The sequence below is a fragment of the Pseudomonas sp. LSJ-87 genome (genome assembly GCF_032971465.1).
Taxonomy (GTDB): domain Bacteria; phylum Pseudomonadota; class Gammaproteobacteria; order Pseudomonadales; family Pseudomonadaceae; genus Aquipseudomonas; species Aquipseudomonas putida_Z.
In genome coordinates, this window is the sequence record NZ_JAWJYQ010000021.1 from 1 (window position 1) to 56,090 (window position 56,090).

The window sequence follows — 56,090 nt, forward strand, 5'->3', positions numbered from 1 at the left end:
CCGGTGGCGACTTCGAGAAGCTGAACATCAGCAGCACTGCAGCCGTGACCAAGGTCACCGACACCATCGACTCCACTACCGTCACCCTGACCGCGACTTCGACCGTCGCTGAAGGCGGCGTGGTGACCTACACCGCGTCGGTTAACCACAAGGTCACCGGTTCGGACCTGGTGGTGAAGTTGGCCAACGGCCAGACCATCACCATCCCGGTGGGCGAGTCGTCGGCTTCGGTACCGTTCACTGCACCGAACAACGTGCACAACACCAACCTGGACCTGACCAACAAGATCACCAATATCTCGGGCGGCAATTACGAGAAGACCGTGGCCGTAGGCGAGCCGGTGACCACTGTCACTGACAATCCGGCCACTCCGGACATAACCACGCTCACCCTGACCGCAACGGACACCGTGGCCGAAGGTGGCAAGATCACCTATACAGCTACCTTGACCAACAAGGCCGGTACCGACTTGGTGATCAAGCTGAGCAACGGTGAGACGATCACCATCGCCGCCGGTTCGAAAGAAGCGTCGATCACCATCAATGCCCCAAGCGATGACGTGTACCTCGATGCCGAAAACCTGAGCGTGACCGTCACCGGTACCACCGGTGGTGATTTCGAGAAGCTGGACGTCAGCAGCACCGCAGCTGTGACCAAGGTCACCGACACCATCGACACCACCACCGTGACCCTGACCGCCACGCAAAGTGTGGTCGAGGGCGGCGTGGTGACTTACACCGCGTCGGTCAACCACAAAGTCACCGGTTCCGATCTGGTAGTGAAGTTGGCCAACGGCCAGACCATCACCATCCCGGTGGGCGATTCGTCGGCTTCGGTACCGTTCACTGCACCGAACAACGTCCACAACACCAACCTGGACCTGACCAACAAGATCACCAATATCTCGGGTGGCAACTACGAGAAGACCGTGGCTGTTGGCGAGCCGGTGACCACAGTCACTGACAATCCGGCCACTCCGGACATAGCCACGCTCACCCTGACCGCAACGGACACCGTGGCCGAAGGTGGCAAGATCACCTACACCGCTACCTTGACCAACAAGGCCGGTACCGACTTGGTGATCAAGCTGAGCAACGGTGAAACCATCACCATCGCAGCCGGCTCGAAGGAAGCGTCGATCACCATCAATGCGCCAAGCGACGACGTGTACCTCGATGCCGAAAACCTGAGCGTGACTGTCACCGGCACCACCGGTGGCGACTTCGAGAAGCTGAACATCAGCAACTCTGCAGCTGTGACCAAAGTCACCGATACCATCGATAACACCGGTCTGACCCTGACTGCCACTCCTACCGTCCAGGAAGGTGGCCAGATCACCTACACCGCCACCTTGACCAACAAGGCCGGCACCGACATGACCATCAAGCTCAGCAACGGTGCCGTCATCAGCATCGAAGCGGGCAAGCTCTCCGGTAGCGTTACCGTTCCGGCGCCTACCGATGACGTCTATATCGATGCAGGCAACGTTTCGGCGAAGATCACCGAAACCAGCGGTGGCAACTTCGAGAAACTGAATGTCAGCGATACGGCGGCGGTCACTGCGGTAACGGATACCATCCAGACCACCACCCTCAGCATCAGCGGCACCTCCGCGGTCGCCGAAGGTGGCGATGCCACGTACGTCCTGAACCTGACCAACAAGGCCGAGAGCGACGTCACCGTCAAACTGACCTACACCGGCACCGCGGCCGATGGCACGGACTACACCGGCGTGGCCACCGTGGTGATCAAGGCCAACAGCACGCAGGCAACGTTCACCATCCCGACCCTCAAGGACAACTTCACCGAGGGCACCGAGCATTTCACCGTCAAGATCGATTCGGCCACTGGCGGCAACTTCGAGAAGCTCGACATCAGCTCCAGCGCCGGCAGCGTGACCACCCAGATCTTCGAGCCAGCCCCGGTTCTGGACCTGGATGGCAACGACTCCAGCGGCAAGACCGGTGCCGACTACCAGACCAACTTCACCGAGAACCAGCCAGGCAGTGGTGTGTCGATCGGCGATGTGGACGTCACCATCACCGACTTCGACAGCTCGAAGCTGACTGGCGCGACGGTCACCCTGACCAACCGCCAGCCGGGTGACGCGCTGAACCTGGGCAACAGTGTCAACGGCATCTCGATCAACGCCAACAGCACCGACGGCAAGGTAGTCCTGACCCTGAGCGGCGCTGCATCGCTGGCCGACTATATCCAGGCGATCAAGAACATCACCTTCATCAACAGCAGCGAGAACCCGAGCACCACGCCTCGCATCATTACCGTGACGGTGACCGACGGCGTTAATACCTCGAACACCGCCACGACCACGGTGAATGTGATCGCCGTCAACGACGCACCGGTCGCCACTGGCGGCGCTGTCACTGGCGTCGAAGACACGCCGCTGGTGCTGACCTGGAACGACTTCAACATTTCCGACGTCGACAGCGCCCTGTCGAGCCTGGGTGTGACCTTCACCCAGCTGCCAGCGGGTTCCCTGCAGCTCTTCAACGGCACCGCCTGGGTCAACGTCGCCCAGAACCAGACCGTCAGCCAGGCCGACATCGCTGCCGGCAACCTGCGGTTCGTGCCGAAACCCAACGAGTCGGGTATCGACGGATATGGCGGAACGGGCGTCGGCAACAAGCAGGCCGACTATGCCCAGATCAAGTACAAGCCTACCGACGGTACCGCTGCTGGTGGCGAGGCCACGCTGAAGGTCGATATTGCACCTGTAGCCGACAAGCCTGGCCTGAACATCGGCAGCAACACCCCCGATTCGCTTGGCCTGACCAAGGAAACCTGGAACAGCCTCACGGGCCTGGGCACCAACGGCAACGGCATCAGCGGTACTGCGCTGAAGAACGTGTTCGCCAACTCTGGCAGTGCCAGCAAGACCGAGCAGGTTACCAGCGCCGATTCGGGCGGTAGCGTTGCCGCCGGCACTGGCTCCAAGACCTCCGGCCTGATCTACCTGGAAGCCGGCCAGACCTACACCTTCAGCGGCACCGCCGATGACAGCCTGCAGGTCTACATCGGCAAAACCAGCGTGGTCGGCGCCACCTGGGGGGCGGGCGGTACGATCTCCGGCAGCTTCTCGCCGCCTGTCAGCGGCTACTACACCCTGGAGATCTACCACGCCAACCAGTCCGGCCCGGGTAGCCTGGATATCAACGTCAAGGTCGGTAACGGCCCGGTGACCGACCTGAGCAGCTCGGCCATCCCGATGTACCCGAACGTTGCGGCGATGGGTAACGCCGGGCTTTCCGTGTCCGATTTCCATGGCAGTGACGGCCAGGGCTACTACGACGGCTACAAGCTCAACGAAGGGCCGGAGAACGGCACCGTCAAGCTGGTTGGCATTTCCACCAACCTGACCGACACCGACGGCTCCGAGAGCCTGAGCGTCAAGCTGGACGGCATTCCGGCAGGTTCGGTGCTCAGCGATGGCGCTGGTCATACCGTAACCGTCGGCGCCACTTCGGTTGACGTCACCGGCTGGAGCCTCAACGGCCTGAGCATCAAGCCGCCGGCGTACTACCAGGGCAGTTTCGATGTGAAGGTCACCTCGACCGCTACCGAAAGCGTGGGCGGCAGCAAAGCCTCCACCGAAGGCACGATCAAGGTAACTGTCTATCCGGACACCTATACCGCCAGCAACCTGACCACCGACAGCGACAGTTTCACCGGCACCGCCACCAGCGACATCATCGTTGCCGACATCAGTGGCCTGCACGTGACACCGGGTCAGGACTACAACATTGCGTTCATCGTCGATACCTCAGGCAGCATGGGCAGCGCGGTCGATGCCGCGCGCAACTCGCTGAAGTCGGTGTTCGATACCTTGGCCAACAGCGTCAAGGGCGCGCAGTCCGGTACAGTGAACATCCTGCTGGTGGACTTCTCCACCCAGGTGAACAGCACGGTTTCGGTCAACCTGGGCGACAAGAACGCGTTGAGCACGCTCTACACTGCGCTCAATACGCTCTATTCCAACGGCTCGACCAACTACGAGGATGCCTTCAAGACCACCGCTAACTGGTTCAAGCAATTGATGGACGCGGGCAACACCGGCAGCCGCCAGACGTTCTTCATCACCGACGGCCAGCCGAACGTGTACCAGACCGGCGAGTATGACCCCACGCTCATGAACTCAAGCTACACGCTGGATGCAGTGCTGAAGTCGATCAACTACAAATTGGGTGATGTGGTCACTAACAAGCTCGTGGGGAACAACAACCGATTCAGCATCGACGCCGCTGGCAACATGACCGCCGAGTACAAAACCGGAAGCGGCAACAACTGGAAGACCGACAGTTATGCAAGCGGACAGTTGCATGCTCAGGGAGATGGTACTTATGAGTTTTCCTACGCCACTTCCGACCGCTGGACCGACTACTATGCGGACCTCAATTCCCAGCAGAGCTTCCTGTTGTTGTCCAAGCTGTCTGGCGTGGAGGCCATTGGCCTCAACAGCGCGGTCAACGTCAACGACCTGAAGCCTTACGACACCGATAGCAAGCCGCAGACCAATATCGATCCGAGCAAACTGGCGGAAGCGATCCTCGGCCACACCGAAGCCACCGTGCCGGGCAATGACACCGTCAACGGTGGTGATGGCAACGACATCATCTTCGGTGACCTGGTGAGCTTTGGTTCGGTCGCCGGCAACGGTGTCGAAGCCATACAGGGATATGTCGCAGGCCAGCTGGGTGTGGCCCTGGGTGATGTCGACGGTCGCGTGCTGCACAAGTACATCGTCGAGCATGTCAGCGAATTCGATGTCTCGCGCAGCAACGATGGCAACGACATACTCAATGGTGGCGCGGGCAATGACCTCCTGTTCGGCCAGGGCGGCGACGACACCCTCGACGGTGGCAAGGGCAATGACATCCTGATCGGTGGCCTGGGCAAGGACACTTTGCTCGGTGGTGAAGGCAATGACATCCTGCTTGGCGGCAAGGGCGATGACACCATGACTGGTGGCAGCGGTGCCGACACCTTCGTATGGAAGGCTGGCGATACCGGCAAAGACGTGATCAAGGATTTCAAGGTGGCCGAAGGCGACCGTATCGACCTGAAGGACCTGCTCCAGGGCGAGAAGGGCAGCACCATCGACAACTACCTGAAACTCACCACGGTGGAAGGCACGACGACGCTGCAGGTCAGCAGCGAAGGCAAGCTCAATGCCGCTGGTGGTATCGCCAACGCCGACGTGACCATCAAGCTGGAAGGGGTGAACTGGTCCAACACCACGATCAACTCGTTGATCAGCGGTGCTGACCCGACCATCATCGTCCACAACAAGGACAGCTGATGCGCCAATGGGCTGCCCTGCAGCCCATCGCCATCACCGGCTTCAGGCTGGCGCTGTCCCTGTAGGAGCGGCCTTGTGTCGCGATGGGCTGCAGAGCAGCCCCCAGGTCTCCGAGGCATTGTTGCCGAAACCGTGGGGCCGCTTTGCGGCCCTATCGCGACACAAGGCCGCTCCTACAGGGCGCGTGCCAGGGCCTTTCCCGCAACTCCATGACAGCGCATACTCTGGCGCCGGGCCGGCGTGCCTGGTGATCTTTGCCTATGCTGCTGTCTACCACCAAGGAACCAATGTGACGAGGGACACCGCCATGTTCTACGTGCAACGCGATGCCGCTGGCCAGTTGCTGCGGGTAGAAGCAGCCGCTTTTGACGAGTTCACCGAAATGCTCCCCGCCGACCATGCCGATATCCAGGAATGGTTTGCCCACGACGTGGTGGAAAACAGCCTCAACCAGCTCAAGCAAAGCGACCTCGACATGATCCGCGTGCTCGAGGACCTGATCGATGTACTGACCGCCAAGGGTGTGTTCAAGATCACCGACCTGCCCCCCGGTGCGCAGGCCAAGCTGCTCAACCGTTCTACAGCGCGCAAGGCGCTCAGCAGCCTGAACAACCTCATTGATGAAGAAGAGCAGGGCGGCTTGATCTGATTGCGTAGCACCCCTGGCAGCAGTGCTATGGTTATTCTTTAACGGTATTTAAAATAAAGCTCTTATGACTTTATAGTCACTTCCACTGCGTACCCGTCGACCAATCGATGCGCCGCACGACTTGAACCCACACGGGAAATCCCCGTGCGTTTCTGATCGTTGCGCGCCATTGAAGTCGCGCACTGCGTGGGAGTGAAAAATGTCAGCCGCCTCGAACGCCTTGTCGATCATCGACAGCGCCCAGCCGCAACGCTTCGAAATCCGCCCGTTCTCCGGTGCCGTAGGCGCCGAGATCATCGGCCTGGACCTGGCCAAACCGGTCAACGCCGAGGATTTCGCCCGTATCCATCGCGCCCACCTCGATCACCATGTGCTGGTGTTCCGCGACCAGCGCATCAGCCCCGACCAGCAGATCGCCTTCAGCCGCCGTTTTGGTCCGTTGCAGATCCATGTGCTCAAGCAGTTCCTGCTCGCCGGCCACCCCGAGATCCTGATCGTTTCCAACATCATCGAAAACGGCCAGAACATCGGCCTGGGTGATGCCGGCAAGTTCTGGCACTCGGACCTGTCGTACAAGGAACTGCCCAGCCTCGGCTCCATGCTGCATGCCCAGGAACTGCCCGACGAGGGCGGCGATACCCTGTTCGCCGACATGCACAAGGCCTGGGACGCCGTACCCGCGGCCCTGCGCAAGGTCATCGAGGGCCGTGATGCTGCGCACTCCTACACCGCCCGTTACGCCGAGACCAAATTCGAAGGCAACTGGCGCCCGACCCTGACCGCCGAGCAACTGGCGCAGGTACAGGAAGTCATCCACCCGGTGGTCCGTACCCACCCGGAAAACGGCCGCAAGGCGCTGTTTGTCAGCGAAGGTTTCACCACCCGCATCGTCGGCCTGCCAAGCGACGAAAGCCGCGACGTGCTGCAACAGCTGTATGCCCTGAGCGTGCTGGAGCAGAACATCTACCGCCACCAGTGGCAGCCCCACGACCTGGTGTTCTGGGACAACCGCTCGCTGATCCACCTGGCCACCGGCTGCCCCGCACACCTGCGGCGCAAGCTTTACCGCACCACCATCCAGGGCGATGCCCCGTTCTGACGACTGAGGAAACCCATCATGCGTAAATCCATCAGCCGCCTGGCGGCAAGCATCGGCCTGGGCGCAAGCCTGGTCGTAGGCAGCCTGGCGGCCCCCGCCGCGGCGCAAGCAGAAGGCAAGATTCGCATCGCCGAACAGTTCGGCATTGTCTACCTGCTGCTGAACGTAGTGCGTGACCAGCATCTGATCGAAAAACACGGCAAGGAGCAGGGCATCGACATCGAAGTCGATTGGGCCCAGCTGTCGGGTGGGTCGGCCATCAACGACGCACTGCTGTCCGGTTCGGTGGACATCGCCGGTGCCGGCGTCGGCCCACTGTTGACCGTGTGGGACCGTACCAAGGGCCGACAGAACGTCAAGGCCGTGGCCTCGCTGGGCAACTTCCCGTACTACCTGGTCAGCAGCAACCCCAACGTGAAGACCATTGCCGACCTCTCCGACAAGGACCGCATCGCCGTGCCGGCGGTAGGCGTTTCGGTGCAGTCGCGCTTCCTGCAATACGCCGCCGCCCAGCAATGGGGCGACAAGGAATACAACCGCCTCGACAAGTACACCCTGGCCGTGCCGCACCCGGATGCCACTGCCGCGCTGTTGGCCGGTGGCACCGAACTCAACGGGCACTTCTCCAACCCGCCGTTCCAGGACCAGGTGCTGGCCAACAAGAACGTGCACGTGGTGCTCAACAGCTACGACCTGCTCGGCCCCAACTCGCCGACCTTGCTGTTCGCCACCGAAAAATTCCGCAAGGACAACCCCAAGACCTACAAGGCCTTCGTCGACGCGCTGGCCGAAGCCGCGGACTTCGCCCAGAAGGACAAGGCGGCCGCCGCCGACACCTACATCCGCGTGACCAAGGCCAAGATCGACCGCGACACACTGATCAAGCTGATCGACAACCCGCAGTACGAATTCACCGTCACGCCAAAGAACACCTACAAGCTGGCCGACTTCCTCTATCGGGTAGGCGCCATCAAGCACAAGCCGGAGTCGTGGAAGGACTACTTCTTCCAGGATGAACGCCCACTGCAGGGGAGCTGACCGATCATGACCGCCCCATTGCCAGGCCACACGGCCAGCAACCTGAGCCGTGTCGCAACGCCGCCTTTGCTCAAGGTGGATAACCTCAACCTCGAATACCGCACCGCGCAACGCGTGGTGCGGGCCACCCACCAGGTCAGCTTCGAAGTCGACCGTGCCGACCGCTTCGTGCTGCTCGGCCCCTCCGGCTGCGGCAAGTCCACCTTGCTCAAGGCCGTGGCCGGGTTCATCTCGCCCCAGGAAGGGCAGATTCTGCTGCAAGGTCAGCCAGTCAGCGGCCCAGGCCCCGACCGCATCGTGGTGTTCCAGGAGTTCGACCAGCTGCCGCCATGGAAGACGGTGAAACAGAACGTCATGTTCCCTCTGCTGGTGTCGGGCCAGCTGAAACGCGCCGAGGCCGAGGAGCGGGCGCTGCACTACCTGGAAAAAGTCGGCCTGGCCGCCTTCGCCGATGCCTACCCACACACCCTGTCGGGCGGTATGAAAGCGCGCGTGGCGATTGCCCGGGCCTTGGCCACGCAGCCGAAGATCCTGCTGATGGACGAACCGTTCGCGGCACTTGATGCGCTGACCCGGCGCAAGATGCAGGAAGAACTGCTGCTGCTGTGGGAGGAGGTGCGTTTTACCCTGCTGTTCGTTACCCACTCCATCGAAGAGGCTCTGGTGGTCGGCAACCGCATCCTGCTGTTGTCCCCCCACCCAGGGCGGGTGCGCGCCGAAGTGCACAGCCACCAGTACGACTTGGGCAGCCTGGGTGGCAGCGACTTCCAGGCCAGTGCCCGGCGCATCCATCGTTTGCTGTTCGATGAGGTGGATGCCCCCGAACAGCCCGACGATCTTGGTTTCAACGATATCCGTATCGCCTACTGACAGGAGCTTCAGCCATGACCACTACACCTGTACGCCAGGAATACGAGGTGCAGCTGGAGCCTTTGCTCAGTGTGCCTGTGGAGCGCAACCTGCCGTTGGCTCAGCGCCTGTGGCAGCACGGCTGGTTGCGCAAGGCGGTCATCCTGCTGGTGATCGCCGTGCTGTGGGAGGCCATTGCCCGCTACCAGGGCAACGATCTGCTGCTACCAACCTTCCTGCAGACGGCCACGGCGCTGTGGGACGGCCTGGTCAGCGGTGAGCTGCCGGCCAAGGTTGGCGTGTCGCTGGTGATTCTGCTCAAGGGTTACCTGCTGGGGATCATCCTGGCCTTCGGCCTCACCAGCTTGGCGGTGTCGACCCAGCTTGGGCGCGATCTGCTGGGCACCCTGACCTCGATGTTCAACCCGTTGCCGGCGATTGCCTTGTTGCCCCTGGCCTTGCTGTGGTTCGGGCTGGGCGACAACAGCCTGATCTTCGTGCTGGTGCACTCGGTGCTATGGGCGCTGGCGCTGAACACCTATGCGGGCTTTCTCGGCGTGTCGGAAACCCTGCGCATGGCCGGGCGCAATTACGGCCTGAAAGGGCTGCGGCTGGTGCTGCATATCCTGGTGCCGGCGGCGTTGCCGTCGATCCTCTCGGGGCTGAAGATCGGCTGGGCATTCGCCTGGCGCACACTGATCGCTGCCGAGCTGGTGTTCGGGGCCAGCAGTGGCAAAGGCGGGTTGGGCTGGTACATCTTCCAGAACCGCAACGAGCTGTACACCGACAAGGTGTTTGCCGGGTTGGCGGTGGTGATCCTTATCGGCTTGCTGGTGGAAGGGCTGGTGTTCAATACCCTGGAGCGGCTGACGGTGCGGCGCTGGGGCATGCAGCGCTAACTGGTATGCCTGTGCCGGCCTCTTCGCGGGCTTGCCCGCTCCCACAGGAAAACCACACACTTCAGAATCTGTAGAGTACCTGTGGGAGCGGGCAAGCCCGCGAAGAGGCCAGCACAGGCTAAAAATTCTGGTACTGCGCCGCCGCATTGCTCAGGATCTTGCCAATCTCCTCCCGCAAGCCGCCCGGCTGCTCCACCACCACCCCATCGCCATGGCTCAACAGCCACCAGCGCAGTGGCCAGCCGTCACTCACCGTGGCCTGCAACCGATGCCCGTGCTCCAACGCCGTCAGTTGCATGTCGCTACTCAACGGCGCAACCCGCAACTGCCGCGCCAGCGTATCGCTGATCCGCGCCACCAACTCCACCCCCTCACCCCGAGCCGGTTGCAGCGCATCACCGCGCAGGTGCGTCAACAAGTCGAAATTGCCGCGCAAGTCGCCCACGGCGCTCGCCGACCAATGCCAGCCAAACGGGATGCTCTTGTCATTGCGCTCCAGCGGAAATATCAGCGACAGCTCGTTGAGATCACGCTCGACAGTGCGTTTGCTGACAGTGAAGCCCACGTCACGCAGGCGCCAGACCAATTCGGCGCTGGTAATGCCTGGGGAGCGGCTGGGCAACTGGCGCAGCAGCGCCCACTGTCGGCTGAGGGTGGCGCGAGTTGTGGCGAACGGCAAAAGATAACGTCCTTGTCTAGGCTTGCCGCAATAGGATGGCGGCAGGCGTGGGGCATGGCAATTGGCCACAGCCTGCTCAGATCAAGGAAGTCGCATTTGGTTGCCTGGCGCCGAATCGTTCGCGACAGGTTTTGACGTTACGTCACGCAGAATCACGCCTCATCACAGCCGAAGGTTGGGGTTGTGTGTCGTTCAATGAGGATGAACATGTCTGCTGCCAGCAATATCCATTCGCTGCTTGCCCGCCTTTTGCCCGAGCGGGTCATTGCCCCACCGGCCGCTGTCGGGAGGCGACAGCGACTGTTTGCCGGGATAGGGTTGCCCAGCCAGCGCTCGCTGCTGGTCAGCCGCCTGGACGAAGCCAGCGACCTGCAGGCGGTGTACGTCGACCTGCGCCGCCAGGCCTTGCAAGGCAGCGTGGCGGCGCTCAACGACCTTGGCTGGATCTGGCTCAACGGCAAATACTGGCGTGCTGACACAGTGTTGGCCGGCCACCTGTTGCGCATGGCGGCCCTGCAAGGCAATGCCGCGGCATGGTTCAACCTTGGGCAGCAACATTACTTCGGCAAAGGCATCGAGCCCTCTTACATGCAGGCGGCGGAGTGCTACCGGCAGGCTTTCGAGCGGGGCATGCTGCATGCCGCTGCCGCGCTGGGTGACCTGTACGAGGAAGAGGTGTGTGATGGCGGCCTGCAGTGGCAGGTCGACCTGGTACAGGCCTACCAGTGGTTCCTGCGCGGGGCCGAGCAGGGCGAGGCACGCTGCCGTTTCGAGGTGGGCTACCGGCTGATGCATGGGCTGTACGTGGAGGCTGATCTCAAGGCCGCGCTGTACTGGCTGGAGCTGGCGGCAGCTGCGGGGGTGGTACAGGCGGCCGAGGAGCTGGCGGTACACTTCAGCAGCCGTGACGAGGGCCGCTACCAGGAGTGGCGTGACCGCGCGGTGCAGATGGGCAGCACACTGGCCTTGACCATGAAGCTGGAAGACCAGATACAACCCTGAATGCTCTGTTGCCTGTCCGGGCCTCTTCGCGGGTAAACCCGCTCCCACAGGTACCGCGCATGGCTGAATCCTATGCAGCACCTGTGGGAGCGGGTTTACCCGCGAAGAGGCCGGCACAGGCAGGCCAGAAGGCCCAGCATGAACAACAATTCATCCATCCCCCTGGTTGACGACAGGGGGAGGCACAGGCGTATATTGATAGTTAGCAAACTATGAATATCCTTGGTTCCTGTCATGTCCCTTGATCTCCTGCGCCTGCAAGTCAGCAGTGGCATGGTGGTTGCCGCCCGCCATTGGCGGCGCATCTGCCATACCGCCCTGACCGGTTACGGCATATCCGAGGCCTGCGCCGCGCCGTTGCTGATGATCGTGCGCCTGGGTGACGGCGTGCATCAGGTGGCCGTGGCCCAGGCCGCTGGCCTGGAAAGCCCGTCGCTGGTGCGCCTGCTCGACCAGCTGTGCAAGGCTGGCTTGGTATGTCGCAGCGAAGACCCGCTGGACCGCCGCGCCAAGGCCCTGAGCCTGACCGCCGAAGGCCGCACCCTGGCCGAGTCCATCGAAGCCGAGCTGGTGCGCCTGCGCCGCGTGGTGCTGCATGGCATCGACCAGGCCGACCTGGAAGCCGCCTTGCGCGTGCTGCGTGCCTTCGAAGCCGCCGGCCTGGGCAACACAGGCGGGGCAGCATGAACGGTTTCTTCAGCTCGGTGCCCCCGGCCCGCGACTGGTTCTATGGCGTGCGTACCTTTGCCGCCTCCATGATCGCCCTGTACATCGCCCTGCTCATGCAGTTGCCGCGCCCCTATTGGGCCATGGCCACGGTGTACATCGTCTCCAGCCCGTTCCTTGGCCCCACCAGCTCCAAGGCTCTGTACCGTGCCGTGGGCACGCTGCTCGGTGCCGGCGGGGCGATTTTCCTGGTACCACCGCTGGTGCAATCGCCGTTGCTGCTGAGCATCGCCATCGCCCTGTGGACCGGCACCTTGCTGTTCCTTTCGCTGAACCTGCGCACCGCCAACAACTACGTGCTGATGCTGGCCGGCTACACCTTGCCGATGATTGCCCTGGCGGTGGTCGACAACCCGCTTGCTGTGTTCGACGTGGCGTCTTCCCGCGCCCAGGAAATCTGCCTGGGGATCGTCTGCGCGGCGGTGGTCGGAGCGATCTTCTGGCCACGACGGCTGGCGCCAGTTGTAGTCGGTGCCACTGGTAGCTGGTTCACCGAAGCGATCCGCTACAGCGACACCTACCTGGCCCGCCAGGCCAGCGCAGACCAGGTTGGCGGCATGCGCGGGGCGATGGTCGCCACCTTCAACTCGCTGGAGCTGATGATCGGCCAACTCGGCCATGAAGGCGCTGGTCCGCACACCCTGAAGAATGCCCGCGAGTTGCGCGGGCGCATGATCCACCTGCTGCCCGTGATCGATGCCCTCGACGACGCCCTGGTCGCCCTCGAAGGCCGCGCCCCGGCACAGTTCGCCCAGTTGCAGCCGTTGCTCGATGCCGCCCGCGAATGGCTCAAAGGCACCGTCGACAGCGCCTCCGTCGCCCGCTGGACCGCCCTGCACGAACAGATCGAGCGCCTGCAGCCCGGCGCCGCTGCCCTCGACCAGCGCGCCGAACTGCTGCTGTCCAACGCCCTGTATCGCCTGACCGAATGGGCCGACCTTTGGCAGGACTGCTGCAGCCTGCAACATGCCCTGCGCAGCGACGATTCCAAACCCTGGCGCGCGGTGTACCGCCACTGGCGCCTGGGCCGCCTGACGGCGTTCTTCGACCGTGGCCTGATGCTGTATTCGGTGGCCTCAACCGTGCTGGCGATCGTTGTCGCCTGCGGCCTGTGGATTGGCCTGGGCTGGAACGACGGCGCCAGTGCAGTGATCCTCGCCGCCGTGTCGTGCAGCTTCTTCGCCGCCATGGACGACCCGGCGCCGCAGATCTACAGGTTCTTCTTCTGGACGCTGATGTCGGTCATCTTCTCCAGCCTGTACCTGTTCCTGGTGCTGCCCAACCTGCACGACTTCCCGATGCTGGTGCTGGCCTTCGCCGTGCCATTCATCTGCGTTGGCACCCTGACCGTGCAGCCGCGCTTCTACCTGGGTACCTTGCTGACCATCGTCAACACCTCGACCTTCATCAGCATCCAGGGCGCCTACGATGCTGACTTCTTCACCTTCCTCAATTCCAACCTGGCCGGCCCCGTGGGGCTGCTGTTCGCCTTCATCTGGACCTTGGTGATGCGCCCGTTCGGCGTGGAGCTGGCAGCCAAGCGCATGACCCGCTTCGCCTGGCGCGACATCGTCGAAATGACCGAGCCGGCCACCCTGGCCGAGCACCGCCAGGTCGGTGTGCAGATGCTCGACCGCCTGATGCAGCACCTGCCGCGCTTGTCGCAAACCGGGCAGGACAGCGGCGTGGCACTGCGCGACCTGCGCGTGGGGTTGAACCTGCTCGACCTGCTGGCCTACATGCCGCGTGCCGGGCAGCAGGCTCGTGAGCGCCTGAACACGGTAGTCGAGGAAGTCGGCGCGCACTATGCCGCCTGCCTGCGCGCCGGCGAGCGCCTGCACGCCCCGGCCGCGCTGCTGCGCAACATGGAGCGCGCGCGCCTGGCGCTGAACCTGGATGAGCTGTACGAGCGCGGCGATGCCCGTACCCACCTGCTGCACGCGCTGAGCGGCCTGCGCCTGGCGCTGCTGCCGGGCGTGGAGGTGATGCTCGAGCCAGCCGAACAACCGCAACTGCCCCCCGGCCTCGACGGAGCGCCCCTGTGATTGGTGAACTGGATATCAGCGGGGTATTCCTGCCCACGCTGCTGGTGATGATGTTTGGCACCTACCTGCTGTTCCTCGGGGTGCACGCGGTGCTGGTGCGCCTGCATTTCTACCGCCTGGTCTGGCACCGGGCGTTGTTCAACGTTGCTCTGTATGCCGTGCTGCTTGGTGCGGTGGACCACTTTTGCCGAAACCTGATGCTGCCATGAAAAAACCTTTGCTGACCCTGGGCCGTGTGGTCCTGACCTTGCTGGTAGTGACCTTCGCCGCCGTGCTCGTGTGGCAGATGGTGGTGTACTACATGTTCGCCCCCTGGACCCGCGACGGCCACATCCGCGCCGACGTGATCCAGATTGCCCCGGACGTGTCCGGGCTGATCCAGAAGGTCGAGGTGCGTGACAACCAGACCGTCAAGCGCGGCGATGTGCTGTTCACCATCGACCAGGACCGCTTCACCCTGGCCCTGCGCCAGGCCAAGGCGACCCTGGGTGAGCGCCAGGAAACCCTGGCCCAGGCCTCCCGCGAAGCGCAGCGCAACCGCAAGCTGGGCAACCTGGTGGCCGCCGAACAGCTGGAAGAAAGCCAGTCCCGCGAGGCCCGTGCCCGTTCCGCCGTCAGCGAAGCGCAGGTGGCCGTCGATACCGCCCAGCTCAACCTCGACCGCTCGGTGGTGCGCAGCCCGGTGGACGGTTACCTGAACGACCGAGCACCGCGTAATCACGAATTCGTCACCGCCGGCCGCCCGGTGCTGTCGGTGGTCGACAGCGCCTCGTACCACGTCGATGGCTACTTCGAGGAAACCAAGCTTGGCGGTATCCACATCGGCGATGCCGTGGACATTCGCGTCATGGGCGACAACACCCGCCTGCGTGGCCACGTGCAAAGCTTTGCCGCCGGCATCGAAGACCGCGACCGCAGCAGTGGTGCCAACCTGTTGCCCAACGTCAACCCCGCATTCAGCTGGGTGCGCCTGGCCCAGCGTATTCCGGTGCGCATCGCCTTTGATGAAGTGCCGCAAGACTTCCGCATGATTGCCGGGCGAACCGCCACGGTGTCGATCATCGAGGGCCAGCGCCCATGAAGCAGCTGATCCTGGCGGGGCTGTGCCTGTCGTTGGGGGCCTGCATGATGGTCGGCCCCGACTATGAGGTGCCGAAGGACGCGGCGGTGCAACGCAGCGACCTCAACGGCCCGCTGCGCCAGGATGCCGACAGCGTGGTATCGGCACCGGTGCCTGAGGACTGGTGGCAGCTGTATCAGGATCAACGGCTGAACGAGCTGGTGCGCCAGGCCCTGAGTGCCAACACCGACCTGCGCGTGGCTGCCGCCAACATTGCCAAGGCGCGCGCCCAGGTCGAAGTGGCTGAGTCGCAAGGTGGCTTCAACGGCGGCGTCAAACTTGGCGCCCAGCGCCTGCAGGAATCGGGCGAGGCCTTCCTGCTGCCAGAGAAAGTGCCGGTGGCCAACATCGGCGAAGCCATCATCAGTGCTTCGTACCAGTTCGACCTGTGGGGTACTTTCAAGCGTGGCACCGAGGCGGCCAAGGCCAATGCCGACGCAGTGCAGGCCGCCGCCGATACCGCCCGCATCACCCTGGTGGCGGATGTGGTCAAGGCCTACACCCAGGTGTGCTCGGCCAACGAGGAATACCACATTGCCCGCGAGTCGCTCGACCTGCAGGAGCAGAGCGTGAAGCTTAACCAGCGCCTGCGTGATGCCGGGCGTGGCGACGAAACCCAGGTCACCCGCTCGCAGACCCAGTTCAAATCCTTGCGTGCCGAACTGCCACGCTTCAAGGCAGAGCGCGAGACTGGCATGTACACACTGGCCGCTTTGTTGGCCAAACCGGTCGATCAGCTGCCTGCCGGCACTGCCGATTGTGCCGAGCTGCCGCACCTGAGCCAGCTGGTCCCGGTGGGCGATGGAGCGGCGTTGCTCAAGCGCCGTCCAGACGTGCGCCAGGCCGAACGGCAGCTGGCCGCTGCCACTGCCTACATCGGCGTGGCCACCGGCGCCCTGTACCCCGACATCAGCATCGGCGCCCAGGTTGGCACCATTGGTATCCTCGAGAACCTTGGCGAGCCGGCGACCAACCGCTGGGGCTTCGGCCCGCAGATCAGCTGGACCATCCCCACCAATGGCACCCGTGCCCGCATTCGCATGGCCGAAGCCTCGACCCAGGCAGCCCTGGCGAATTTTGATGGGGTAGTGCTGAACGCCATTCGCGAGACCCAGACCCGCCTGGCGCAGTACAGCGCCCTGCTGGACCGGCGTGACGCGCTGGCCGAGGCGGAGAAGTCGGCCAAGGAAGCGGCGGACCAAACGCACCGGTATTACCAGGCGGGGCGTGAATCGTTCCTGGCCGACCTGCAGGCGACGCGGACCTATACCGACATGCGCGCGCAGCTGGCAGCGGCCAATAGCCAAGTGGCTCAAGGGCAGATTGGTGTGTTCCTGGCGTTGGGTGGGGGGTGGAAGGGCACCGCCAAGCCTTGAGGCCCAATCGCCGGCAAGCCAGCTCCCACAGGTACTCCACCGCTTTTGAGACCTGTGGTCCACCTGTGATAGCCGGCTTGTGCATGCCTTGAAATTGGTACGGACCATGTGGAAGCTGGCTTGTGCATGCCTTGAAATTGGTACGGACCATGTGGAAGCTGGCTTGTGCATGCCTTGAAATTGGTACGGACCATGTGGAAGCTGGCTTGTGCATGCCTTGAAATTGGTACGGACCATGTGGAAGCTGGCTTGTGCATGCCTCGAAGTTGGTGCGGACCATGTGGGAGCTGGCTTGCCGGCGATCGAGGGCAAAGCCCTCGCCTAGGTTCTAGAGCTGTAAGACATTTCCGAACTAGAAACCAAATGCTTCAGTTCGGACGCCCTGTCGAATTATCCTACAGCACCTGTCGGAAGGTGCTGTCTTGGCTGGAAAGTGTTCCCGGAATACTGTCGCGGGGTCGCCTCGCAAGGCGATCGGGCGTGAGACACCCGGATTTCATTCGGTAGCACCGCTTTATGGCGGTCGTGTGCGGACAGGCTTCGGCCTGGCCGGGGTTACCGTATGTCCCGTGTCTCACACCGTACACGACTGCCACCCAACTTCGTGAGACAAGGAGGAGAGCAGTTCAATCCCCCATACGGAGTTCCGCCATGAACAAGCTCGTCCCCGATCCACCAGTTACCGATCTGCTTCTACTCGACCCTCCCGCGCTCTCACTAATCGATCCACTCAGCCCCAAAGACTGCGAAGTGCTGATCAGCGCCATCACCCTGACCATCGACCACACCACCACAGTCCTGCTCGACAACCCTCCTGGCGACATGCGCAATGCCATGGGCATGAATATTCGATTGCTCTGCCGCCTGATCAATGCCGTGTGCGACCGCACCCATGCAACCCGCCACGATCAAGGAGCGACCCGATGAGCGATGATCCAAGAGACTCTGCAACCGCAGGTGTGGAAACCTTCGACTTGTTCCGCCTGCAGCCAAATGTGCCGTTCAGCCATGCTTTCTCGCAGCTATCTGTGCTGCTGGGCTGTATTCGCCACCTGACCACCGAAGCGGAAATGGAAAACGACCGCATTGCCGGTAGCGCTGCGCGGATACTAAGCGAGATGGCCAAGGCTTTGATTGATGATATGGAGCGGGGGATGAACAAGGTTCTTCAATAACCCTAAAGACCCCGGGGCCGCTGTGCGGCCCATCGCCGGCAAGCCAGCTCCCACACCTGTACGCCACTGCTATCGAGTCCTGTGACTTACCTGTGTGGCTTGCCGGCGATGAGGCCCAGGCAGGTCAGCGCCTGCCACAGGCCTGATGAGTACTCTGTGGGAGCTGGCTTGCCGGCGATGAGGCCCAGGCAGGTCAGCGCCTGCCACAGGCCTGATGAGTACTCTGTGGGAGCTGGCTTGCCGGCGATGAGGCCCAGGCAGGTCAGCGCCTGCCACAGGCCTGATGAGTACTCTGTGGGAGCTGGCTTGCCGGCGATGAGGCCCAGGCAGGTCAGCGCCTGCCACAGGCCTGATGAGTACTCTGTGGGAGCTGGCTTGCCGGCGATGAGGCCCAGGCAGGTCAGCGCCTGCCACAGGCCTGATGAGTACTCTGTGGGAGCTGGCTTGCCGGCGATGAGGCCCAGGCAGGTCAGCGCCTGCCACAGGCCTGATGAGTACTCTGTGGGAGCTGGCTTGCCGGCGATGAGGCCCAGGCAGGTCAGCGCCTGCCACAGGCCTGATGAGTACTCTGTGGGAGCTGGCTTGCCGGCGATGAGGCCCAGGCAGGTCAGCGCCTGCCACAGGCCTGATGAGTACTCTGTGGGAGCTGGCTTGCCGGCGATGAGGCCCAGTCAGGTCAGCGCCTGCCACAGGCCTGATGTGTACCCTGTGGGAGCTGGCTTGCCGGCGATAGGGCCCTGACAGGCAAAGCCCCATCAAAGCCAAATTGCATCCCAATGCGGATAATCCCCCACCCTCGCGACCAATCCTGCCCGCTTCGGATTCATGACGATGTACCGCGCCATCGCCTGCACATCATCCTCCCGGCGCAATGCCCGGTCATGAAATCCCTTCTGCCAGAGCTGGCCGCTTCGCCCTTGATGCCTGTTGATCATCATGGTGCTGCGAGATTTCACCCTGCGCATCAAGCGCTTCAGGCTGCCCGGTCCAAGCTCGACCAGCCAATGAAAATGATCTGGCATCACCACCCAGGCCAGCGATCTGACGGCACCTTCCTCTTCAGCCTGGCGCAACTCGGCAACCAGCAAGCGGGCCGAGCGAAAGTCATTGAATATTGGGGCCCGGTCAAGGGTTGTGCTGGTAAGCAGATACAATCGACTGGTTTCCGAAAAACGGCCAAGCCGTAACTGGTCTGAGTGGGGGCGATCCATGTTCCCTGTCTCCTGATGGTTTGCTCCTCAGGCTAGTGGCTATGGATCTGCGAATAACCAATCAATTGGTACCCGGTGTTTCCAGTGACATCGGCGCAACCTTTATCGCCGGCAAGCCAGCTCCCACCTCAACCGCATCTCCCTCAAGCCATGTGCAATACCTGTGGGCAGGCAACACAAGACAGAATCTCCCACAGGTTCAGCGCATCCCCCCTCTTCATCTGATTTGTACCAAGATTTTTCATGAAATCCGCCCGGCGCCCTTGAGTGAAGCAAAGTGGGAGTGAACAATGTTCTCTTTCGCATTCCCTTCGAGACTGGCCATGAAAACCCGTTCCCGTCTGCTTGCCTGGCTGCCGGTTATATTGCTCGGCCCGGTGCTGGCGCTGTGCAGCACCCTGGCGTTGGCCGAAGCCCCCGCCGAGGCCACCAAGGCCCTGCACCTGCTGGACTACATTGGCGCCGACTACCCGCCCACCGTGCAAGGCGGCAAGGTGATCGACGATGGTGAATACCGCGAGCAGCAGGAGTTCAGCGCGGTATTGGCCGACCTGGTCAAGGGCCTGCCTGCGCATGCTGAACAAGCAGCCCTGGAGCAGGGCGTCCAGGCGCTGCGCCAGGCCATCGACCAGCGCCAGGACGGCCCGGCTGTTGCCAGGCAGGCCCGCCAGCTAGGTGCACGCCTGGCGGTGGCCTACGAGGTCAGCCAGGCTCCAGTGATTACCCCGGACCCAGCCCGCGGCGCTTCGCTGTATGCGCAAAACTGCTCGATCTGCCACGGCGACACTGGCGCCGGCGACGGCCCGGCCGGCGTGGGCCTGGAGCCTGCACCCGCCAACCTGCGCGATGTTTCGCGCCTCGACCAGTTGAGCCTGTTCGACCTCTACAACACCCTGGCCCTGGGCATCGATGGCACCGAGATGCCTTCCTTTGCCGACCAGATGGACGACCGCCAGCGTTGGGATGTGGCTGCCTATATCGCCAGCTTCACCGCAAAGCCAGAAGCCGGCAAAGGCGACAAGGCCTGGAACATCGCCGACCTGGCCCGCCAGACCCCGGCCGAAGTTGCCGCCAGCGAAGGTGCCACGGCCGTGGAGGCGTTCCGCGCCCAGCGCGCCCAGCCGCCACAGGTCAAGCGTGGCCCGGCGCAATTGCTCGAATACACCGCGAGCACCTTGGACAAGAGCCTGGCGGCCTACCGCGCAGGTGATCACGACCAGGCCTATGACCTGTCAGTGGCGGCCTACCTGGAAGGCTTCGAGCTGGTGGAAAGCTCGCTGGACAACATCGACACCCAGGCGCGCAAGGACACCGAAAAATCGCTGATGGCGTACCGTCAGTCTCTGCAGGACGGCTTGCCCGCGGCCCAGGCCGAGCAACGCCTGAGCGAAGCCAAGGCCAAGCTCGAGCAGGCTTCCAAGCTGCTGGGCAGCGATGGCCTGAGCTGGTCGCTGAGCTTTGTATCCGGCTTGCTGATCCTGCTGCGCGAAGGCCTGGAGGCGATTCTGGTGCTGGCGGCGATCCTGGCCTTCCTGCGCAATACTGGCCAGCAGTCGGCGGTGCGCAGCGTCAACATCGGCTGGGGCCTGGCGCTGGTGGCTGGTTTCGCAACCTGGGCGCTGGCAGCCTACGTGATCGACGTCGGTGGCGCCCAGCGCGAACTGCTGGAAGGCTGCACGGCGCTTTTCGCCGCAGTGATGGTGCTGTGGCTTGGCGTGTGGATGCACGACCGCCGCCATGCCGCCGCCTGGCAGGACTACATCAAGAGCAGCCTGGTCAGTGGTGGCGGACGTTTCGGTTTTGCCGTGCTGGCGTTCTTCTCGGTTTACCGCGAACTGTTCGAAGTGATCCTGTTCTACGAAACCCTGTGGCTGCAGGCCGGCCCAGCCGGGCACCAGGCGGTGCTGGCGGGTGGTGCCACGGCGCTGGTGCTGCTGGTGGGGTTGGCCTGGGTGATCCTGCGTGGCTCGGCCAGGCTGCCGCTGTCGCTGTTCTTCAGCATCAACGCCGCGCTGCTATGTGCCTTGTCGGTGGTGTTCGCCGGGCATGGCGTGAAGGCGCTGCAAGAGGCCGGGGTACTTGGCACGCGGCCGGTGGCGTTCTTCGAGTTCGACTGGCTGGGGATTCACGCTGACGCCTACTCGCTTTCGGCGCAGGCGCTGGCCTTGCTGGCCATCGTGTTCCTGTACGGGCGCTCGCGCCTGGCGGAAAGGCGCAGGGCAGCGGCCAACTGATTGGGGCCGCGCTGCGGCCCATCGCCGGCAAGCCAGCTCCCACCCCGACCGCATCGGCTTCAAGCCATTTGCAGTACCTGTGGGAGCCGGCTTGCCGGCGATGGGCTGCAAGGCAGCCCTTGGCATTATGAGTTCAGGCCGGCTGTGGCGCCTTGAGAATGTTCTGCAGCAACTGGACACTTTCGACAGCGTCATGACCCAGGCTGGTCAGGTAGCCGCCATCAGGTTGATCGGTCAGCCCCTTTTCATGCAGGCGTTGCGCGGCGGCTACCAGGTCGGGGGAAGCGTTCTTGTGAATCTTGATGCCTTCCTGGCTGCTGTCGTGCTTGAACAGCGAAAGGACTTCCAGTTCAGCGATCAGATCGGGGGTAAAAGGCATGGCGACTCCTGACTTCCAGACAAGGATGACGGCACCGTTCTACGGTGCCTGACCTTCGAGTGTAGCCGGGTTATTCGTCCTCGCCTTGATCCATCTCAGGCGGCAGTTCCGGCAGCGCGCGCAGGGCATTTTCGTACCACTCGCGGTCGAACTCGCGGTCGTCCATCAGCATGTTGTCAATTTCGAAGGCCAGTACATGGGCCATCAGGTTGAGAATGTCTTCGCGCTCGTAACCGACCAGGGTCAGTTTGTTGAACGTGGCTTTCGCCGCCGCCGGGTCGCCGCTTTCGATCTGGTTCTCGATGGCCTGGGTCAGCGTTGCCTCGGCGAAGGCTTCGTCGTCGTCATTGTCGATGTCGGTGGGCTCGCTCATGGCGGTACTCCTGTGATGGGATGCACAGTGTGCCACGCCTGTGGCGGCAATGCCCGGGCATCGACGGGGCGCATGACGCTGGTCAGGAGCGGGCGTACGGTCTATAAAAGCCGGGCCAACCCCTTACGGCCTGGAGGCTGTTACCTCATGCTCAAGCTTCATGGATTCTCGGTCAGCAACTACTACAACATGGTCAAGCTGGCCCTGCTGGAAAAAGGCCTGCCCTTCGAGGAAGTCACCTTCTATGGCGGCCAGGCGCCACAGGCGCTGGAAGTGAGCCCGCGAGGCAAGGTTCCGGTGCTGCAGACCGAACACGGCTTCCTCAGCGAAACCAGCGTGATCCTCGACTATATCGAGCAGACCCAGGGCGGCAAGGCGCTGCTGCCGGCCGACCCGTTCGGGCAGGCCAAGGTGCGTGAGCTGCTCAAGGAAATCGAGCTGTACATCGAACTGCCGGCGCGTACCTGTTATGCCGAGTCTTTCTTTGGTATGCAGGTCGAGCCGCTGATAAAGGAAAAAGCCCGTGCCGACCTGCTGGCCGGTTTTGCCACGCTCAAGCGTAACGGCCGCTTCGCACCCTATGTGGCGGGTGAGCAACTGACCCAGGCAGACCTGATGTTCTGCTTCTCGGTCGACCTGGCCTGCGTGGTGGGCAAGAAGGTGCTGAACATCGACTTCCTGGCGGACTTCCCGCAGGCCAAGGCGTTGCTGCAGCTGATGGGCGACAACCCGCACATGGCGCGGATCGTGGCGGACAAGGAGGCGGCGATGCCGGCCTTCATGGAGATGATTCGCAGCGGCAAACGCTAAAAGCTGGGGCTGCTTTGCAGCCCATCGCCGGCAAGCCAGCTCCAACAGTTACAGCGCTTACCTTGAGGGGCACGCTATACCTGTGGGAGCTGGCTTGCCGGCGATCGAGGGCAAAGCCCTCGCCTTGAGGCCTTAACGCGAAGCCAGCAGCGCCTTGCCGCGGGCGACGGCCGCACGCACCTGCGCCGGTGCGGTACCACCAATGTGGTTACGGGCATTCACCGAGCCTTCCAGGGTCAGCACGGCAAACACGTCCTGCTCGATCTGGTCGCTGAACTGGCGCAGTTCGTCCAGGCTCATTTCGGCCAGGTCCTTGCCGGTGTCCACGCCATACTTCACCGCGTGACCCACGATCTCGTGGCAGTCACGGAACGGCAGGCCACGGCGTACCAGGTAGTCGGCCAGGTCGGTGGCGGTGGAGAAACCGCGCAGGGCCGCTTCACGCATGATGGCGTGCTTGGGCTTGATTGCCGGGATCATGTCGGCAAAGGCACGCAGCGAGTCGCGCAGGGTGTCGGCGGCGTCGAACAGCGGTTCCTTGTCTTCCTGGTTGTCCTTGTTGTAGGCCAGCGGCTGGCCTTTCATCAGGGTCAGCAGGCCGGTCAGGGCGCCGAACACCCGGCCGCTCTTGCCACGTACCAGTTCCGGCACGTCCGGGTTCTTTTTCTGCGGCATGATCGAGCTGCCGGTGCAGAAGCGGTCTGGCAGGTCGATGAACTGGAACTGCGCGCTGGTCCACAGCACGAGCTCTTCGGAGAAGCGCGACAGGTGCATCATCGCCACGCTGGCGGCGGCGCAGAATTCGATGGCGAAGTCGCGGTCCGACACACCGTCCAGCGAGTTGCCGGCCACGGCTTCGAAGCCCAGCAGCTTGCAGGTGAGTTCACGGTCGATCGGGTAGGTGGTGCCTGCCAGCGCGGCGCTGCCCAGGGGCATGCGGTTGGCACGCTTGCGGCAGTCGACCAGGCGCTCGTAGTCGCGGCTGAGCATTTCGAACCAGGCCAGCAAGTGGTGGCCGAAGGTGACCGGTTGGGCCGTCTGCAGGTGAGTGAAGCCGGGCATGATGGTTTCGGCTTCACGTTCGGCCTGCTCCAGCAGGCCCTGCTGCAGGCGGGTGATTTCGGCCAGGATCAGGTCGATTTCGTCGCGCAGCCAAAGGCGAATGTCGGTGGCCACCTGGTCGTTGCGGCTACGGCCGGTGTGCAGCTTCTTGCCAGTGATGCCGATACGGTCGGTCAGGCGTGCCTCGATGTTCATGTGCACGTCTTCGAGGTCGACACGCCAGTCGAAGGTGCCAGCCTCGATCTCGCCCTGGATGGTCTTCAGGCCATCGATGATGGTGTCGCGCTCGGCATCGCTGAGCACGCCGACCTGCGCCAGCATGGTGGCATGGGCGATCGAACCCATGATGTCGTGACGGTACAGGCGCTTGTCGAAATCGACCGAGGCGGTGAAACGGGCGACGAATGCGTCGACGGGCTCACTGAAGCGGCCGCCCCAGGACTGATTGGTCTTGTCGGTGCTCATGGATTCACTCATTGCAGGCGTGAACGAAAAAGTGGCGCCGATGATAGCAGGGTTTGGGCTGGCCGCCGCAGGGCGCTGGTCGAGAGAAATGCGCGGAAAACGATAGAGAAGGATTTGCAGGAATGAACGGCAGTGTTCCACGGACCGTCTACAGTTGGACAGAGGACTGGCAGTGAATCTGCCGGCCGAGTGAATCTTTGGCCATCGCACCGGTCTAGAGCGTGACCTTAGTGTCGCTCGAACCATACCTGTCTACGCTATACCTGTGCGAGACTCATTCAGGAATCCAGCGCAATTATGAATGTCCTGATCGTTGATGACGAACCCCAAGGCCGTGAGCGCCTTAGCCGGCTGCTCGGCGAACTGGAGGGTTACACCGTGCTGGAGCCTAGCGCCACCAACGGCGAGGAGGCCTTGGCGCTGATCGAAAGCCTCAAGCCCGATGTGGTCCTGCTGGACATCGGCATGCCAGGCCTGGACGGCCTGCAGGTTGCTGCTCGCCTGTGCGAGCGCGAGGCGCCGCCGGCGGTGGTGTTTTGCACCGGGGACGATGAATACGGTGCCGAGGCTTTCAAGGACAGTACCCTCAGCCATGTGACCAAACCTTTCCAGGCCCAGGCCTTGCGCGATGCCTTGCGCAAGGCTGAAAAGCCCAACCGCGCCCAATTGGCGGCGCTCACCAGGCCGGCCAATGAAGGCGGCGGCCCGCGTAGCCACATCAGTGCCCGCACGCGCAAAGGCATCGAGCTGATCCCTTTGCCCCAGGTGATCTATTTCATTGCTGATCACAAGTACGTGACCTTGCGCCACGAAGCCGGGGAAGTACTGCTCGACGAGCCGCTCAAGGCCCTGGAAGACGAGTTTGGCGAACGCTTCGTGCGTATCCACCGCAATGCGCTGGTCGCCCGCGAGCGTATCGAACGCCTGCAGCGCACGCCGCTGGGGCATTTCCAGCTATACCTGAAAGGCCTGGACGGTGACGCCCTGACCGTCAGCCGGCGCCATGTGGCCGGTGTGCGCAAGATGATGCAAACCCTCTGAGCCTGTACCGGCCCAATCGCCGGCAAGCCAGCTCCCACAGGTATAGCGTCAGCCTTGAGCCTTGCACGGCTTCTGTGGGAGCTGGCTTGCCGGCGATTGGGCGGTACAGGTAAGCACAGGATCCTGATCCACATCTGCTAGCGATACCGGCGATGCTGTTATCATCGACAGCATTTCTCTGGATCGGGGCGTTCCATGTCCACTCGCGAAATCCGCATTGCCACCCGTAAAAGTGCCTTGGCCCTGTGGCAGGCCGAATACGTCAAAGCCCGCCTCGAGCAGGCCCACCCCGGTCTGCTGGTGACCCTGGTGCCCATGGTCAGCCGTGGCGACAAGCTGCTCGACGCGCCGCTGGCAAAGATCGGTGGCAAGGGCCTGTTCGTCAAGGAACTGGAAACCGCCCTGCTGGACAACGAAGCCGACATCGCCGTGCATTCGATGAAGGACGTGCCCATGGACTTCCCCGAAGGCCTGGGCCTGTATTGCATCTGCGAGCGCGAAGACCCGCGTGATGCCTTTGTTTCCAATACCTTTGACAGCCTTGATGCGCTGCCTGCCGGCAGCATCGTCGGTACCTCCAGCCTGCGTCGCCAGGCCCAGTTGCTGGCGCGTCGCCCGGACCTGCAAATCCGCTTCCTGCGCGGCAACGTCAACACCCGCCTGGCCAAGCTGGATGCCGGTGAGTACGACGCCATCATCCTCGCCGCCGCCGGCTTGATCCGCCTGGGCTTCGAAAACCGCATCACCTCCACCATCAGCGTCGATGACAGCCTGCCGGCTGGCGGCCAGGGCGCGGTGGGCATCGAATGCCGCAGCGCCGACCAGCAAATCCACGCGCTGCTGGCGCCGCTGCACCATGCCGATACTGCCGACCGGGTGGTGGCCGAACGCGCCCTGAACAAACGCCTGAATGGTGGCTGCCAAGTACCGATTGCCTGCTATGCGGTGCTGGAAGGTGACCAGCTGTGGCTACGTGGCCTGGTCGGCCAGCCCAGCGGCGGTACCCTGCTGGTGGCCGATGCCCGCGCCCCACGTACTGCCGCCGAAACCCTGGGCATGCAGGTGGCCGAGGACCTGCTGGGGCAGGGCGCCGAGGCCATTCTCAAGGAAGTCTACGGCGAGGCCGGCCACCCGTGAGCCAATGGCGCCTGTTGCTGACCCGGCCTGCCGAGGACTGTGCGGCACTGGCGCAAAGCCTAGCAGCGGCGGGGGTAGCCAGCAGCTGCCTGCCGCTGTTGGCAATCGAGCCCGTCGCTGTGGATAACCAGCAACGCCTGTTGCTGGAAGGCCTGCAGGGCTTCCAGGCGATCATCGTGGTCAGCAAGCCGGCAGCCCGGTTGTTGCTTGAGCAACTGGCCGATGCCGGCCTGCAGCCACCCGTGCAAGGCTGGTTCACTGTGGGCGAGGCAACCGCCGCCGTGCTGCAGGGTGCGGGCCTGGCGGTGAGCTTCCCCCCACGTGGCGATGACAGCGAAGCGTTGCTGGCGCTGCCAGCTCTGCGCCAGGCAGTTGCCGTGCCGGCACCGCGGGTCTTGATCGTTCGTGGCGTCGGAGGTCGCGAACTGCTGGCAGAGCGTCTTGCAGAGCAAGGTGCTAGTGTCGATTATCTGGAACTGTATCGTCGCTGCCTGCCGGCTTACCCGGCGGGCACCCTGATGCGCCGCATCGAAGCGGAACGCCTCAATGGCCTGGTGGTCAGCAGTGGGCAGGGTTTTGAACACTTGCAGCAGATGGCCGGCGCCGATTGGCCGCAGCTGGCGCGTCTGCCGCTGTTCGTGCCCAGCCCTCGGGTTGCCGAGCAGGCCAGGGCCGCCGGGGCCCAACAGGTTGTGGATTGCCGTGGCGCCAGTGCCACGGCCTTGCTGGCAGCCGTGCAGCGCAGCGCTGCACCTGCCTCTTAAGGCGCTAAGCTGAATGCGATGCGCCCCCATGCAAAGGATGGATACGTGAGCGAGACTGTCTTGTCCAATAACGATCAGCCGTCGGCACAGGCGCCGGCGGAACCCGTCACCACCCCACCTGCCAAGCGCTCCGGCAGTGGCCTGGCAACGCTGGCCCTGCTGTTGGGCGCGGCCGGGGTGGCGGTAGGTGGCTGGGGTGTCTGGCAGGTGCGTCAACTGCAAGGCAGCGAATTCAACCAGGGCCAGCACATCGAGGCGCTGAACCAGCGCGCCGAGGCCCTGCAGCAGCGTGAACAGCAGATCAGCGCGCAACTGGCCAGCCTGCCGGCGGCCAGCGAGCTGGAAGACCGCCGCCGCCTGGTGGCACAGTTGCAAGGCGACCAGCAACGCCTCAGCCAGCGCCTGGAAACCGTACTGGGCGAAAGCCGCAAGGAATGGCGCCTGGCCGAGGCCGAGCACCTGCTGCGCCTGGCCACCCTGCGCCTGTCGGCGCTGCAGGACATCACCAGTGCCAAGGCCTTGGTCGAGGGGGCGGACGAGATCCTGCGCGAGCAGAGCGATCCGGGTGCCTTCGCCGCCCGTGAGCAACTGGCGCGCAGCCTGGCCACGCTCAACAGCACCCAGCAACCGGACCGTACCGGCCTGTTCCTGAAACTGGCCGCGCAGCGCGAGCTGGTGCAGCAACTCAGCGCCCAGTCGCCGGAGTTCGACACCAATGCCGATGCCTTGGGCGCGCTCACCGCCGATGGTGACGGTGCCAGTCGCCTGTCCCAGTGGTGGGCCGAGATCTCCAAGTACTTCCAGATCGACTTCAACGCCGATGACAACGTGCGTCCGCTGCTGGCCGGGCAGCAACTGAACCAGCTGCGCCTGGCCCTGAGCCTGACCATCGAGCAGGCCCAGTGGGCAGCGCTCAATGGCGATAGCAAGGTGTACACCCAGGCGCTGGACGACGCCCGCAGCGTGCTGCTGGCCAACTTCAACGCCGACAACCCGCAAAGCAAGGCCATGCTTGACAGCCTCAATGCCCTGGCCGAGCAGCCGGTGTCGGTGGTTACCCCCGACCTCAGCGAAAGCCTGGCCGCAGTGCAGGCCTATATACAGCGCCGCCACCTGCCGGCCGAGGCTGAGGGGGGCAAGCCATGAAGCGTGTCTACCTGCTGGCCGTGCTGGCGATCGTGGTCGCCGCGGCGCTGGGTATCGCGGTCGCCAAGCACAGCGGCTACGTGCTGATCTCCTATGGCAGCTTCCGCTACCAGTCGGGGCTGTGGGCGGCCCTGGCCGGCTTGCTGGCTGTAGTGCTGCTGCTGTGGCTGGTGCGCTACCTGGTCGGCCTGGTGCTGACTTCCAGCGGCGTGGTCAACCCGTGGTCGCGGCGTAATCGCAGCCGGCGCGTTCGTCTGGCCATCGAGCAGGGCCAGCTGGACCTCGCCGAGGGCCGTTGGGCCAGTGCCCAGCGCCACCTGCACCGTGCCGCCGAGGCCGAGCGCCAGCCGTTGCTGTACTACCTCGGTGCCGCGCGTGCCGCCAACGAGCAAGGCCGAACCGAAGACAGCGACAACCTGCTGGAACGTGCCCTGGAGCGCCAGCCGCAAGCGGAACTGGCTATCGCCCTGACCCATGCACAGTTGCAGATGGACCGTGGCGAAAGCGACGGCGCCCTCGAAACCCTGCTGGCCATGCAGGAGCGCCACCCGCACAACGGCCAGGTGCTGCGCCTGCTGCAGCGCCTGCACCTGGAGCGCGGCGACTGGTCGGCACTCATCCGCCTGCTGCCCGACCTGCGCAAGGGCAAGGTGCTGCCGGCCGCCGAGCTGGCTGCCCTGGAGCAACGTGCCTGGGGCCAGAACCTGAGCCTGGCCACCACCCGTGGCGAGGATGCGCAAAGTGCCCGTCAGGCCCTGGAGCGCGCCTGGCAGCAACTGACCGCAGCCCAGCGCCAGGAGCCACAGCTGGTGCTGGCCTATGCCGAGCAATTGCGCCAGGTGGGTGCCCAGAGCGAAGCCGAACAAGTGCTGCGCACCGCCCTCAAGCGTGAATACGAAAGCCACCTGGCCCGCCTGTACGGCCTGGTGCGCGGCGATGACCCGGCGCGCCAGCTGCAAACAGCCGAAGGTTGGCTCAAGGCCCACCCGCAAGATGCCAGCCTGCTGCTTACCCTGGGCCGTCTTAGCCTGCAGAACCGCCTGTGGGGCAAGGCGCGCGACTACCTGGAAAGCAGCCTGCGCATGGAGCGCAACCCCGAGGCCTGTGCCGAGCTGGCGCGCCTGCTCGCCGGCCTTGGCGAGACCGAGCGCAGCAACCAGCTGTTCCAGGAGGGCCTCGGCCTGCTGGACGAGCGCCTGCTGGCCCTGCCTTTGCCCGAAGGCGTACGTGCCTGACCTACCCCAGGGCCCGCGCAAAGGCGCGGGCCTTGGGGGCGGGTAACCTTTCTCTCGATGTAAGTTAGATCTGCAATCCATTTCTTCAGACGTTTCCTACTGCATAGTTGGAAATTTCCTTCGCGATTCAGCGACTTGTCGTTGCTGTCGCGCCTTGAAACAAAGCGCGTCTTTCCTCTACCGTTTCAGGCCACTTCATTATCCCGGGACCTTCACCGCCCATGTTGCCGGCCCGTTTGCGCACCTTTTTCCTACCTGCCTGCCTTGCTGCACTGGCGGTACTGGCCGCGTCCTTCCACCTGGAAAGCGTCCTCGGGCTGGTGCCCTGCCCGTTGTGTTTCAGCCAGCGGCTGCTGCTTGGCCTGTACGCGCTGCTGTGCCTGGCGGCAGTGGTGCAGGCACCGGGTACGGCGGGCATTCGCTGTTACGCGCGGGCGACGCTGGGCTGTTCGCTGGCCGGGGCGTTGCTGGCAGCGCGACATGTCTGGTTGCAAGGGGATGACGGGGCCACCCCGGTCTGCCCGGTGCCGCTCGGGCGGCTGTTCGAGCAATCCTGGGGCGAGGCGGCCCGGCAATTGTTGCTCGGCGGCCCGGATTGCAACTCGCTGGCCTGGAGCTTTCTCGACCTGACCCTGCCCGAGTGGAGCCTGCTGGCCTTCCTGCTGCTGGCGGTGCTGCCCTTGAGTTGCCTGCTGGCGTATCGTTTCCGCACCCTGGCGAGAACATGACCTGGCGCAAGGTTGCGCCATTGGCACGACCAATGGCCGTGTAACAGGGTATTAAACACTTGTATGAACTTTGTCCGCTGCGTACCTTGAAGGGCAGCACGCGCGGGAATAATCTCCCAGCACGCATACCGAAAACACAACTGCTCGATGCCGCCTGCTGATGTCACCTTTGTGCTGCACGGTCGTGGTGCGAGGTGCAGCGGCATCTACCCAGAAGGGAAGAGATCGCCATGCTCGATAGTTGTCAGAACGCTCAGGAACGCTGGGGTGGGGTTCACAAACTGATCGACCGCTGGCTGGAGGAGCGCCAGGAACTGGTGCAGGCTTTCCGCGCGCTGCGCGATGCCAAGCCGGCCTTCGCCGACAAGGACACGAACGGGGAGTTTTGCGCGCTCCTTGTCGACTACGTTTCGGCGTGGCATTTCGAAGTCTGCGAGCAGCTGGTCAGTGAGGCCAAGGCCTTCGGCGACGAGAAGGCGCTGAAGTTGGCCGAAGATATCAACCCACGGATCAACGACAGTACTCAGATCGCACTGGCCTTCAATGACCATTGCGCCAAGGGTGAATGCAAGGACACCGAACGCTTTGCCGAAAAGCTGGGTAAGCTGGGTGGCCTGCTGCACGAGCGCTTCGAACTGGAAGACTGCCTGATCGAAGTGTTGCACAACGCGCACAAGGAAGAAGGCGCGGTCCAGGCCTGAGGGTTGGCGTCAGTCGCCAACCGCCAGCAGTTCGATCTCGAACACCAAGGGTGTGTAGGGTTCGATCAGGTCGCCTGCGCCCTCGGCGCCATAAGCTTGCGCTGAGGGAATCACCAGGCGCCATTTGGCGCCGGTGTGCATCTTTGGCAAGGCAACCTGCCACCCTTCGATTACCGAGTCCAGGCTGAACCACTGGGGCGTCTGGTTCTGGTCGAACACCGAGCCGTCTGGCAGCCTGCCCACGTAGCGCACTTGCACCTTGCCACCGGCTTTGGGCTGCGCACCCGTACCTGCTTGCAGTTCGCTGTAGAGCACGCCCTCCGGTAGTTCGTGCACGCCATAACGACCACGCTCGTTGGCCATGAAGCGTGTTTCGGCAGCTTGAAGTTTCTGCATGGCGGCATCGCCTTCCTGCGCTTCCTGCTGCTGGAGCAAGGTCTGCATGCGTGCCTTGTCGAGTTTCAGCGGTTGCCCCTGGTAGGACTGGCGCAGGCCTTCTACCAGCGCATCCAGTTGCAGGCCCGGCATATCCTGGCGCAGCCGCTCACCCAGGCTGGCGCCGATGCTGTAGGCGAGGTCATGTTCTTCGCTGTCAGCCAAGGCGATGGGTGCCAGCAGGCATAAACCTAAAACAAGATATCGAGGCATGGTGAGTTCCTGCGCCAATGAGCGGGGAAGTATGCCAGTGTTCGTTATTTGTATTTGCCTTTTTACGCCCGCTGTAGGAGCGGCCTTGTGTCGCGAAAGGGCTGCGGAGCAGCCCCGGCGATATTTGCCCTGGCGCTGACACCGGGGGCCGCTCTGCGCCCCATCGCGACACAAGGCCGCTCCTACAGGGGGCTGTGCAGTACAGATAATTGCCAAATATCAGCAATGATTTATTCAGCAACTACACTTGCTCGGAGCTGCAAGATAACAACTTTGCCCAGGCATGCAACGCGGCGTAAATAATACTGTCAACATGCCCTAGCGGCGGTAGCAGCAGAAGCATAGTATGAGCCGCAATCTCGTCAGCCAGGAGGTAAACCATGTCGGCTAAAAAGAAGCCAGTAAGCACGCCGTTACACCTGCTCCAGCAACTTTCGGGCAGCTTGCTCGAACACTTGGAAGATGCCTGCTCGCAAGCGCTGGCTGATGCGGAAAAACTGCTGGCCAAGTTGGAAAAGCAGCGTGGCAAGGCCCAGGAAAAACTGCACAACGGTCGCCTGAAACTGCAAGACGCGGCCAAGGCAGGTAAAGCCAAGGCGCAGACCAAGGCGCAAAAAGCCATTGGAGAACTTGAAGAACTGCTCGACTCCCTCAAGGAGCGTCAAACCCAGACCCGTTCTTATATTCAGCAACTCAAGCGCGATGCCCAGGACAGCCTCAAGCTGGCCCAAGGTGTAGGCAAGGTTCGCGAAGCTGCAGCCAAGGCGCTTGACCAGCGTGCTGCCAAGACCTCCAAACCGGCAGCCGCCAAACCCGTCACCAAGGCTGCTGCGGCCAAACCTGCAGCCAAGCCGGCCGCCAAGGCCACTGCTGCTGCCAAACCTGCGGCTAAGCCAGCCGCCAAGGCCACTGCTGCTGCCAAACCTGCGGCCAAGCCGGCTGCCAAGGCCACTGCTGCTGCCAAACCTGCGGCTAAGCCAGCCGCCAAGGCCACTGCTGCTGCCAAACCTGCGGCCAAGCCGGCTGCCAAGGCCACTGCTGCTGCCAAACCTGCGGCCAAGCCAGCCGCCAAGGCCACTGCTGCTGCCAAACCTGCGGCCAAGCCGGCTGCCAAGGCCACTGCTGCTGCCAAACCTGCAGCCAAGCCGGCTGCCAAGGCCACTGCTGCTGCCAAACCTGCGGCTAAGCCAGCCGCCAAGGCCACTGCTGCTGCCAAACCTGCGGCCAAGCCGGCTGCCAAGGCCACTGCTGCTGCCAAACCTGCGGCCAAGCCGGCTGCCAAGGCCACTGCTGCTGCCAAACCTGCGGCCAAGCCAGCCGCCAAGGCCACTGCTGCTGCCAAACCTGCGGCCAAGCCGGCTGCCAAGGCCACTGCTGCTGCCAAACCTGCAGCCAAGCCGGCTGCCAAGGCCACTGCTGCTGCCAAACCTGCGGCCAAGCCTGCAGCCAAAGCCACCGCAGCCGCTAAACCTGCAGCCAAGCCAGCGGCGGCCAAAACGCCAGCCAAAGCCGCTGCTGCCAAGCCGGCCGCGAAACCAGCTGCCGCCAAGGCCCCAGCACGTACGGCTGCCAAACCCGCCGCCAAGCCAGCAGCTGCCAAGCCTGTTGCCAGCAAGCCAGCCGAAGCCAAACCGGCTACGCCAGCCGCCAGCACTCCGGCCGCCGCGACCAACTCGGCCACCCCGGCAGCTTCGGTAGCGCCATCGGCACCTGCCAGCACCCCGGCTCAGGCACCGTCTTCGGCGTCCTGAAGCGCTGCCGCCGCGACGCGCAACCGAACCAGCGCGTCGTGGTGGCGGGCCTGGGCCGGCGCCAGCTGGTCCAGCCAGTTTTCCATGGGCTCATGGGCGCCCACCGGCCACTGTCGCGAACGCTCCTGCAAGCGTTCCAGCAAGGCTTTCTCGGCCTGTAACTCCAACCCTTTCACCTGCTCACGCAACGCCGCCAGCTGCGCATCACCTTGCGCTGCTGCTCGCCATTGTTGGCGCAAGCTACGTAACGGGTTGACCACTTCGCGCTGCCAAGGCTCGGTAACCTCGCGCAATGCCTGCACGCGTTCGTCCCGCACGGCCACGCCATGCGCCTGCAGCCAGGTTGCGCACAGCAGCAGACAGACATCGCCACCCAGCGCCTGCAAGTCTAGGCAGGCGGCTTCTACGCCGGGCCTGGCGTACAGGGCCAGGGCGTGATTCCACAGGTCGGTGTGCATGGTTCCACTCGCGCTATGGGCCGAGGAAGCTGGTAGACTCCGCGACCATCATGATCAGACTATCCAACCTCACTTTACAGCGTGGTCCGCAGCGCTTGCTAGAAGGCGCCGAGATGACCCTGCACACCGGTCACAAGGCCGGCCTGATCGGCGCCAACGGCGCCGGAAAATCCAGCCTGTTCGCCTTGCTGCGCGGTGAGCTGTCGCCTGATGCCGGCGATTGCCAGCTGCCCGGTGACTGGCGCATCGCCCACATGCGCCAGGAAGTCGATACCCTCGACCGCCTGGCCGTGGACTATGTGCTCGACGGTGACGTGCGCCTGCGCAAGGTCCAGGCCGAACTGGCCGCGGCCGAGCAGGCCCACGACGGTACTGCCCTGGCGCGCCTGCACATTGAGCTGGATAGCGCCGACGGCTATACCGCCGACGCCCGCGCACGCAAGTTGCTGGCCGGCCTTGGTTTCACCAACGAACAGATGGACCGCCGCGTCGGCGACTTCTCCGGTGGCTGGCGGATGCGCCTGAACCTGGCCCAGGCCCTGATGTGCCCGTCCGACCTGCTGCTGCTCGACGAGCCCACCAACCACCTGGACCTGGACGCTATCCTGTGGCTGGAGGACTGGCTCAAGGGCTACCCCGGCACGTTGTTGCTGATCTCCCACGACCGCGACTTCCTCGATGCCGTGGTCGACCATGTGCTGCACGTCGAGCAGCGCAAGCTGAACCTGTACAAAGGCGGCTACACCGCCTTCGAGCGCACCCGGGCCGAGCGCCTGGCGCAACAGCAGCAGGCCTACGAGAAACAGCAGGCCCAGCGTGCGCACATGGAAAAGTACATTGCCCGCTTCAAGGCCCAGGCCACCAAGGCCCGCCAGGCACAGAGCCGGATCAAGGCCCTGGAACGCATGGAGGAGCTGTCGGCGGCGCATGTCGATTCGCCGTTCGACTTCGTTTTCCGCGAGTCGCAGAAAATCTCCAGCCCGCTGCTCAGCCTGTCCGAAGGCCGCCTGGGCTACGGTGACAAGGCGATCCTCGACAAGGTCAAGCTGCAACTCACCCCCGGTGCGCGCATTGGCCTGCTCGGCCCCAACGGCGCTGGCAAGTCGACCCTGATCAAGAACCTCGCAGGCGAGCTCGAGCCATTGTCGGGCCGCCTGGTGCGGGGTGAGAACCTGGCTGTGGGCTACTTTGCCCAGCACCAGCTGGATTCGCTGGACGACAAGGCCAGCCCGCTGCTGCACCTGCAACGCATTGCCCCCACCGAGCGTGAGCAGACCCTGCGCGACTTCCTGGGTGGCTTCGACTTCCATGGCGATCGCGTCGACGAGCCGGTGGTGAACTTCTCCGGTGGTGAGAAGGCCCGCCTGGCGCTGGCCCTGATCGCCTGGGAGCGACCGAACCTGCTGCTGCTCGACGAACCGACCAACCACCTCGACTTGGAAATGCGCCTGGCGCTGACCATGGCCCTGCAGGAGTTTGCCGGTGCCGTGGTGGTGGTATCGCACGACCGTCATCTGCTCAAGAGCACAACCGACGACTTCCTGTTGGTGGCTGACGGCAAGGTCGACATCTTCGATGGTGACCTGGACGACTACAGCCGCTGGCTGGTCGAGTACCGCCAGCGCAGCGCGCCGGCCAGTACCGCCCCGGTCAACCCGGACAAGACCGACAAGAAGGCCCAACGCCAGGCTGCCGCAGCCTTGCGCCAGCAACTGGCCCCGCACAAGAAGGCTGCTGACAAGCTGGAAGCCGAGCTCAACCAGGTGCACGCGCAACTGGCCGAGATCGAGACCGCGCTGGGTGATGGTGGCCTCTACGACGCGTCGCGCAAGGACGAGTTGCGTGACCTGCTGGCGCGCCAGACCAAGCTGAAGCAGCGCGAAGGCGAACTGGAAGAGGCCTGGATGGAAGCGCTGGAAACCCTCGAAAGCATGCAGGCCGAGCTCGAGGCGCTGTCCTGATGGAGGAACTGCGTTCGCTGCTGCCAGGGCAATGGATGGACACCTTCTGGCTGGGCTTGCAGATCCTGTTGATCCTGGTAGCGGCCTTCGTCCTGCAGCGCATCGTTGCACGCGGGCTGAGCCGCCTGGGCCAGCGTTACCCATTGCCGCCGGAACTGCTGGTGCCGGTGCGTGGCGGCCTGCGCTGGCTGATCATGGGCAGCGCGTTGCTGTTTGTGCTGGAGCGCCTGGGTGTGTCGGCGACTGTGCTGTGGACAGCACTGTCCGGCTTCGTCGCGGTGGCGGCGGTGGCCTTCTTCGCCATGTGGAGCGTGCTGTCCAATCTGCTGTGCGCGGTGCTGATCTTCACCGTCGGGCCGTTTCGTATTGGTGACGTGGTCGAGCTGGTCGACACCCTGGACAAGCCGGGCGTCAAGGGCCGGGTGATTGCCATCAACCTGCTGTTCACCACCCTGATGGAAATGCCCGAGGCGGGCGGGGCGCTGGTGCAGGTGCCCAATAGCCAGTTCTTCCAGAAGTCGGTACGGCGCTGGCGCGGGGCTGAGGTGCAGGTTATGCACAAAGAGTCGTCCGCCGAGGTGGATTGATTAATCCTGTACGGCCCTCTTCGCGGGCTTGCCCGCTCCCACAGGAAATCCATAGCCTTTGAGGGCAGCGCAATACCTGTGGGAGCGGGCAAGCCCGCGAAGAGGCCGGTACAGGCAGAACAAATCCTGCAAAATTTACTGGTTATTTTTTCACCAACACCTTAGCTTAACGTTTTGCAACATATGTTCGAGCGAGGTGTGTGATGTCGATGGAAGTGTGGTTGGGCTTCTTTGCCGCCTGTTGGGTGATCAGTCTTTCACCCGGTGCCGGGGCGATTGCCTCGATGTCCAGCGGCCTGCAATACGGCTTCTGGCGTGGTTACTGGAACGCCCTGGGCCTGCAACTGGGCCTGATCGTGCAGATCGCCATCATCGCCGCCGGCGTCGGCGCCATCCTGGCCGCCTCGGCCACGGCCTTCCAGATCATCAAATGGTTCGGCGTCGCCTACCTTGTCTACCTGGCCTACAAACAATGGCGAGCCTTGCCGATGGACATGAGCGATGAGTCCGCCGTGCGCCCTATCGGTAAACCGCTGAGCCTGGTGTTCCGTGGCTTCCTGGTCAACGTCAGCAACCCCAAGGCACTGGTGTTCATGCTGGCGGTGCTGCCGCAGTTCATCACCCCGCATGAACCGCTGTTGCCGCAGTATGTGGCGATCACCGTGACCATGGTCACCGTGGATATGCTGGTGATGGCGGGGTACACCGGGTTGGCTGCGCGGGTTTTGCGCTTGCTGCGTACGCCCAAGCAGCAGAAGCGTTTGAACCGGACGTTCGCCGGGTTGTTCATTGGCGCGGCCACCTTCCTGGCGACCCTGCGCCGCGCGCCAGTCTGATAGGCCCGGGGGCTGCTTTGCAGCCCATCGCGACACAAGGCCGCTCCTACAGGGATCGCATGGCGGCCTTTGCTATTTCTGCTTGTCCACCAACCCCTTGAGCAAATCCACCGGCAGCGGAAAGACGATGGTCGAGCTCTTGTCCCCGGCAATCGTCCCCAGCGTCTGCATGTAACGCAACTGCATCGCCCCAGGCTCTTTGCTCAGCATCTGCGCCGCCTGCATCAACTTCTCCGACGCCTGCAACTCACCCTCGGCATGGATCACCTTGGCCCGCCGTTCACGCTCGGCCTCGGCCTGGCGGGCAATGGCGCGCACCATCGATTCGTTGAGGTCGACGTGCTTGATCTCGACGTTGGCCACCTTGATGCCCCAGGCATCGGTCTGTGCATCCAGCACCTGGCGAATGTCCGAGTTCAGCTGCTCGCGTTCGGCCAACAGTTCATCCAGTTCGTGCTTGCCGAGCACCGCGCGCAGCGTGGTCTGGGCCAGCTGGCTGGTCGCCACGAGGAAGTCCTCGACCTGGATGATCGCCTTCTGCGGGTCGAGCACGCGGAAGTAGACCACGGCGTTGACCTTGACCGAGACGTTGTCGCGGGTGATCACATCCTGCGGTGGTACATCCAGCACCACGGTGCGCAGGTCGACCCGCACCATTTGCTGGATCACCGGAATCAACAGGATCAGCCCCGGCCCCTTCACCTGCCAGAAGCGCCCCAGCTGGAACACCACGCCGCGCTCGTACTCGCGCAGGATGCGGAATGCCGACAGCAACAGCATCGCCAGCACGATCAGCACCGCGCCGAAGCCCAATTGCATGAACATGGTCATTCTCCTTGCGCCGCGGGCGCGGCGGCGCTCACTTCCAGCATGACGCCATGGCGCGCGGTCACCCGCACGTTCTGGCCCGCTTGCAGTGGCGTTGCACACTGCGCCTGCCATTGCTCGCCCTGGGCGAGCACAAAGCCACAGAACGGGTTGCCCGCCATCACCTGGGTGACGGTGACCAGGCTGCCGACCAGGCCGGCGTCACCGCTGACCAGCGCCCGTCGGCGGGCCTTGAGCGCCATGCCCAGCACACCGCCGATCAGCAGCGCCGAGAGCACCGCCAGGGTGCCGATCAGGGCCAGCGGGATACCGAAACCAGGGGCATCGGTGTCGATCAGGATCAGCGCGCCGACCACGAAGGCGACGATGCCGCCAAAACCGACCACGCCGAAACTGGGCAGGAAGGCTTCGGCGATCATGAAGGCGATGCCGAGCAATATCAGCGCCACCCCGGCGAAGCTCACTGGCAACAGCTGCAGGGCATACAGCGCCAGCAGCAGGCAGATGCCGCCGACCACGCCGCCTACCGTCGAGCCGGGGTTCATGAACTCGAACAGCAGGCCGTACACACCGATCATGATCAGGATCAGCGCCACGCTGGGGTTGGTGATGACTGCGAGCACCCGTGTGCGCCAGTCCGGCAGGTGCTCGACCAGGCTGGCGCCGGCAGTCTGCAGTTGCTGGGGCTGGCCAGCGACAGTGAGCGTTTTGCCATCGAGCTTGCGCAGCAGGTCGGGCAGGTCATCGGCCACCAGGTCGATCACGTCGAGCCGCAAGGCCTCGCTGGCGGACAAGCTGACCGCCTCGCGCACAGCCTTCTCCGCCCAGTCGGCATTGCGCCCGCGCAGCTGCGCCAGGCCACGAATGTAGGCCGCCGCATCGTTTACCTGCTTGCGCGCGAGGGTTTCGTCATCGCTGCCTTTGGCCTTGTCGTCCTTGGGCGTGCCTGGCGGGGCGCCTATCTGCACGGGCGTTGCGGCACCCAGGTTGGTACCGGGCGCCATGGCTGCGACATGGCTGGCATAGAGGATATAAGTGCCGGCGCTGGCGGCGCGGGCACCACTGGGGGCGACGAAGGTTGCGACCGGCACGGGGCTAGCGAGAATCGCCTTGATCATCTGGCGCATGGCGCTGTCGAGCCCGCCCGGGGTGTCCATGCGGATAACCACCAGTTGCGCACCCTGCGTCTTGGCCTGGTCGAGGCTGCGCACCAGATAGTCGGCGCTGGCCGGGCCGATGGCGTCATCGATGCCCAGCACCCAGACTGCACCGGGCGCTGCCAAGCTGCCTGGCGTGATACCAAGCAGCAACAGCAGCAACAGCCAGCGCCAGCAGCGGGTGATCACCTGTCGTCACCTCGTTTGCCTCTATTGCACAAGTTTAGCCCTGCCTGCTGGTACCCGGCCTAAAATTGGAAATTGGGGGGCGAAACCGGAGGTGCATCATGCGTATGGCAAAGACCCTGCAGGATCGCCTGGACAAGGCCAACTGCGATTACGACATCATTCCCCATCCACATTCGGCCACCAGCCTGGAGTCGGCCCGTACGGCCGGCGTGCCCGCCGAGCGGGTCGCCAAGTCGGTGATGCTCGATGACCGTCATGGCAACTACATCATGGCCGTGCTACCGGCCAACCGGCATCTGGACATGACCAAGGTGCGCATGTCCGGGGCCTGGCAACTGACCCGGGAAAGCGGCCTGCCGAGCCTGTTCGGCGACTGCGAGCGCGGTGCCGTACCGGCGCTTGGCGATGCCTACCAGATAAAGATGCTGCTTGATTCGAGTCTTACCCGCCAAGGCGATGTCTATCTGGAGGCGGGTGATCACGATCACCTGATCCACATGAGCATGGAGCAATATCTGAAGCTGGTGCCGCGCGCCGAAGTGCGTGAGCTCAGCTGATGCTCTCAACCCATGCCGGGCCGGCATCGTCGACGACCGGTCTGGCGACGAGGAGGAACCATGGATAAGCCGATTCATCCTTTGTCCGAGATTTTCAAACAGCTGGGGCTGTCTGACGATCCGGTCGATATCGACCGTTTCATCACCACCCATTCGCCGCTCGACGACGATATAAAGCTGGTTGACGCGCCTTTCTGGAACGATTCACAGCGCGCTTTTCTGAAAGAGAAGTACATCGCTGATGACGACTGGATTCCGATGATCGACCAACTGAACGAGGCGCTGCATCCAAGCAAAAAATAAAGCGCCGAGTGGTGCCTGACGAGTGATTGGCCGTTGCTATGCTCAGGAAAACAACAAGGGGATAGCGCGATGAAAGATCCCTACGCACCAGGCTTCTGGTGCTCCGTGACGATCCTGGGCACGTTGACGGCCAGTTATTTCTACGGCATACGGCAAACGCAACAGATGAACCAGGCGGTGCATTTCCTGTATGCCGCTGCCGCTGTCACTGTGGCGGTTGCACTGGTGGCGCTGGCCTGGATCGCCTGGCAGCAACTGCACCTGAACAAGCGTGAGGTGGTGCAGGGGCGAACGTTGCTGACCATCTGGAACACCAAGGTCGCGCTACGCCGCGTCGAGACGGTGTTCGACCGCTACTTCTGGGGCAGCTACTGGCATTCGGGGCGCACCTTCGAAGAGGTCATGGGCGAGCTCAAGGGCACGCCGCTGGAGCAGAGCCTGGATGCCCTGAAACGCCAGTGCCGCTTGCTCGATCGCGAAATTCATGACCACCATCACCACTGGCTGGCCAATGCCCGCGACCTGTCCAGCGTGGCCCAAGCCATGGCCCGTGAACGCTACCAGCTGGATGTAGGCGAGCCGACCCGCAGCGGCCATGGCAACACCGCCGTGCTCAACCGGGACTTGGAAGTGCTGGTGTACACCTGGTCGGCGCGCCTGCGCAGTTTCGACCATCAGCTGGACGAGCTGGAGCGCGCCTACCACTGAGGTGCTTCATTCGCCGCGGATGTATTGCTCCAGTTTGAGGATCAGGTTTGCCTGTTCGGCGATGGTTTCCTTGACCAGGTCACCGATCGACAGCAGGCCGAGCAGCTCGCCATTGCTGACCACCGGCAGGTGGCGCAGGTGGCGATTGGTCATCAGGTTCATGCAGTACTCGAGGTTCTGCTTCGGTTCCACGGTGACCACCGGCGCACTCATGATCTCGCGCACAGGGGTGGCGGCGGACGAGCGGCCCTTCAGCACCAGTTTGCGCGCATAGTCCCGTTCACTGACGATACCCACTACCTGGTTGGCCTCGACCACCGGTAGCGCACCGACGTTTTTCTCCGCCAGCAGCTTCAGGGCGTCGAGTACCGAGTCATCCGGGCCGATGGTGTACACGGTCTGGTGCTGGGACTTGGTCTTGAGGATTTGTTCGACGGTCTTCATACGGGCCTCTGCGGGTGAAAAAAGCGATGTCTCGGAGTAAATAAAGCATCCGGCACGGCGCTCTGCACGGCAATGCAGGAAACGGCATCGAGTCGATTGAAAAACGTCATGAGCGGTCGCCTGTGCCGGCCTCTTCGCGGGCATGCCCGCTCCCACAGGTTGCGTAATTCCTGTGGGAGCGGGCGTGCCCGCGAAGAGGCCGGTAGAGTTGGCTCAGAGCTTCGGCATCTGCCCGATCCGCGCCACCATCTCGCTCACCACCTGCAAGTCCAGCATGAATTGCTCAACGGTCTTGAACTCGTTGTCGTTGTGCCCGGTGTACTTCACATCCGGCATGGCCAGGCCGAACTGCACGCCGTTAGGCAAGTCGTGTACCGAGGTGGCGCCCGCCGAGGTACCGAACTCGTGCTTCATGCCCAGGTTCTCGGTGGCCACGTCAAGCAAGGCCTTGACCCATTCGCCCTCGGGGTTGCGGTACATCGGCTCGTCCAGGCTGTAGTCGAAGGCCACCGAGGTATGGCTCTGCCGGGTCCATTTGCCCAGCTTGTCAGCCAGTTCGTCCTTGATCGTGGCAATTGGCTTGCCTTTCGGAATGCGCAGGTTCACCGCCAGTTTCAGGCCTTTTTCATCCACCCCGACAAAGGTCAGCGAGGCGGTCAGCGGGCCCATGAACGAATCCTTGAAGGCCACGCCGAGCTTGTTGCCCAGGTAGTCCAGGCCCCAGTTGTCGGCGGCATAGCGGGCGGCATCGGTGAAGTGGTTGTGCTTGAGCGGCACATCCTTGCCCAGGCCGTTGATGAAACCAAGCATGCGCGCCACCGGGTTGACCCCGGACTCCGGCTCCGAAGAGTGGGCGGACACGCCGGTCACGGTGAGCAACACCTGCTTGCCATCGGCCTTGGCGGCGATGCTGAAGTCGCCGCCATTGCGCTTCACGTAATCGGCGCCGGCTTTTTCCAGCTGGCTGGCCAGCTTCGCCGGGTTGTCGGTGACCAGGGTCGCGACCGAGGTTGTCGGGATCTGGTTGGTGGCCAGGCCGCCGGTCAGGTTGACGATCTCGGCACCCTTGCCACTGGCCTGGCGCTTGCTGAAGCTGGCCATGATCGTGCCGTAGCCTTTCTCGGCGATGACCACAGGGTAGCCGCCATCGAGTGCCAGGTTGTAGTCGGGCGTGGGGTTGCGTTCGAAGTAGTAGGGGATGGCATCACCGCTGGTTTCTTCAGTGGTGTCGATCAGCAGCTTGAACTGGCGAGCCAGCGGCAGGTTCTCGTCCTTGGCCACTTTAAGCGCGTACATCGCCACGACAATGCCGTTCTTGTCGTCTTCGGTGCCGCGGCCGTACATGCGGTCACCGACCAGGGTGACCTTGAACGGGTCCAGGCGCGTGCCATCGGCCAGCTTCCAGTTGTCCGGGTTGACAGGCACTACGTCGGCGTGGGCATGGATGCCGACCACTTCCTTGCCGCTGCCCAGCGAAATCTCGTACACCCGGTTGTCGATATTGCGGAAAGCCAGGCCGAAGCTGTCGGCCAGGGCCTTGATCTTGTCGGCGATCCTGAGGAACTCGGGGTTCTCGTGCTGCGGCGTGCCTTCGACGTTGAAGGTGGGGATGGCCACCAGTTCACGCAGGGTTTCGCTGGCAGCCTTGCCGTACTTGATGCGGGTATACAGGCCGAGCAGGCGGTTGATCTCGTTCTGCTGCTCGGCGGCCAGTGGCTTGCCGGCCAGATAGGCATCCAGGGTTGCCGCGAGGTTGTCGGCCTTGGCCAGGTCGCTGCCTTTGAGCTTGCCGAGGAACTGCTTGAAGTCGCTTGGGTCGCTGCCGTCGAAGGCTTTGACGATGGCCGCGGACTGCTGCTGGGTAAGGTTGGCCTGTGCCGGTTGGGTGAACAGGCCGATGCTGGCCAGCAGCAGGGTGGTGGCGGTAAGTTTTTTCAGGTGCATGGTTGTGCGCATTCCTTCGCCAATCATTGTTGTGGGTTGCCCGTCGGGAAACGGGAAGACGCCCACGCTAACACCAATGACCCGTGGCACGGGAGTGCCAGAAACGCGACATGTCGCACAAACGAAAAAGCCCCGGGCACAGGCCCAGGGCTTTTTGATATGGCGCACTCGGCGGGATTCGAACCCACGACCCCTGCCTTCGGAGGGCAGTACTCTATCCAGCTGAGCTACGAGTGCAACGCGCACGCATGATACCCATCTGATCCGATGGCGTCCATCGCCTTGATCTGTAGCCGTTTTTACCTTTCGCCGAGAGCTGCCGACAGCAGCAATCACAAACGCATCTATCCATATGCGATATCGATATTTCCACAGCAGTTATTATGCCCTCTATTCTCTGGTCACAACTTGTTATAACAAGTATTCGATCAGCGAAGAGACCCCATGGCCGAACTGCTCCCCCTGTCCCCGGTACCGCTCTACACCCAGCTCAAGGAATTGCTGCGCGAGCGCATCCTCGATGGCACTTATCCGCCACATAGCCGCATGCCCTCGGAAAGCGAGCTGGGCAAGGCCTTCGACGTCAGCCGCATCACCGTGCGCCAGGCACTGGGCGACCTGCAGAAGGAAGGGCTGATTTTCAAGATCCACGGCAAGGGCACCTTCGTAGCCAAGCCCAAGGCTTTCCAGAACGTCAGTACCCTGCAGGGGTTGGGCGAGTCGATGACGCAAATGGGTTACGAGGTGATCAACCGCCTGCGCAGTTTCCGCCATGTGCCAGCCAATGCATTGGTGGCCGCGCGGCTGCAGGTCGAGGAGGGCAGCCTGGTCACCGAGATCCGCCGAGTACGGCTGATCAACCGCGAGCCGGTGTCGCTGGAGCTGACCTGGTTGCCCAAGGCCGTCGGCGAAAAGCTGGAAAAGGCCGACCTCGTCACCCGCGACATTTTCCTGCTCCTGGAAAACGACTGCAGCATTGCCCTTGGCCACGCCGACCTGGCCATCGATGCCGTTCTGGCCGACAGCGACCTGACCCAGGCCCTGGATGTTGAAGAAGGCTCGCCGATCATGCGCATCGAGCGCCTGACCCATGCCGCCGACGGTACGCCACTGGACTTCGAACACCTTTACTACCGCGGCGATGCTTTCCAGTACCGCCTGCGCATCGACCGCCAGAAGGGGAGCAAGCCATGAGCATCCAGACCCAGGACTACGACATCATCGTCATCGGTGGCGGTACCGCCGGGCCGATGGCGGCGATCAAGGCCAAGGAGCAGGACAAAAACCTGCGCGTGCTGCTGCTGGACAAGGCCAACGTCAAGCGCAGCGGTGCCATCAGCATGGGCATGGATGGCCTGAACAACGCGATCATCCCAGGCCATGCCACCCCCGAGCAGTACACCAAGGAAATCACCGTGGCCAATGACGGTATCGTCAACCAGGCCACGGTGCATGCCTACGCTACCCACAGCTTTGAAACCATCGAGCAACTCGACCGCTGGGGGGTGAAATTCGAGAAGGACGAGACCGGCGACTACGCGGTGAAAAAGGTTCACCACATGGGCGCCTACGTGCTGCCCATGCCCGAAGGCCACGACATCAAGAAGGTGCTGTACCGTCAGCTCAAGCGTGCCCGGGTCGAAATCAGCAACCGTATGGTCTGCACCCGTGTGCTACTCGATGGTGAAGGCGCGGCCGCTGGCGTGCTGGGTTTCGATTGCCGTAGCGGTGAGTTTCGCGTGGTGCGGGCCAAGGCGGTGATCCTTGCCTGCGGCGCGGCCGGGCGCCTGGGCCTGCCGTCGTCGGGCTATCTGATGGGCACCTACGAGAACCCGACCAACGCCGGTGATGGCTACGCCATGGCCTACCATGCAGGTGCCGAACTGGCCAACCTCGAGTGCTTCCAGATCAACCCGCTGATCAAGGACTACAACGGCCCGGCCTGTGCCTACGTCACCGGCCCACTGGGTGGATATACCGCCAACAGCAAGGGTGAGCGCTTTATCGAGTGCGACTACTGGAGCGGCCAGATGATGTGGGAGTTCCATCAGGAACTCGAGGGCGGCAATGGCCCGGTGTTCCTCAAGCTCGATCACTTGGCCGAGGAAACCATCCAGAACATCGAAGAGATCTTGCACAGCAACGAGCGCCCTAGTCGTGGCCAGTTCCACGCCGGGCGTGGCACCGATTATCGCCAGCACATGGTCGAGATGCATATCTCGGAGATCGGTTTCTGCTCGGGGCATTCGGCGTCGGGGGTGTGGGTCAATGAAAAGGCCGAGACCAGCGTCAAAGGGCTGTATGCCGCGGGCGATATGGCAGCGGTGCCGCACAACTACATGCTCGGGGCCTTCACCTATGGCTGGTTCGCCGGTGTGAACGCTGCCCATTACGTGACCGGGCGCGAATTCGCCGAGGTCGATGCCGAACAGGTCGAGCGCGAGCGCGCGCGGGTGTTTGCCCCGCTGCAGCGTCAGCATGGCCTGCCGCCAGCGCAGGTCGAGTACAAGCTCAGACGCATGGTCAACGATTACCTGCAACCGCCGAAGGTGACCAAAAAGATGGAAATCGGCCTGGCGCGCTTTGCCGAGATCGAACGTGACCTGGACCAGATGAAGGCCAGCAACCCTCATGAACTGATGCGTGCGATGGAAGTTTCGGTGATTCGCGATTGCGCCGAGATGGCGGCGCGGGCCTCGCTGTTCCGCGAGGAAAGCCGCTGGGGGCTGTACCACCACCGGGTGGACTTCCCTGAGCGCAACGATGGCGAGTGGTTCTGCCATTGCCATCTGAAAAAGGGCGAGAACGGTGAAATGACCAGCTTCAGGAAAGCCGTCGAGCCTTACCTGATTGCGTTGGACGCAGAAGAGCAGACCGCCTACGACCAGCTGCGGGTAAAGGCCGATGCAGCCTAGGCGACGCTGTGTCCTGTGAACACTTCGAAGAACGAGGGCCGCAGGCCCCGAGGACTCCGTGAAATGGCCTACCAGCCGCAAGAAATCTTCTTCCGCAGCAGCGCCCCCGTCACCATCGACGAAGACAAGTGCATCGCCGAAAAAGGCTGCACCGTCTGCGTGGAGGTTTGCCCCATGGACCTGCTGGCGATCAACCCGGCCACGCAGAAGGCCTACATGGCCTTCGACGAATGCTGGTACTGCATGCCCTGCGAAAAGGACTGCCCCACGGGTGCGGTGAAGGTCGACATCCCGTACCTGCTGCGCTGATTCATCCCGCCATCCGGCGCACCACCGGACGCCCTCCTGCTGTGCCCCTCGTTTCCCACCACCCAAGCCGGGCGGCGGAGACGACCCAACTCTTATAACGACTCGAGGGGAAACACCCATGCGCCTTGTTGCAACCGTGGCCGGCCTCGCGCTGGCGCTCACTGGCCTGAATGCCAGCGCCGAAACCATCCGCATCGCCATTGGCACCCAGGACACCACCATCAACTGCGCCACTGGTGGCCTGCTGATACGCGAGCTTGGCCTGCTGGACAAGTACCTACCGCATGACGGCAAATACAAAGATGCCAAGTATCAGGTGGAGTGGAAGAACTTCACCAGCGGTGCGCCACTGACCAATGAAATGGTCGCTGGCAAACTCGACTTCGGTGCAATGGCCGACTTCCCCGGGTCGTTCAACGGTGTTGCTCACCTGGATGCCGGCAAGCGCAGCCTGTTCATAAGCGTGCTGTCGGGCAGCGTGCACGGCAGCGGCAATGGCATCGTCGTACCGGCGGCGTCCAGCGTGCAGTCGCTGGCTGAACTCAAGGGCAGGACCATTTCCGTGCCGTTCGCCTCCACCGCCCACGGCATGCTGCTGCGTGCCGTAGCAGCCCAGGGCTGGGACCCGCAGAAGGATGTGCGAATCATCGCCCAGGCGCCGGAAATCGCCGGTTCCGCCCTGCGTAGCAACCGCATCGAAGCCCATGCCGACTTCGTGCCGTTCGCCGAACTGTTCCCCAACCGCGGCTTCGCCCGCAAGATCTATGACGGCGCCCAGGCCAACGCACCGACCTTCCATGGCGCTTTGGTCGATGCCGATTATGCGAAGAAATACCCCGAAGTGGTCACCGCCTACCTGCGCGCCAGCCTCGAAGCCGATCGGCTGATCGCTGCGGAACCTGAGAAGTACAGCGAGTTGATCGAGAAAGTCACCGGCATCGAGGCCGAGGTCAATTACCTGTTCCACGGCCCGCTCGGCCTGCAGACTCGCGACCTGACATGGAAGCCTGAATACCGTCAGGCTGTCGCAACCTCCATCGATACGCTCAAGCTGCTTAAAAAGACCGACCGCGGCCTCGACACCGACAAGTTCATCGACGACCAGTACATCCGTGCGGCCTTCAAGGAGGCTGGCCTGGACTACGACAAGGCGCTGAAAGACTACGATCCGCAGCCACTCAAGGCCAATGACGCGCTGACAGGCAAACCGATCACCGACTTCAGCCGCCTGGCACAGATCTGGGTGCGCGGTGAAGGCAAGGTCCGCCACTACGCTTCGCCGGAGGCCGCGCTTGGCGCCTTGGCCCAGCTGGAGCAGGAGGGCAAGGACATCCGCGCCATCTACGCCCAGGCCGCCGACAGCGGAATCAAGTTGCTGGCGAACCAGGCCTGGTTCGTGCGTAACGCCAAGGGTGAACTGGCGGCGTTCCTGCTCAAGGACCAGGCCGAGCAGTATGCCAAGGCCCATGGCGGTGAAGCGCTGGACTTCGTCAGCGCCAACCAGAAGCTGGTCGCCCAGCGCTGACCGGGAGGCACCGACATGACCTGCAACCTCAAGCGCTGGCCGGTGCGCCTGGCTTCGCTGCTGGCCTGCCTGCTGTTCTGGCAGGTCGCGGCGAGCGTGAAGCTGGACCTCGGGCTGCTGACGTTCACCTATGTCCCCACACCGAAGGCGGTGCTGGAAGCTGCCTGGCAGTTGCTGACCTCCAGCACCCTGCTGGCGCACCTGGGCAGCAGCCTGTCACGGGTGTTTGCCGGTTATGGCGCCGCGGCGCTGATTGGCGTGGCCCTGGGATTGTTGATCGGCCGCTCGAAATGGGCCGAGGACACCCTGTTGCCGCCACTCGAAGTGCTGCGGCCGATTCCGGCGGTGGCATGGATCCCGCTGGCGATCCTGATGTTCCCATCATCGGAACTGTCGATGGTGTTCATAACGTTCACTGGCGCGCTGTTCCCGATCCTGCTGAACACCGTGCACGGCGTCGAGGCCATCGACCCGCGCCTGGTGGCGTCGGCGCGCAGCCTCGGTGCAGAGCGTTGGTCGATCCTGCGCGAAGTGGTGTTGCCTGGAGCGCTGCCAAGCATCGTCACTGGCCTGGCCATCGGCATGGGGACTTCATGGTTCTGCCTGGTCACCGCCGAGATGATTTCCGGACAGTTCGGTATCGGCTACTACACCTGGGAGTCGTACACCTTGCAAAACTACCCGGACATCATCGTCGGCATGCTGCTGATCGGCGTGCTGGGCATGGGCAGCAGCGCCCTGGTCAAGCGACTTGGGGAATTGGCCACGCCTTGGTACCGCACGCGGAGGGCTAGCTGATGAACAGTTATCAACCAGCACCAGGGCGTATCGACGGGCGTGGAGTGTCGATTCGACTGGGGCACGGCAGCGAAGCATTCGAGGCGGTGCAGCGTCTGGACTTTGCCGTAGAGCCAGGCGAGTTCGTCTGCATCCTTGGCCCCTCCGGTTGTGGCAAGTCGACGTTGCTTGGCGCCCTGGCCGGGCACCTGGTGCCCAGCAGCGGCCAGTTGAGCGTGGATGGCCAGACCATTGCCGGGCCGTCACCGCAGCGTGGCATGGTGTTTCAGCACCACACCTTGCTGCCTTGGCGTAGCGTGCTCGACAACGTGGCCTTCGGCCTGAAGATGCAGGGCCAGAGCCGCGCCGAACGTCGCCGGCAGGCTCGTGAAATGCTGCAACTGGTGGGGCTGGCCGACTTTGCCGGGCGCTGGCCCAGTCAGTTGTCCGGCGGTATGCAGCAACGGGCCGAGATTGCCCGGGTGCTGATCAACCGCCCGCGCCTTTTGCTGATGGACGAACCCTTCGGTGCCCTGGATGCGCAAACCCGTGCACGCATGCAAGAGCTGTTGCTGGATATCTGGGCAAGCATCCGCACCACCGTGGTGTTCGTCACCCACGATATCGACGAGGCACTGTTCCTGGCCGATCGTATCCTGGTGATGAGCCCGCGACCTGGCCGCTTTATCGAAGACCTGCACCTGGAGTTTCCGCGCCCACGCCGCGCCAGCCTGCTGACCAGCCCTGAATTCACTCACCTCAAGCGTCACTGTCTGGCCTTGCTCCGTCACGAGGAAGGCCGCGAACTGCCGCGCCTGACCCCGCTGGGCCTGCCGGACACTGAGCACCCACCGCTACGGATCGCGCTATGACTGAACGAACGACTGACAACCCCGACATCCTTGCTCTTCTGCCTCGCCTTGGTGCCGCTGATGCAGGCGTGCGCCGCATCGCCCTGATCGAACTGGCAGACCTGGAAGACCCGGATGGCTTGCCATGGCTCACCGATGCACTGCTGGTGGATACCGCCGACGACGTGCGTGCCGAGGCCGCGCGCCTGCTCGAGGCCTGGGAAGAACCTGAAGTTGTGCAGGCCCTGTGCGCTGCGCTGGCCGATGCTGCCGAGCCGGTACGGCTGGCTGCCGCCCAGAGCCTCAGCGAACTCAAGAGCCTTGAAAACGGTCAGCTGATCCTGCCATGGGTCAAGCATGCCGATGCCTTCGTCCGTGCCAGCGCCCTGCGTGCCTTGCGCGAGCTGCGCCTGGAAGATGCTGCAGAGCCTGCACTGCTGGCCCTGGCCGATGGCGACGCCGCGGTCCGGCGTGAGGCCGTGGGTATTCTTGGCTGGCTCAAGCACCAGCCGGCATTGCCAGCATTGGCAAAGCTTGCCGCAGACGAGCCGGACACCGAGGTGCGCCGCGCGGCCATCGGTGCGCTGGGCCTCGCCCGCGACAGCGCGGTGGTGCCAGCATTGGTGGCTGCATTGGCTGACAAGGCCTGGCAAGTGCGCGAAGAAGCCGCCACCACGCTAGGCAAGGTGGGCCTGGCCCCAGCAGGCCCGGCACTGGTAAATGCCCTTGCCGATGACTTCTGGCAAGTACGTCTGCGTGCGGCGCGGTCCCTGGGGCGGCTGCGTCATGTTGCGGCGTTGGACGCGCTTGGCGAGTTGCTCGGCCACGGCATTGCCAACCTGCGCAAGGAGGCGGCTCTGGCCCTGGGTGAGCTGGGCCAGGCGCGTGCCTTGCCGGTGCTGCAGGCCGCCGAGGCCGATAGCGACCCCGAGGTGCGCAAGGCTGTGCGGATCGCCATGGCGCAACTGCGCGGGGCCTCCTGATGAATGCCCCGCAAGCTATTCGCAACATGCGCGGGCCCGGGCAATTGGTGCTGCAATGGCAAGACGGCGAACACAGCTTCAGCCATGCCCGCCTGCGCGGTGCTTGCCCCTGTTCACAATGCCGAGCGGCACGGCTGCAGGGGAGCATCAGCCTGGTTCGCGATGATGTGCGCGTGGTGCAAATCGAGCCGCAAGGATATGGCGTGCAGCTGGTGTTCAGCGATGGGCATGAGCGGGGTATCTATCCTTGGGCTTACCTGCGTGACCTCAGTGCCCGGTGAGACCTGAATTCGCAAGCGGTCCGCGTACCCTGTGGGAGCGGCTTTAGCCGCGAAGAATCCAACTCGGTGCATGGCACCGGCTGCGCCGGTGTTCGCGGCTAAAGCCGCTCCCACAGGGGCCCTGCTAATTCAGTGAGTCATGGGCAGTTCTATGAGTACGGGCCCGTTCCCACAGGCTCAGAGCGCAATCAGCTCCGGCCTCAGCCCTTCGACCCGTCGCACCGGCGGCGTCAGGTAGCCGCCATCCCCGGTGATCTGGTGCAGCACCTTCTCCCGCAGCTCGTGAAGTGCCACACCCGTACGCAACCTTGGGTGTGGCAGGTCGATCTCCACCACCGACTTGATCCGCCCCGGGCGCGGCTCCAGAACCACCACCCGGTCGGCCAGGTAGGTGGCCTCCTCGGCGTCATGGGTGACCAGCAGCGTTGTGATGCCGGCACGTTCGCGAATGGCCAGCAGCTCGTCCTGCAGTTGCTGGCGGGTCAGCGCATCCAGCGCGCCGAACGGCTCGTCGAGCAGCAGGATACGCGGGCTGGCTACCAGGCCTCGGGCGATCGCCACGCGCTGGGCCATGCCGCCGGACAGCTGGTGTGGGTAGGCCGACTCGAAGCCGACCAGCCCCACCAGTTGCACGAACTCGTGTACCCGCCGCGCGCGCTCACCCTGGGTGAGCGGTTCGTTGACCAGGCCCAGGGCAATGTTCTGTTCCACGCTCAGCCAGGGGAACAGTCGATGCTCCTGAAACACGATGCCGCGTTCGCTACCAATGCCGCTGACAGTGTGGCCGTCCACACGGATGTTGCCGCTGTAGTCGGTATCCAGCCCTACCAGCAGGCGCAGCAGGGTGGATTTGCCACAGCCGGAAGCACCAACGATGGCGATGAATTCACCCTGGTTGATCGACAGGTTGAAGTTGCGGATGGCTTCCAGCGGCTGGCCATCGACGCTGAACACTTTGCCGACCCCCTCGAAGCTGACCAGGGGCGGGGTGACGTCGGGCTGGTTGGCCGCGTGCAGGTGCGAGGTGTTGAAGGCGTTCATGCGGTTCTCCAGCGCGTGGCGCGCGATTCGAGGCGTTGTCCAAGGGTGCCGAGCAGGGCGCCGACCAGGCCGATCAGCAGCATGGCGGCCATTACCTGGTCCATGCGGAACAGTTGCTGGGCGCCGATCATCAGGCTGGCGATGCCACCGTCCGAGGGCATGAAGTATTCGGCACCGATGGTGCCCAGCCAGGCGTAGATCAGTGACAGGCGCAGGCCGGCAAAAATGGCCGGGGCTGCGCCGGGCAGCACCAGCAGGCGCAGGCGTTGCCACAGGTTCAGGCGCAGGGTGCGCGCGGCTTCACCCAGCTGCGGCGAGAGGCTGGCGATACCGCGCTGGGTGGCGATCAGCAACGGGAAGAACGCAGCCATGCCGACGAATACCTGCTTGGCCCCTTCACCCAGGCCGAACCAGGCTGTGAGCAGCGGCACCCAGGCAAACAGTGCCACCTGACGCAAGGCCGACAGGCTGGGCCCGAAGATACGTTCGGCATTGGCCGAAAGCCCCAACAGCAAACCGACCAGCAGGCCAGCGCTACCGCCCAGCAGCAAGCCGGCCAAAGCGCGCTGCAGGCTCAGCAGCAAGGCCTGCGGCAGCGAACCATCGGCCAGGCCGGTCAGCAGGGTGCGCAACACTTCAAGTGGCGAGGTCAGGATGTTGCTGTCGACCCAGCCAAAGCTGCTGCTGGCCTGCCACAGGGCCAACAGTGCCAGTGGCAGCAGCAGGCTTTGCCAACCCCGCGCCACGGGGCCACGGTGCTGCTCCCCTGTGGCCGCTTGCGGCCAGTACAGCAGGCGCTTTTCCAGGGCCGAGAAGCCGCGCTCCAGCAGTGCGCCGACCAGGCCGATTACCAGGATGCACAGCAGCACCAGGTCGAGCATGAACAGCTGCCGTCCCCACACCATCAGGTAGCCAATCCCTTCGCTGGAGGCCAGCAGTTCGACCGCCAGCAGCGAGGTCCAGCCGGTGGCCAGGGCCAGGCGTACGCCGGTGAGGAAGGCGGGCAGGGCAGCCGGTAGCAGCAGGCGCAGGAACAGTAGATGGCGAGGCAGGCGCAGCACCGCAGCGGCCTCTCGCAGCTTGGGCTGGGCATCGCGTACACCGACCAGCGTGTGCAAGGTAACGGGGACCACCACGGCTTTCACCAGCACCACCAGCTTGAGCAACTCACCGATCCCGAAGAACAGCATGAACAACGGGATCCAGGCCAGGGTAGGTATCTGTGCCAGCGCCACGAAGGTTGGCAGCACCAGCGTCTGCGCCCGCCGCGAAGCACCCAGCCAGACCCCCAGCAGCAACCCGCTGCCGATGCCGACCGCCAGCCCCCAGAACAACCGCTGCAAGCTTATCCACAGGTGCCCCCACAGCTCGCCGGAGCCAAACTCCACTGCGCTCTGCCACACCAATGCTGGCGCCGGCAGAATCTGCTCGCTCATCCAGTGCTCCCGGCTGGCCACTACCCACAGCAGTGCAACCAGCACAGGCAAGACCCAGGGCAACAAGCGGGCGCGATCCTTGTGGGAGCGGCCTTGCGTCGCGAAAGGGTCGCGCAGCGACCCCCGGAACAATCCCCGACCTCTGCTCAGAATTCCATTCATCGGCCATCTCTCGAAGCGTTGTTAGATTATTCATTTATGGAATTAAAAATTCTAAAAAATGACTTTCAAGAGATAAGAGCATGCGCTTTATGCATACGGAAGCCCCTCGCCGTTGCGTTTTCCTCATATTTTCCATGCGTTTTCCGCAAGCCTGCCGCAGGCCCGCATGCCGCCTGATTTATGCCTTCCAGTTACTGAAGAATGAAGTTTTGATCTTTGTAGGTTCTAACCAGACCTGCCTAGCTTCTGGCCAAAGCGCCGGCCATCGCCGGTGGCAGCCTGCCAAGGAGCCTTGCCATGAAAACCCCGCTGCGCCACCTGATCACCGCCCTTGGGCTGGCCTTCACCCTCAGCGCCCACGCAGCTGAACCGGCCAAGCCAGCAAGCATCCGCATCGCCGTGCCCGACCTCAGCGCGGGCAGCAAGCCCAGCGCCGGTGGCGTGGTCGACGTGCTGCGTGACCAGCAACTGCTGGAGAAGGAATTCGCCAAGGACAACATTCGCATCGACTGGCACTTCTTCAAGGGCGCCGGGCCGGTGGTGAACGAAGCGCTGGCCAACGGCCAGGCCGATTTCGCCTACCTCGGCGACCTGGCCGCCATCGTCGGCAAGGCCAATGGCCTGGACACCCGCGTGCTGTCGGCGGGGGTACGTGGGGTGAAGAGCTACCTGGGCGTGGTGCCCGGTTCCGGCATCAAGACCCTGCACGACCTCAAAGGCAAGCGCGTGGCGGTGTTCCGTGGCACCGCCAACCAGCTGTCGTTCGCCAGCGCCCTGGCCAGCCAGGGGCTTAGCGAGCGCGAGCTGAAGGTGATCAACCTGGACTTCAACGCCGCCAATGCCGCGCTGGCCGCCAAGCAGATCGACGCCACCTGGGGCCTGTCCAATCTGCTGTCGCTGCGTGAGCGCGGGCTGGTAGAGCTACCGGTCAATTCGCGTGACCTGGAAGGTGCCGGCAGTACCCAGGCGGTGCTGCTGGGCACTGGCGATTTCATCCGCAAATACCCCGAGCTGGTGCAGCGCCTGGTCAATGCCCAGCAACAGGCCAGCGCCTGGCTGCGCGACGAACACAACCGCGAGGCCTATGTCGAGCTGGTGGCCAGCAATGCCAATTGGCCGCGCAGCATCCTCAACGACGACCTGGCCAAGGAAGACCTGGCCCATTACTTCGATCCACGGCTGGACGCCGAATTCGTCGGCCAGTTGCAACAGGGTGTGGACCTGGCTGCCAAGGAGCGCCTGATCCGTCGTGGCTTCCAGGTGGCCGACTGGATCGAACCACGCTTCCTCGATGCCGCCCTGCAACAGAAACAGGCCGTGCAGGCCGCCCGCTGAACCCCGATAACCCGACAATGACCGCAAGGACACGACCATGAGCAACGCCGCCCTGGCCACCGCGCCACAAACCCTCGAACTCGACATCCACCCGGTTGCCGGCCGCATCGGTGCCGAAATTCGCGGGGTGCAATTGTCCGCCGACCTTGATGCCGCCACCCTCGACGCCATCCAGGCCGCGCTGGTGAAGCACAAGGTGATCTTCTTCCGTGGCCAGACCCACCTGGATGACCAAAGCCAGGAAGCCTTCGCCAAGTTGCTCGGTGAGCCGGTCGCCCACCCCACCGTGCCGGTGGTGGATGGCACCAGCTACCTGTTGCAGCTCGATGGTGCCGAAGGCCAGCGGGCCAACTCCTGGCACACCGACGTGACCTTCGTCGACGCCTACCCCAAGGCCTCGATCCTGCGCAGCGTGGTGGCGCCGGCGTCCGGTGGTGACACCGTGTGGGCCAACACCGCCACGGCCTACCAGGAGCTGCCCGAGCCGCTGCGCGAGCTGGCCGACAAACTGTGGGCGGTGCACAGCAACGAATACGACTACGCCAGCGTGAAGCCCGATGTGGACCCCGCCAAGCTGGAGCGCTATCGCAAAGTGTTCACCTCGACGGTGTACGAGACCGAGCACCCGGTGGTGCGCGTGCATCCGATCAGTGGCGAGCGGGTGCTGCAGCTGGGGCATTTCGTGAAGCGCATCAAAGGTTATTCGCTGGCGGATTCGCAGCACCTGTTCGCGGTGCTGCAAGGGCATGTGACGCGCCTGGAGAACACCGTTCGCTGGCGCTGGCAGGCGGGGGACGTGGCGATCTGGGATAACCGCGCGACGCAGCATTATGCGGTGGATGA

The 56,090-nt window shown here is 63.5% G+C and carries 52 protein-coding genes, 1 tRNA gene and 1 pseudogene (1 of these 54 running past the window's edge); 40 read left to right on the forward strand and 14 right to left on the reverse strand.

Annotated elements, in window-relative coordinates; translation table 11 throughout:
* The 6 genes from RYH74_RS13320 to RYH74_RS13345 form a co-directional block, all read left to right on the forward strand.
* On the forward strand, positions 1-5,318 hold a 5,318-nt coding region (locus RYH74_RS13320), incomplete at its 5' end, for an immunoglobulin-like domain-containing protein (RefSeq protein WP_317409537.1).
* 307 nt (positions 5,319-5,625) lie between these two features.
* Positions 5,626-5,967 (forward strand): hypothetical protein, encoded by a 342-nt coding sequence (locus tag RYH74_RS13325; RefSeq protein ID WP_025337260.1) that lies wholly within the window; start codon positions 5,626-5,628, stop codon positions 5,965-5,967.
* Positions 5,968-6,166: 199 nt separating this feature from the next.
* Entirely contained in the window at positions 6,167-7,066 is a 900-nt protein-coding gene (locus RYH74_RS13330; protein WP_025337261.1) for a TauD/TfdA dioxygenase family protein, read from the forward strand.
* A gap of 18 nt (positions 7,067-7,084) precedes the next feature.
* Positions 7,085-8,104, forward strand: coding sequence for an ABC transporter substrate-binding protein (locus tag RYH74_RS13335; protein ID WP_025337262.1), 1,020 nt, complete (start codon positions 7,085-7,087; stop codon positions 8,102-8,104).
* A 6-nt stretch (positions 8,105-8,110) separates the two neighbouring features.
* Positions 8,111-8,974, forward strand: a complete 864-nt coding sequence (locus tag RYH74_RS13340; protein ID WP_317409539.1) for an ABC transporter ATP-binding protein — start codon at positions 8,111-8,113, stop codon at positions 8,972-8,974.
* A 14-nt stretch (positions 8,975-8,988) separates the two neighbouring features.
* The gene (locus tag RYH74_RS13345; protein ID WP_047934522.1) at positions 8,989-9,852 is read left to right on the forward strand and encodes an ABC transporter permease; all 864 of its coding nucleotides are present in this window, start codon (positions 8,989-8,991) and stop codon (positions 9,850-9,852) included.
* A 118-nt stretch (positions 9,853-9,970) separates the two neighbouring features.
* On the opposite strand, the gene RYH74_RS13350 is transcribed toward RYH74_RS13345, so the two are convergent.
* Positions 9,971-10,531 (reverse strand): WYL domain-containing protein, encoded by a 561-nt coding sequence (locus RYH74_RS13350; protein WP_025337264.1) that lies wholly within the window; start codon positions 10,529-10,531, stop codon positions 9,971-9,973.
* 207 nt (positions 10,532-10,738) lie between these two features.
* On the opposite strand from RYH74_RS13350, the gene RYH74_RS13355 reads away from it, so the two are divergent.
* The 8 genes from RYH74_RS13355 (at position 10,739) to RYH74_RS13390 (ending at position 17,975) form a co-directional block, all read left to right on the forward strand.
* Positions 10,739-11,533, forward strand: a complete 795-nt coding sequence (locus tag RYH74_RS13355) for a tetratricopeptide repeat protein (protein WP_025337265.1) — start codon at positions 10,739-10,741, stop codon at positions 11,531-11,533.
* 234 nt (positions 11,534-11,767) lie between these two features.
* A complete protein-coding gene (locus RYH74_RS13360; RefSeq protein ID WP_317409540.1) occupies positions 11,768-12,220 on the forward strand; it encodes a MarR family winged helix-turn-helix transcriptional regulator in 453 nt (150 codons plus the stop codon).
* Complete coding sequence (locus tag RYH74_RS13365) at positions 12,217-14,304, forward strand: FUSC family protein (protein WP_025337267.1); 2,088 nt, start codon at positions 12,217-12,219, stop codon at positions 14,302-14,304. Before RYH74_RS13360 ends, RYH74_RS13365 begins: the two co-directional genes overlap by 4 nt.
* Positions 14,301-14,513 (forward strand): DUF1656 domain-containing protein, encoded by a 213-nt coding sequence (locus tag RYH74_RS13370; protein ID WP_003255905.1) that lies wholly within the window; start codon positions 14,301-14,303, stop codon positions 14,511-14,513. The genes RYH74_RS13365 and RYH74_RS13370 overlap by 4 nt, the downstream gene beginning before the upstream one ends.
* Entirely contained in the window at positions 14,510-15,385 is an 876-nt protein-coding gene (locus RYH74_RS13375; RefSeq protein WP_010951565.1) for an HlyD family secretion protein, read from the forward strand. The genes RYH74_RS13370 and RYH74_RS13375 overlap by 4 nt, the downstream gene beginning before the upstream one ends.
* A complete protein-coding gene (locus RYH74_RS13380) occupies positions 15,382-16,800 on the forward strand; it encodes a TolC family protein (RefSeq protein WP_317409541.1) in 1,419 nt (472 codons plus the stop codon). The genes RYH74_RS13375 and RYH74_RS13380 overlap by 4 nt, the downstream gene beginning before the upstream one ends.
* Before the next feature lie 651 nt (positions 16,801-17,451).
* On the forward strand, positions 17,452-17,727 hold the full coding sequence (locus RYH74_RS13385; RefSeq protein ID WP_075044274.1) for a hypothetical protein: 276 nt from the start codon (positions 17,452-17,454) through the stop codon (positions 17,725-17,727).
* A complete protein-coding gene (locus RYH74_RS13390; protein ID WP_023662451.1) occupies positions 17,724-17,975 on the forward strand; it encodes a DUF3077 domain-containing protein in 252 nt (83 codons plus the stop codon). Before RYH74_RS13385 ends, RYH74_RS13390 begins: the two co-directional genes overlap by 4 nt.
* A gap of 755 nt (positions 17,976-18,730) precedes the next feature.
* On the opposite strand, the gene RYH74_RS13395 is transcribed toward RYH74_RS13390, so the two are convergent.
* Positions 18,731-19,186, reverse strand: coding sequence for an REP-associated tyrosine transposase (locus RYH74_RS13395; RefSeq protein WP_075044275.1), 456 nt, complete (start codon positions 19,184-19,186; stop codon positions 18,731-18,733).
* Between the two features lie 290 nt (positions 19,187-19,476).
* On the opposite strand from RYH74_RS13395, the gene RYH74_RS13400 reads away from it, so the two are divergent.
* Positions 19,477-21,420: an FTR1 family protein gene (locus tag RYH74_RS13400; RefSeq protein WP_317409543.1), complete on the forward strand. Its 1,944-nt coding sequence runs from the start codon at positions 19,477-19,479 to the stop codon at positions 21,418-21,420.
* Between the two features lie 133 nt (positions 21,421-21,553).
* Here the strand turns inward: RYH74_RS13400 and RYH74_RS13405 are convergent, their stop codons facing one another.
* Positions 21,554-21,799 carry a TIGR02647 family protein gene (locus tag RYH74_RS13405; protein WP_075044277.1) on the reverse strand — a complete coding sequence of 82 codons (246 nt, stop codon included), beginning with the start codon at positions 21,797-21,799 and terminating at the stop codon, positions 21,554-21,556.
* A gap of 70 nt (positions 21,800-21,869) precedes the next feature.
* Positions 21,870-22,172, reverse strand: coding sequence for a hypothetical protein (locus RYH74_RS13410; protein ID WP_075044278.1), 303 nt, complete (start codon positions 22,170-22,172; stop codon positions 21,870-21,872).
* Between the two features lie 147 nt (positions 22,173-22,319).
* Between RYH74_RS13410 and RYH74_RS13415 the strand changes: the two genes are divergently transcribed.
* On the forward strand, positions 22,320-22,982 hold the full coding sequence (locus RYH74_RS13415; protein ID WP_317409544.1) for a glutathione S-transferase: 663 nt from the start codon (positions 22,320-22,322) through the stop codon (positions 22,980-22,982).
* A gap of 132 nt (positions 22,983-23,114) precedes the next feature.
* On the opposite strand, the gene argH is transcribed toward RYH74_RS13415, so the two are convergent.
* Positions 23,115-24,509 carry an argininosuccinate lyase gene (gene argH, locus RYH74_RS13420; protein WP_025337274.1) on the reverse strand — a complete coding sequence of 465 codons (1,395 nt, stop codon included), beginning with the start codon at positions 24,507-24,509 and terminating at the stop codon, positions 23,115-23,117.
* A gap of 297 nt (positions 24,510-24,806) precedes the next feature.
* On the opposite strand from argH, the gene RYH74_RS13425 reads away from it, so the two are divergent.
* The 7 genes from RYH74_RS13425 (at position 24,807) to rsd (ending at position 31,261) form a co-directional block, all read left to right on the forward strand.
* The gene (locus RYH74_RS13425) at positions 24,807-25,550 is read left to right on the forward strand and encodes a LytR/AlgR family response regulator transcription factor (RefSeq protein ID WP_015268539.1); all 744 of its coding nucleotides are present in this window, start codon (positions 24,807-24,809) and stop codon (positions 25,548-25,550) included.
* A gap of 195 nt (positions 25,551-25,745) precedes the next feature.
* The gene (gene hemC, locus RYH74_RS13430; RefSeq protein ID WP_317409546.1) at positions 25,746-26,687 is read left to right on the forward strand and encodes a hydroxymethylbilane synthase; all 942 of its coding nucleotides are present in this window, start codon (positions 25,746-25,748) and stop codon (positions 26,685-26,687) included.
* Positions 26,684-27,451 carry a uroporphyrinogen-III synthase gene (locus RYH74_RS13435; protein ID WP_317409547.1) on the forward strand — a complete coding sequence of 256 codons (768 nt, stop codon included), beginning with the start codon at positions 26,684-26,686 and terminating at the stop codon, positions 27,449-27,451. Before hemC ends, RYH74_RS13435 begins: the two co-directional genes overlap by 4 nt.
* A gap of 45 nt (positions 27,452-27,496) precedes the next feature.
* Positions 27,497-28,597: a uroporphyrinogen-III C-methyltransferase gene (locus tag RYH74_RS13440; RefSeq protein ID WP_084785108.1), complete on the forward strand. Its 1,101-nt coding sequence runs from the start codon at positions 27,497-27,499 to the stop codon at positions 28,595-28,597.
* Positions 28,594-29,832: a heme biosynthesis protein HemY gene (locus RYH74_RS13445; protein ID WP_075044282.1), complete on the forward strand. Its 1,239-nt coding sequence runs from the start codon at positions 28,594-28,596 to the stop codon at positions 29,830-29,832. Before RYH74_RS13440 ends, RYH74_RS13445 begins: the two co-directional genes overlap by 4 nt.
* Positions 29,833-30,053: 221 nt before the next feature.
* A complete protein-coding gene (locus tag RYH74_RS13450; RefSeq protein WP_317409548.1) occupies positions 30,054-30,560 on the forward strand; it encodes a disulfide bond formation protein B in 507 nt (168 codons plus the stop codon).
* Between the two features lie 230 nt (positions 30,561-30,790).
* The gene (rsd, locus tag RYH74_RS13455) at positions 30,791-31,261 is read left to right on the forward strand and encodes a sigma D regulator (protein WP_085691938.1); all 471 of its coding nucleotides are present in this window, start codon (positions 30,791-30,793) and stop codon (positions 31,259-31,261) included.
* A 9-nt stretch (positions 31,262-31,270) separates the two neighbouring features.
* Here rsd and RYH74_RS13460 read toward each other — a convergent pair whose 3' ends face one another.
* Positions 31,271-31,909 carry an FKBP-type peptidyl-prolyl cis-trans isomerase gene (locus tag RYH74_RS13460; RefSeq protein ID WP_317409549.1) on the reverse strand — a complete coding sequence of 213 codons (639 nt, stop codon included), beginning with the start codon at positions 31,907-31,909 and terminating at the stop codon, positions 31,271-31,273.
* Between the two features lie 380 nt (positions 31,910-32,289).
* On the opposite strand from RYH74_RS13460, the pseudogene RYH74_RS13465 reads away from it, so the two are divergent.
* Positions 32,290-33,345: pseudogene (locus tag RYH74_RS13465) on the forward strand (AlgP family protein); the annotation flags it as partial.
* Between the two features lie 290 nt (positions 33,346-33,635).
* On the opposite strand, the gene RYH74_RS13470 reads toward RYH74_RS13465, so the two are convergent.
* Positions 33,636-34,118, reverse strand: a complete 483-nt coding sequence (locus RYH74_RS13470) for a TIGR02444 family protein (RefSeq protein WP_085664196.1) — start codon at positions 34,116-34,118, stop codon at positions 33,636-33,638.
* 50 nt (positions 34,119-34,168) lie between these two features.
* Here RYH74_RS13470 and abc-f point away from each other — a divergent pair, with 50 nt between their 5' ends.
* From abc-f to RYH74_RS13485, 3 genes are all read left to right on the forward strand, one after another.
* A complete protein-coding gene (gene abc-f, locus RYH74_RS13475) occupies positions 34,169-36,079 on the forward strand; it encodes a ribosomal protection-like ABC-F family protein (RefSeq protein WP_085664195.1) in 1,911 nt (636 codons plus the stop codon).
* Entirely contained in the window at positions 36,079-36,666 is a 588-nt protein-coding gene (locus RYH74_RS13480; protein ID WP_317409551.1) for a mechanosensitive ion channel family protein, read from the forward strand. The genes abc-f and RYH74_RS13480 overlap by 1 nt, the downstream gene beginning before the upstream one ends.
* A gap of 203 nt (positions 36,667-36,869) precedes the next feature.
* Positions 36,870-37,502: a LysE family transporter gene (locus tag RYH74_RS13485; protein ID WP_317409552.1), complete on the forward strand. Its 633-nt coding sequence runs from the start codon at positions 36,870-36,872 to the stop codon at positions 37,500-37,502.
* A gap of 72 nt (positions 37,503-37,574) precedes the next feature.
* Here RYH74_RS13485 and RYH74_RS13490 read toward each other — a convergent pair whose 3' ends face one another.
* Positions 37,575-38,327 (reverse strand): slipin family protein, encoded by a 753-nt coding sequence (locus tag RYH74_RS13490; protein ID WP_025337287.1) that lies wholly within the window; start codon positions 38,325-38,327, stop codon positions 37,575-37,577.
* Positions 38,328-38,329: 2 nt separating this feature from the next.
* Positions 38,330-39,676, reverse strand: coding sequence for a nodulation protein NfeD (locus tag RYH74_RS13495; protein WP_317409553.1), 1,347 nt, complete (start codon positions 39,674-39,676; stop codon positions 38,330-38,332).
* A 98-nt stretch (positions 39,677-39,774) separates the two neighbouring features.
* Between RYH74_RS13495 and RYH74_RS13500 the strand changes: the two genes are divergently transcribed.
* The 3 genes from RYH74_RS13500 (at position 39,775) to RYH74_RS13510 (ending at position 41,244) form a co-directional block, all read left to right on the forward strand.
* Positions 39,775-40,233: an aminoacyl-tRNA deacylase gene (locus RYH74_RS13500; RefSeq protein ID WP_003260230.1), complete on the forward strand. Its 459-nt coding sequence runs from the start codon at positions 39,775-39,777 to the stop codon at positions 40,231-40,233.
* A gap of 60 nt (positions 40,234-40,293) precedes the next feature.
* Complete coding sequence (locus RYH74_RS13505) at positions 40,294-40,536, forward strand: DUF2789 domain-containing protein (RefSeq protein WP_075044292.1); 243 nt, start codon at positions 40,294-40,296, stop codon at positions 40,534-40,536.
* Positions 40,537-40,605: 69 nt separating this feature from the next.
* Complete coding sequence (locus RYH74_RS13510; RefSeq protein WP_075044293.1) at positions 40,606-41,244, forward strand: NADH:ubiquinone oxidoreductase subunit N; 639 nt, start codon at positions 40,606-40,608, stop codon at positions 41,242-41,244.
* A gap of 6 nt (positions 41,245-41,250) precedes the next feature.
* Here the strand turns inward: RYH74_RS13510 and RYH74_RS13515 are convergent, their stop codons facing one another.
* The 3 genes from RYH74_RS13515 to RYH74_RS13525 form a co-directional block, all read right to left on the reverse strand.
* Positions 41,251-41,688 (reverse strand): CBS domain-containing protein, encoded by a 438-nt coding sequence (locus RYH74_RS13515; protein ID WP_025337291.1) that lies wholly within the window; start codon positions 41,686-41,688, stop codon positions 41,251-41,253.
* Between the two features lie 213 nt (positions 41,689-41,901).
* The gene (locus RYH74_RS13520) at positions 41,902-43,632 is read right to left on the reverse strand and encodes a dipeptidase (protein ID WP_158091103.1); all 1,731 of its coding nucleotides are present in this window, start codon (positions 43,630-43,632) and stop codon (positions 41,902-41,904) included.
* 160 nt (positions 43,633-43,792) lie between these two features.
* Positions 43,793-43,869 (reverse strand) — tRNA-Arg (locus tag RYH74_RS13525).
* A 207-nt stretch (positions 43,870-44,076) separates the two neighbouring features.
* Here RYH74_RS13525 and RYH74_RS13530 point away from each other — a divergent pair.
* From RYH74_RS13530 to RYH74_RS13565, 8 genes are all read left to right on the forward strand, one after another.
* Complete coding sequence (locus tag RYH74_RS13530; protein ID WP_075044295.1) at positions 44,077-44,826, forward strand: GntR family transcriptional regulator; 750 nt, start codon at positions 44,077-44,079, stop codon at positions 44,824-44,826.
* Entirely contained in the window at positions 44,823-46,547 is a 1,725-nt protein-coding gene (locus RYH74_RS13535; RefSeq protein WP_075044296.1) for a fumarate reductase/succinate dehydrogenase flavoprotein subunit, read from the forward strand. The genes RYH74_RS13530 and RYH74_RS13535 overlap by 4 nt, the downstream gene beginning before the upstream one ends.
* A 63-nt stretch (positions 46,548-46,610) precedes the next feature.
* On the forward strand, positions 46,611-46,856 hold the full coding sequence (locus tag RYH74_RS13540; protein WP_008096634.1) for a ferredoxin family protein: 246 nt from the start codon (positions 46,611-46,613) through the stop codon (positions 46,854-46,856).
* Positions 46,857-46,974: 118 nt separating this feature from the next.
* Positions 46,975-48,381: an ABC transporter substrate-binding protein gene (locus RYH74_RS13545; protein WP_075044297.1), complete on the forward strand. Its 1,407-nt coding sequence runs from the start codon at positions 46,975-46,977 to the stop codon at positions 48,379-48,381.
* A gap of 15 nt (positions 48,382-48,396) precedes the next feature.
* On the forward strand, positions 48,397-49,179 hold the full coding sequence (locus tag RYH74_RS13550; RefSeq protein ID WP_015268565.1) for an ABC transporter permease: 783 nt from the start codon (positions 48,397-48,399) through the stop codon (positions 49,177-49,179).
* Positions 49,179-50,030 (forward strand): ABC transporter ATP-binding protein, encoded by an 852-nt coding sequence (locus RYH74_RS13555; RefSeq protein WP_075044298.1) that lies wholly within the window; start codon positions 49,179-49,181, stop codon positions 50,028-50,030. The genes RYH74_RS13550 and RYH74_RS13555 overlap by 1 nt, the downstream gene beginning before the upstream one ends.
* A complete protein-coding gene (locus tag RYH74_RS13560; RefSeq protein ID WP_075044299.1) occupies positions 50,027-50,992 on the forward strand; it encodes a HEAT repeat domain-containing protein in 966 nt (321 codons plus the stop codon). Before RYH74_RS13555 ends, RYH74_RS13560 begins: the two co-directional genes overlap by 4 nt.
* Complete coding sequence (locus RYH74_RS13565) at positions 50,992-51,273, forward strand: DUF971 domain-containing protein (protein WP_085591800.1); 282 nt, start codon at positions 50,992-50,994, stop codon at positions 51,271-51,273. Before RYH74_RS13560 ends, RYH74_RS13565 begins: the two co-directional genes overlap by 1 nt.
* Before the next feature lie 177 nt (positions 51,274-51,450).
* Here the strand turns inward: RYH74_RS13565 and RYH74_RS13570 are convergent, their stop codons facing one another.
* A complete protein-coding gene (locus tag RYH74_RS13570) occupies positions 51,451-52,314 on the reverse strand; it encodes an ABC transporter ATP-binding protein (RefSeq protein WP_025337300.1) in 864 nt (287 codons plus the stop codon).
* Positions 52,311-53,912 carry an ABC transporter permease gene (locus RYH74_RS13575; RefSeq protein ID WP_249763553.1) on the reverse strand — a complete coding sequence of 534 codons (1,602 nt, stop codon included), beginning with the start codon at positions 53,910-53,912 and terminating at the stop codon, positions 52,311-52,313. Before RYH74_RS13575 ends, RYH74_RS13570 begins: the two co-directional genes overlap by 4 nt.
* A gap of 297 nt (positions 53,913-54,209) precedes the next feature.
* On the opposite strand from RYH74_RS13575, the gene RYH74_RS13580 reads away from it, so the two are divergent.
* Together RYH74_RS13580 and RYH74_RS13585 are read left to right on the forward strand one after the other, a co-directional pair.
* Positions 54,210-55,247: an ABC transporter substrate-binding protein gene (locus RYH74_RS13580; RefSeq protein WP_075044301.1), complete on the forward strand. Its 1,038-nt coding sequence runs from the start codon at positions 54,210-54,212 to the stop codon at positions 55,245-55,247.
* A 37-nt stretch (positions 55,248-55,284) separates the two neighbouring features.
* Positions 55,285-56,090: the 5' portion of a TauD/TfdA dioxygenase family protein gene (locus RYH74_RS13585; RefSeq protein WP_025337303.1), read on the forward strand. Its footprint extends 100 nt past the window's final position; only the first 806 of its 906 coding nucleotides appear in the window; the start codon lies at positions 55,285-55,287; its stop codon lies off the right edge, out of view.

Excerpts from the sequence above, each read along its gene's own strand:
- RYH74_RS13325 (WP_025337260.1), top strand. The coding sequence starts at position 5,626 with ATGTTCTACGTGCAACGCGATGCCGCTGGCCAGTTGCTGCGGGTAGAA.
- RYH74_RS13330 (WP_025337261.1), top strand. The coding sequence starts at position 6,167 with ATGTCAGCCGCCTCGAACGCCTTGTCGATCATCGACAGCGCCCAGCCG.
- RYH74_RS13335 (WP_025337262.1), top strand. The coding sequence starts at position 7,085 with ATGCGTAAATCCATCAGCCGCCTGGCGGCAAGCATCGGCCTGGGCGCA.
- RYH74_RS13340 (WP_317409539.1), top strand. The coding sequence starts at position 8,111 with ATGACCGCCCCATTGCCAGGCCACACGGCCAGCAACCTGAGCCGTGTC.
- RYH74_RS13345 (WP_047934522.1), top strand. The coding sequence starts at position 8,989 with ATGACCACTACACCTGTACGCCAGGAATACGAGGTGCAGCTGGAGCCT.
- RYH74_RS13355 (WP_025337265.1), top strand. The coding sequence starts at position 10,739 with ATGTCTGCTGCCAGCAATATCCATTCGCTGCTTGCCCGCCTTTTGCCC.
- RYH74_RS13360 (WP_317409540.1), top strand. The coding sequence starts at position 11,768 with ATGTCCCTTGATCTCCTGCGCCTGCAAGTCAGCAGTGGCATGGTGGTT.
- RYH74_RS13365 (WP_025337267.1), top strand. The coding sequence starts at position 12,217 with ATGAACGGTTTCTTCAGCTCGGTGCCCCCGGCCCGCGACTGGTTCTAT.
- RYH74_RS13375 (WP_010951565.1), top strand. The coding sequence starts at position 14,510 with ATGAAAAAACCTTTGCTGACCCTGGGCCGTGTGGTCCTGACCTTGCTG.
- RYH74_RS13380 (WP_317409541.1), top strand. The coding sequence starts at position 15,382 with ATGAAGCAGCTGATCCTGGCGGGGCTGTGCCTGTCGTTGGGGGCCTGC.
- RYH74_RS13385 (WP_075044274.1), top strand. The coding sequence starts at position 17,452 with ATGAACAAGCTCGTCCCCGATCCACCAGTTACCGATCTGCTTCTACTC.
- RYH74_RS13390 (WP_023662451.1), top strand. The coding sequence starts at position 17,724 with ATGAGCGATGATCCAAGAGACTCTGCAACCGCAGGTGTGGAAACCTTC.
- RYH74_RS13395 (WP_075044275.1), bottom strand. The coding sequence starts at position 19,186 with ATGGATCGCCCCCACTCAGACCAGTTACGGCTTGGCCGTTTTTCGGAA.
- RYH74_RS13400 (WP_317409543.1), top strand. The coding sequence starts at position 19,477 with ATGTTCTCTTTCGCATTCCCTTCGAGACTGGCCATGAAAACCCGTTCC.
- RYH74_RS13405 (WP_075044277.1), bottom strand. The coding sequence starts at position 21,799 with ATGCCTTTTACCCCCGATCTGATCGCTGAACTGGAAGTCCTTTCGCTG.
- RYH74_RS13410 (WP_075044278.1), bottom strand. The coding sequence starts at position 22,172 with ATGAGCGAGCCCACCGACATCGACAATGACGACGACGAAGCCTTCGCC.
- RYH74_RS13415 (WP_317409544.1), top strand. The coding sequence starts at position 22,320 with ATGCTCAAGCTTCATGGATTCTCGGTCAGCAACTACTACAACATGGTC.
- argH (WP_025337274.1), bottom strand. The coding sequence starts at position 24,509 with ATGAGCACCGACAAGACCAATCAGTCCTGGGGCGGCCGCTTCAGTGAG.
- RYH74_RS13425 (WP_015268539.1), top strand. The coding sequence starts at position 24,807 with ATGAATGTCCTGATCGTTGATGACGAACCCCAAGGCCGTGAGCGCCTT.
- hemC (WP_317409546.1), top strand. The coding sequence starts at position 25,746 with ATGTCCACTCGCGAAATCCGCATTGCCACCCGTAAAAGTGCCTTGGCC.
- RYH74_RS13445 (WP_075044282.1), top strand. The coding sequence starts at position 28,594 with ATGAAGCGTGTCTACCTGCTGGCCGTGCTGGCGATCGTGGTCGCCGCG.
- RYH74_RS13450 (WP_317409548.1), top strand. The coding sequence starts at position 30,054 with ATGTTGCCGGCCCGTTTGCGCACCTTTTTCCTACCTGCCTGCCTTGCT.
- rsd (WP_085691938.1), top strand. The coding sequence starts at position 30,791 with ATGCTCGATAGTTGTCAGAACGCTCAGGAACGCTGGGGTGGGGTTCAC.
- RYH74_RS13460 (WP_317409549.1), bottom strand. The coding sequence starts at position 31,909 with ATGCCTCGATATCTTGTTTTAGGTTTATGCCTGCTGGCACCCATCGCC.
- RYH74_RS13470 (WP_085664196.1), bottom strand. The coding sequence starts at position 34,118 with ATGCACACCGACCTGTGGAATCACGCCCTGGCCCTGTACGCCAGGCCC.
- abc-f (WP_085664195.1), top strand. The coding sequence starts at position 34,169 with ATGATCAGACTATCCAACCTCACTTTACAGCGTGGTCCGCAGCGCTTG.
- RYH74_RS13480 (WP_317409551.1), top strand. The coding sequence starts at position 36,079 with ATGGAGGAACTGCGTTCGCTGCTGCCAGGGCAATGGATGGACACCTTC.
- RYH74_RS13485 (WP_317409552.1), top strand. The coding sequence starts at position 36,870 with ATGTCGATGGAAGTGTGGTTGGGCTTCTTTGCCGCCTGTTGGGTGATC.
- RYH74_RS13490 (WP_025337287.1), bottom strand. The coding sequence starts at position 38,327 with ATGTTCATGCAATTGGGCTTCGGCGCGGTGCTGATCGTGCTGGCGATG.
- RYH74_RS13500 (WP_003260230.1), top strand. The coding sequence starts at position 39,775 with ATGCGTATGGCAAAGACCCTGCAGGATCGCCTGGACAAGGCCAACTGC.
- RYH74_RS13505 (WP_075044292.1), top strand. The coding sequence starts at position 40,294 with ATGGATAAGCCGATTCATCCTTTGTCCGAGATTTTCAAACAGCTGGGG.
- RYH74_RS13510 (WP_075044293.1), top strand. The coding sequence starts at position 40,606 with ATGAAAGATCCCTACGCACCAGGCTTCTGGTGCTCCGTGACGATCCTG.
- RYH74_RS13515 (WP_025337291.1), bottom strand. The coding sequence starts at position 41,688 with ATGAAGACCGTCGAACAAATCCTCAAGACCAAGTCCCAGCACCAGACC.
- RYH74_RS13520 (WP_158091103.1), bottom strand. The coding sequence starts at position 43,632 with ATGCACCTGAAAAAACTTACCGCCACCACCCTGCTGCTGGCCAGCATC.
- RYH74_RS13530 (WP_075044295.1), top strand. The coding sequence starts at position 44,077 with ATGGCCGAACTGCTCCCCCTGTCCCCGGTACCGCTCTACACCCAGCTC.
- RYH74_RS13535 (WP_075044296.1), top strand. The coding sequence starts at position 44,823 with ATGAGCATCCAGACCCAGGACTACGACATCATCGTCATCGGTGGCGGT.
- RYH74_RS13540 (WP_008096634.1), top strand. The coding sequence starts at position 46,611 with ATGGCCTACCAGCCGCAAGAAATCTTCTTCCGCAGCAGCGCCCCCGTC.
- RYH74_RS13545 (WP_075044297.1), top strand. The coding sequence starts at position 46,975 with ATGCGCCTTGTTGCAACCGTGGCCGGCCTCGCGCTGGCGCTCACTGGC.
- RYH74_RS13550 (WP_015268565.1), top strand. The coding sequence starts at position 48,397 with ATGACCTGCAACCTCAAGCGCTGGCCGGTGCGCCTGGCTTCGCTGCTG.
- RYH74_RS13555 (WP_075044298.1), top strand. The coding sequence starts at position 49,179 with ATGAACAGTTATCAACCAGCACCAGGGCGTATCGACGGGCGTGGAGTG.
- RYH74_RS13560 (WP_075044299.1), top strand. The coding sequence starts at position 50,027 with ATGACTGAACGAACGACTGACAACCCCGACATCCTTGCTCTTCTGCCT.
- RYH74_RS13565 (WP_085591800.1), top strand. The coding sequence starts at position 50,992 with ATGAATGCCCCGCAAGCTATTCGCAACATGCGCGGGCCCGGGCAATTG.
- RYH74_RS13570 (WP_025337300.1), bottom strand. The coding sequence starts at position 52,314 with ATGAACGCCTTCAACACCTCGCACCTGCACGCGGCCAACCAGCCCGAC.
- RYH74_RS13575 (WP_249763553.1), bottom strand. The coding sequence starts at position 53,912 with ATGAATGGAATTCTGAGCAGAGGTCGGGGATTGTTCCGGGGGTCGCTG.
- RYH74_RS13580 (WP_075044301.1), top strand. The coding sequence starts at position 54,210 with ATGAAAACCCCGCTGCGCCACCTGATCACCGCCCTTGGGCTGGCCTTC.